A 54,545-nucleotide genomic window follows, 5' to 3' on the forward strand; every position below is an offset into this window, starting at 1 on the left:
GGGCATTCATGGCGAGTGCCATTCCACATGCTGCGCCAGGTCTTCGACATCTGATCGTTCAGCTGCGGTCAAGAGGGCCGTGAGCTGACGCTTACGAAAACAGGTGGTGCAGTCTACTTTTACGCGAGTCCACTTATGCCTCCCAAATTCACCATGCTGGTAGACGGAGTACAGCGAGCGCCGTCTTCGTTTGGCGTACCCGAAATGAGCCTCAGCTCTGCGCGAAGCCAGATGGAGAAACGGACCTTTGTCCTTTCATTCGAGGCCGCTGAGGTCGTCGCGCACCTTGATCCAATTTATGCGGCTTGGGTGATTGAGTCGAAGAAGGACGATGAACAATGTGGAGCACCGCAGGACGAGCTGGCAAAGGCGGGCTATCCCCGCCTTGATCTGGTCCTCAATTCACCATCACTTCTCGAACTCGTGATGGGTCACTACCTGTTCAACGATCTTTTCGGCCCTCAGACGTGGGACGGTCGAGATTCAATCGACTATTGGTTCGATCAAGTCATTGCCTGTACCTCAGATGAAGGCTCCATCAAGGTCGCTGGCATTTGCTACAGCAAGTTAGGTGGCCGGTCATCCCATCCTGACTCTGCATAGCCTCCCGACCTGCACGCTAGACTGCGGCTGTCGGCCACAAACGGACATTCAAACTTGATCATGAGCTTACTTGCACCAGTACCACTCTCTTGTTGTCTTGCTGCCGGCCTTAGCCTTCCTGTCGTGGCTATTGCTCAAGATCAAATGAGCCAACCGGGATACGAAAAATTCGATGCTGAACGAAGCATCGTGAAGCGGCACTTCTCCGGGGACTTGGAGTTGCGAGGTAAGTCCTTGACAGAGGCGCTCACATTGCTGATGCAGCAGCATTTTCTTTGCGGCATCGGCAGCGACGAAATTCCAGGGTTTGACCCTGAGCGATGGGGGTCACCCAGAAAGATTGCCTGCGTGCAGCGTCCATCATTTGATGAAGCGAATTGCAGGGGGTTAAGGCTATCTGTAAGAGGAAGTTGGCCCGTATCTAATTTGTCCCCAGAGCAAATCTACGACCAATTGGAGACATCGATAGTCAAGGGTTACAACGTGACATGTCCTTGGCCCCAAATGGTTTCGCTGCAATCTCTGATGATCGAGCGACCTAAGGCCGAGGTGAAGTTCGCAGCGTCAATAGAGCGATTAATGCTTGCAGGAAGATCGGCGCGCGAGGCCTACGGCCATTTCATGAAAGACTGCTTCAACTGTGGTTTACAAGTGGAGGAAGGAGCGGCAACGGCCGGCCAATCACCGCAACTGGTATGCGCCAGAACGCCCTCAAGGATCGCCGGGTGTTGGGAGGGGCGGGTGACGATGACTGTGCAGTGGCCCGACCCAGCCAAAATTTCTTCTAACGTGTTCCATCAAATGGATACGGCACGTATCTCTACGATCAAGACGGAGTGTGCCATTCCCAACGATCTGGAAGATTCGAACAAGAGCCTCAAGGGCTAGTCACTGCTGCCCTGATCTGTCTGAATTAGCTCAAGGGAAGACCGCTATCGAGGAGGCGCTGTGACTGCAACGGACCCAAAAACGACACTCGTTCCGCCCAGGAGCAGACGGCCGCCAGGAAATTTTTTCAGAACCCGTATCCGACTTAGAAAGGATGCAGGTAGCGACGGCGCGAGTTGGGGAAGTGCTGGCCGATCCATTGATCAAAGTCTGCGACAGACGAAACCGGGGCAGACCCACCGGTTGCCGGGAGGTACACACTGATCGATTTGCCGCTTTGAAGTAGCTCATGCAGGACTCGCAGCTTTGTTTCGAGCCACCTCACCGAACTAGCGGCATCGTAGTCATGAGCTTCCAACATCAGGAAAAACATGTCTTTTTCGACCGTCCCGCTTGATGACAGAGCAGCATCCATTTCGTAGACGCGGCTTGAATCAATTGAAGTCATAGTGTGCAATTGTGAGGAGGCGTCATATGTTCGCTTCTGGCCGGGGGCTGCCTTCTAGATATCGCGGCTGGGGAAGGCTTCTTCCAGCTGAGAAGCTAGTTTGGCCTGATGTCCATTGAGTGAGTCCGAAGCGCCGGTGCTCTGCAACCACAGTTCCTTCGCTTCAGGCAACGACAACCCGAAGCTCTCGCGAACCGCTCGAATTGCAGAAACTGGATCCCCTGTAGATGCAAGGACCTGTTCGAAATGTTGCGCCGCATTCATAGGTAGCTCCTGTGATCGATCAACTTTGCTCCACTGTAGGTAGGGGTGACAACCTTGCTGCGTACGCGCGAACGTCCGCTATCGGGCGTTCTGGGCCTGCTCGCCGAATGACGGGTCATGGCCGACTGTAGCCTGTCGCCACCTTGGCGCGTTGGGGCCCAAAGCGGCTGTAAGCATTGCTCCAAAGCGGTCACTTACGAAGCATCCGGCCCGGCTCTGGCTTACTTCTGCGATCTCTATGCGTGCTCTCCTTATGAAAGCACTATCCGACGCGAAGATCTCAACTCATAAAAGCGACTTGAACTACCTTCTACCTGCGCCCGAATTTGAACCTTTGCCGACAGTTCATACGTCCCACTGATTAGTTCATTCGGTCCATCCTGGTCCTCCAGCACATCGGCAGCTAGAACCAGTTCCGTTCCCGGCGAGATGACGAACTCTGCACCCGGAAGAAAGCTGGAAATGTTCTTGGTGTACCCCGCGCAAATATTGTCGTCGTCATCATTAATGAGAAGACATCCCGTGACGTGGATAGGGCCATGCAGCACAATTGCCTTCTCGAATTTCAATTGATAAAGAAACGGCAGGGACAACCCGTTCGACGTGTATGAGAAATCCTGCAAAAGCGCAATCGACAGTTTCATGATTTGATTGTTGGCACCAGAATAGATACTCAATCGCTGCAGCAGCGAGGGACCGCTCTTGGCCGTTTCGAGTCACAGTGTCGTCGACTCCTTCGCCCACAGTGAACACCAAGACGACCTATAGGAGAAAGTCAAAACCCATCTTTCTCGAGCTGCCGAATCGCCCTTGACTCTTTGTATTTGTGCACCTTCAAAAGGCGTTGTGCTTCACCGGCAACTCGCTCGGGTCTGAAGCCAGGCCACGCAGGAAGAAGGCGCATCAACTCGATCCAGTCTTCCTCCTGGTCGGTCCTCGGCTCGTCCAGCATGAGTGACGCTCGATAGGCAATCACCTTGCGAAGGTGAACTGATGCTCGCAAGTTGAGGCCGTATTCCGTCCTCGGAGGTAGCTCGTCATTCCAGATCAGACCGCCTGCCATCAAGTCGTAACTGCAGGTCGCCGTTGGGCTGTACTGGCAAGCCCTCAGCGTGTCCAACAACAAGGGACTGAACATCATGAACGGTGGACTGGGTGCTGTCATGGAAGGTCTGCTCCTGGCCGACTGAAGCCGGAGGGCGGTGGGTGACGCATGGCCCGTCAGTCCAAACCCACAGGAATACCGGTAGCGCCGTTCAGCTTAGTGATCCTCCGGCGGTCAGGATTCGTCTGTTCGTAGTCCACGCGGTAGTCAAGGTTGGAGTTCATAGTGAGAAGTAGAACTTTGAAGCTCACACCGCCCTCCCGTAGCTCGCGGGCCAATTCAGTCATCCCCTCGTAGAACGGCCCCTCCTTCATGGCGCTCAGAAGCGTTACCTCACCGGCTCGCTCAAACGACGCACTGGCGCTGTCCTGCAGCTCGTCGATGTAGTACCGAAAAAACACACGTGACCAGCCAGGAAACTTCTCCAACATGAGCCTCGCGCAGGTCTGCGCGAGTTCCACCACTATTTCAGAGTCGCGCTTGTTGGGGTGCGTCATATTTGCCTGGTTTCGGCCGAATTTTGCTTGGCAGGGTGAGCGACTGGTTGTGGCCGACTGTAGCCTCACGCACTGTTGGCGCAAAGGGCTCGAAGCGGAAGTTCGTCGCAAGGGAAAGCGGCCGGCCAGCTAGCAGTCGCCGGGTTCAGACCGTCTGGGGTCGAAGCCCAGACTCGAGCGCACCGTCGAGAGCTGCCCATAGCTTCGGCACCGTGTCTTCGCGTGGTTTTCCTCGATCAATATAAGCTGCCATCGCACGACGCGCATCTTCCTCGCGCCCTGAAAGTGCATGGCAAAATGCGGCTGCCACCGGCAACTGTGTGTACATGCCTGCCCCGGGGCGGTTACTCAGCGCGACAACCTGGTCGTATACCGAAGTCGCTTGCCTACCCAACTGCCAGAAGTCCTGCGCTTGTCGCACGGCGTTTGAAAGCCGAGGTGTCATGCCTTCAAGCAGGCCCTGTTCACCCCACATGTACGAGAGGTTGAGTTCTGCGGATTGTCCGTCGATGAACGCATCAAAGATTGCCGATTTCTCGGTGCGATGCCACTGCATTTTTCCCGCCACGAGGTGCGGCACAAAATCGAACGAATACCCCCATCGCGGGGCAATAACTCCGCCTTTGAGTTGTGCGTAGGCGAAGACACGGCGAACAGGCGCATCTTTGCTGTCGACCCAGTGAAGTGGCTTCACCTCGGCGAAGCGATCTGCACCGAGATATGTGGCAATCACGGGCCCCATGTGGGATTGAACCGTAGAAATGGTCAGAAGGTTGAAATCGCTCATGGAGGCGTTGTCTACGACGTTTTAGGACCAGCAAGCGCTCTGTTCGAATGTCCGGTCGTGGCCGATTGCTGGCTTCCAACGGACCTCAAGCCTGCAACGTTGCACGCCGCCATAAGTCCTCAAACTCTGCGAGGGACAGTTCGGTGAGGGCTCCGTCCCTTTCCATCTTTTCTATACCGGCCTCTGGAAATTCGGGATGGGTCGTGAAGTCATACTGCTCGTTGTTATGAGCGCTAGGGGTTGCCCACCAGAGCTCATGCTCGAAGCTGTTGATCATCCGAGTGATCATGCCGTCTTTGACTTCGCAATAGAAGAGTCCAGGAGTCCCTTCATGACTCTCGTTGTACGTTCGATAGTACTTTCTGATCGACTGCATGAGTTCGAGTATGTTGAATGAGGGTCCGGTAGAGAATGCCCGCTTGTGGCCGGCAACAGTAGCTGGAGCGCGTTCCTTTGCGGTCGCCGGGTATTCTGAAGGGCAAGGAGGGCCGAGGCGGTAGTACGGCGCGTCGCTAAGCGGCCAATCAGGAGAAACGCGCATGAGCGACGGTCAATGAGCCGCGCTACTTTCATGACAAGCCAATTTGACGTGAAGATCTCAACTCATGAGAGCGAATCGAGCCGTCTGGCGCCTGCACCCGCATTTGAACTTTTGCCGACAATTCATACTTCCCGCGGGTGAGTTCGTTCAGTTCACCCTCGTACTCCAGTGCGTCGACTGCTAGAACCAGTTCCCTTCCAGATGGGATAACTAGCTCCACACCGGGAAGACTGGAGATATTTTGGGCATACCCCGCCCACACATTGTCGTTCTCATCATTGACGAGCAGGCAAGCTGTCACGTGGATGGGGCCGTGCAGTACAACTGCCTTCTCAAATTTCAACCGATAGAGAAACGGCAATGACGATCCACCCGACATATACGAGAAGTCTTCCAAAAGCGAGGTCGACAGTTCCATGGTTCGATTGTTAACACCAGACTTGAGGTGGTCCAGCTCACAGCAGCAACGAAGGACCGCTCTTGGTCGATTCTCTCTGCAGAAGTGGCCAACAAAATCAACGATCAAATACGCGCTGCCAGCGTATTGAGCATCTTGGCGAGGCCAGTATCCGTTGAGCTATAGGGGTAGTCGAAGTATTCAATTTGCAGCCACTGCGCTTCCTGGCCAGGATGAACGTACTTCTCAAAATCGTCCACCAGCAACACTTGGTGTGGACGCACGCCAGGGACAAATTGAAGGTCTTTTGTCTCACCGTGCCAAGTGATGTACTCCATATCCGCAAACCAGTCGGGCGCGACTCTTTCGTCCACGAGCAAGCGCGCGATCTTTCTAAATCGTTCTTCCTTGACGGTGGTGAACATGACGATGCGGGGGAAAAGCTCGGCGCAACGAGTCAGGAACTCAGCCAAACCTGGCCGCGGTATCTGGCTCATGGCATTTGAGATCAAGGTGCCTTCGAGGTCGAGGGCAAGGACGTAGTTGTTCATGAATAGCCCCTGGATCGACTGAACTGGAGAGCGATCACTCGTCCCCCTGCGACCACTTAAGAGATCCTGCGGCCCAAGCCGTACCTTCCGCAAAGGCTACGGCTTCAGCAAGCGTGGGGAAGACTACGGACGCGTGTGCGGAATATGTACTTGGTGACGTTGGGGATGCCCACTGGACATCGAAGCCAGCGACCAAAGAGTCGTTGCGGATTTCTGGTGGATCTTGGCAGTCTCCCGTGCCATAGCGGACATTGCAATGCACAACACGGACACCCGTAGGAACCTGTCCGTCGTACAGCCATGTACCTTCTCTTGCGATTGCGTTCATGATCAGTTTGGATATCTGCTTGCGGCCGATAGTACCCGTCCGCGCGCGCCCTATCGAACGACAGAAACCAGTCGGAAGCGGGGGGCAGAGCCCGATCCCGAGCGACCGCTCTTGGTACTGAAGTCCACAATTGGCAAAGCCTCATCCAAAACCCATCCCGCCGCGTACACGCACCCACGGCACACACTCCGAAGTGCCCCCAACGAGGAACCCGCACATGCCGCAGGACATCGCATTCGCCATCCGCTGGGTCGAAAAGGGCCTCGTGCCCGACACTGTCGTCCGCCAGGGCATCCGCCGTCTGCTGAAAGACCGGCTCGCCGAACTGCACGCCGGCAACGCCCTGGCCGTGGCTGATCTGACGCAAGACTTCGTCGCCCGCATGGCCGCTGAAAACCTGGCGCCGCTGCCCGAAAAGGCCAACGAGCAGCACTACGAAGTGCCCGCCGCCTTCTTCGCCGAGGTGCTAGGCAATCACCGCAAGTACAGCAGCTGCTACTGGCCCGAGGGCACCCGCACGCTGGAAGATGCCGAGTCCGCCGCGCTGGCTGCCACCTGCGAGCGCGCCGGCTTGGGCAATGGGCAAGACGTGCTGGAGCTGGGATGCGGCTGGGGCTCGCTCACGCTGTGGATGGCCGAGCGCTATCCGGGCAGCCGGATCACGGCGCTGTCGAATTCGAATTCGCAGCGCGAGTACATCGAGATGCAGGCGGCGCAGCGGGGGCTGGGCAACGTGCGCGTGCTGACGCGCGACATCAACGTCTTCGACACCGACGAGCGCTACGACCGCGTGGTGTCCGTCGAGATGTTCGAGCACCTGCGCAACTGGCCGCAGGCTTTTGCCAATGTGGCGCGCTGGCTCAAGCCCGAGGGGCGCTTCTTCATGCATGTGTTTGCCCATCGCGAGGCGCCGTACCCTTTCGAGGTGCGCGACCCGAGCGACTGGATGAGCAAGTATTTTTTCTCCGGCGGCATGATGCCCAGCGACGACTTGGCGCTGCACTGCCAGGACGACTTGCGGCTGCTGCGCCGCTGGCGCTGGGAAGGCAGTCATTACCAGCGCACGGCCGAGGCCTGGCTGCGCAACATGGACGAGCGCCGCGACGCGCTGCGTCCGCTGTTCCAGGCCACGTATGGTGCCGAGGCCAATGTGTGGTGGACGCGCTGGCGGCTGTTCTTCATGTCGGTGGCGGAGCTGTTCGGCTTCGACCATGGGCAGCGCTGGTGGGTGAGCCACTATCTGTTCGAGCGCAGGGCATGAGCGGCGTGGCAGAGGTAGCGCTGGCGGGCCTGGCATGGACCGTATCGCTCGCGCTGCTGACGTGGGTGGTGAGCCTCGTGCGCCACGACGCCAGCCTTGTCGATCGCATGTGGCCGGTCTTCATCGTGGGCGCGGGCCTCGTGTATTTCGCGCTGCTGCCGGTGCAGACGGTGCGCGGGTTGTGGATGGCCGTGCTCGGCGCGGCATGGGCGGTGCGGCTGTGCCTGTACATCACTTGGCGCAACTGGGGCCACGGCGAAGACCGGCGCTACCAGGCGATTCGCGCGCGCAATCAGCCGAACTTCGGCTTCAGGAGCCTGTATCTCGTGTTTGCGTTGCAGGCGGTGCTGGCGTGGATTGTCTCCGCGCCTTTTCTGCCGGGTATGTTGGCGGCACGACCGCTGAGCGTGCTCGATGTGTCGGGCGTGGCACTGGCGCTGTTCGGCATCTTCTTCGAGGCCATTGGCGATGCGCAGATGGCGCGCTTCAGGTCCGACCCGAAGAATGCTGGCCAGGTAATGGACCGCGGCCTGTGGCGCTACACGCGGCACCCTAACTACTTCGGTGAGGCCTGCGTCTGGTGGGGCATCTGGCTGATGGCCATGGGCGGGGCAGGGTGGAGCGGCGCGTGGAGCGTGGTGTCGCCGCTGCTCATGACGTGGCTGCTGCTCAAGGTCTCGGGCGTGCGCATGCTCGAGGCCGACATCGGCGAGCGTCGCCCCGCATACCGCGAGTACATCGCGCGCACCAATGCCTTTGTTCCGGGGCCGGTGCGGCGGTGGCACTATCCGGATCAGTGAAGCCCTCGTTCAAAAGTCTGCTGATGCGCATCGTCCTCTGGAGCACGGCAATCGTCGCGCTGGTCGTCCTCGTGGGCGTCGTGTACGAGCAGGTCGGCCGCTACCGCGCGGCGCGCGACTTTCCCGCGCCGGGAAAGATGGTCGACATCGGCGGGCGAAAGATCCAGCTGGATTGCCGGGGCTCGGGCTCGCCCACCGTCGTGTTCGAGGCGGGGCTGAGCGTCGACGGTTCGTTGAGCTGGTCGGCCGTGCAGTCGAAGATCGCGGCACACACGCGTGCGTGCTCGTACAGCCGCGCGGGTTTGATGTGGAGCGACGCTTCGGATGCACCCTATAGCGCCAGGCAGGTGGCACAAGACCTTCACGAAGCGTTGACCCGCGCGGGCGAGCACGGCCCCTTCGTGCTGGTCGGCCAGTCGCTGGGCGGTCTTTATGCGACGAGCTTCACGAAGTACTTCGGCGCCGAGGTGGCGGGGCTGGTTCTTGTCGACCCATCGCATCCGGACCAGGTCGCGCGTGTCGCGGCTTTCATGACGGAGACGCGGTCGCTGCGCTCCCGCATCGCCGTGTGGCTTGCGTGGTCCGGCCTGCTGCGCGCGGCGGCTCCTTCGCTGCTGCCGCAGGCGCCGAACCAGACGGCGCGCGATGCACAGGCGGTTCGTGCCTTTGCGCCGAAGTCGATGGTCACGCAACTGGTGGAGAGCGATGCGACCGATGCGTCGCTCGCCGAGGCCGGTGCCTTCCGGAATCTGGGCAACCGGCCGCTGGTGGTGCTCACCGCCATGGCACCGTACACCGAAGCGGAACTCCGGGGAATGAAGATCACGTCCGAGCAGGGCAAGCAGGTGCAGGCCATCTGGGAGAAGCTGCACGAGGACATGGCGACATGGTCCTCGCGCAGCACGCACCGGCTGTTGCCGAACGCCGGGCATGACATCCAGTTCGACGACCCGGCTGCGGTAATCGATGCGGTGATGTCAGTCGTCGAAACGGTCCGCGCGGACCGCGACAACGGGTCGCACTGACGCCGCGCCTCACCAGCGGATCTTCACGCCCACGCTGCCGTTGACTCCGCTCTTCGTGCGCGTCGCGCCGCCCGAGTCCCACAGCTTGCCGAGTTCCGCATACACGCTGGTGCTTGGCGTCAGCTGCAGCGTGGCGCCCACCGCTAGCTCGGTGCTCGTGCCGCCTGTGCGGGTGGCGATGTCGGTGTACGCGGCCGGGCCGATGAAGCGGCTGACGTCGGTGCCGCTGCTGCTGCGGTAGACATTGGCCCGCACATAGGGCTGCAGCAGGCCGGCGGAAGTGGCGATCTCGCCCTTGACCCGCACGCCCGCGCGCGCCAGCCAGCCGTTGTGGCTGTCTTGTTGCACCAGGGCGCCCGTGATGCTGCCGTCGTCGAGGTTCACGCGCTGGTGCACCAACTGCAACTGGGGCTCGATGGTCCAGCCCGGGGCGATGTTGAAGGCCTGGCCGACCTCGATGGAGGCCAGCAGGCTGCTGCCCTTGCCGGAGCTGCCGAAGCCCAGCGTGGGCGACACGGTGTAGCGGTGGCGCCCGGCCTGCAGCACGCCGTCGACGTACAGGCCGCTGTCGTTCTTCCAGGTGGCGTAGGCGCCCAGGTACTGGCTGCGCAGGTCGTTGGAGCCGGCTGCGTAGTTCACGATGCCGCGCGCGAAGCCGGTCACGCTCATGTCGCCGTCGAGCTGGCCGACGTAGACGCCGGCGCGCCAGTTGGCATCGGCCCACAGGTCGGTGCCGGCCTGGAAGCCCGTGAGGCGCCCCTTGCTGGTGGGGCTGACGGTGCCGCTCTGGCTGATGGTGCGGTCGGTGCTGATGACGCGGGCCCAGGCCTGGCGGTAGCCCTGGTCTGGCGTGGCGGTGTTGGCGCCGGTCGGGCCGTCGTCGCCGACGCGCTGATGCATGTTGCCGAGCATCGCCAGGTTGGACTGGCGGAACTGCTCGGGCAGCGCGGCGTAGAGCGGCACTTCGGTGCGGTAGGTGGGCACGGTCACGCCGCCGCCGCCGCTTCCGCCACCGCTGGCCGGTGGAACGACGGTGGCAGTGGAGCGCAAGTACCAGTTCTCGCCCGCGCCACTTGCGTCGGCGGCGTACAGCCGGTACTCGTAGGCGCCGGCATCGACGTGGCCGCCTGCCAGGGCGAAGGCGCTCTTCGTGGTCTGTGCGGTGGTCGTCGCCCCGTTCAGCGCGCTCACGACTTCGATGCCGCTGCCGCTGGTCAGCGCGCCCAGGCCTCCGAGGTTGGTGATCTGCACGTTGGTCGTGCCGCTGGCAATGGCGGTGCTGCCGCTGAGGATCAGCCGGTCGCTTGCGCTGCTGCTGTCGCCCAGCGCCGTGCCAAGGCGCAGCGTGCCGCCGCTGCCCACCCACGGGCCGGTCACCGTGAGGGTGGTGCCGGGCGCGGTACCCACCAGCGAGACGGTGCCGCCGTTGGCCATCGACGCGATGGTCTGGCTCCGGCCGGCCAAGTCGAGCGTGGCGCCCGATGCGACCGTGAAGGCGCTGGCGCTGCTGAGTGCGTTGGCCGCACCGGCGCGCAAGGTGCCGGCGGCGACGTTGGTGGCGCCGGTGTAGATGTTGGCGCCGGCCAGGGTCAGGGTGCCTGCACCGCTCTTCACCAGGTCGCCGGCGCCCGAGATCGGGCCCGACCAGCCCATGTCGTGGCCGTTGGTGTTGATGGTGCCCGTGCCGCCCAGCAGCAGGGCATTGCTCATGCTCAGGCCATCGGCGCCGGCAATCACGCTGGCGGTGGCGCCACTGTCGATGGCAACGGCGCCCGTCAGCGCCGCGCCGGCGTTCAGGGTCAGGCTGTTGCTGCCGCCGGTGAATTCCACGGCCGACGCACGGGTGAGGCCGTCGCCGGCCAGTCCGCCCGAGATGGAGCCGCTGTTGGCAATGGTGAGGTTGGCGCCCATCACGCCGACGCCGCCCACACCGTTGGCGCCGCTCGCGCCCCCGTTGCTGTTGGCTCCACCGGCGCTGCCGGCCCCGCCGGTGATGGAGCCGCTGTTGGTGATCGTTGCGCTGGCGCCCGTGGCCCACAGGCCGATGCCGCCGTCGCCGCCAGCCCCCGGCGCACCGGTGCCGCCCGCGCCGCCGCCACCGGCTCCGCCTGCACCCCCTGCGCCACCAGTGACCGTGCCGGTGTTGGTCACCGACACCGCGCTGCCAGCCAGCGTGATGCCGTTGCCGCCGGCCCCGCCGCCGCCGCCCGATGCGTTGCTGCGCGCCGGCAGCAGTTCTGCCCCGCCGGTGCCGCCCGCACCGCCAGCGATGGTGCCGCTGTTGGTGAAGGTGAGCCCCGCCGTCGTGGCATTCAGGAAGAACCCGCCGCCGCCACTGCCGCCGCCGCCGGCTTGCGAGAAGGCATTGCCGCCATTGCCGCCCGCGCCGCCCGTGGAACTGCCGGAAGCCGTGTAGTTGCCGGTCGGCCCGATGAGGATGGAGCCGAAGCCGCCCGCGCCGCCGCCGCCGGCAGCCCAATAGCCGTTGCCGCCCACGCCCCCGGTGCCGCCGGTGTAGCTGTTGGAAGAGGAGGCAACGGCGCTGCCGATCGACGAGCCCTGGAATCCGCCGCCACCGCCGCCGCCATATCCGTTGCCGTTGGCTGCGTCGCCGGTCTGCGATTGGCCCGCGCCGCCGTTGTCGCCCTGCAGCACGCCGGGGCTGACGACGTTGCTGGTCGTGCCCGCCGCGCCGCCTGTGCCTGCGGTAGCGCCGGCAAAGGAGCCGATGTTGGCAGTGGAGCCCGCCGTAACGCCGGCATCGGTCGACGATCCGCCGGCTCCGCCGTTCGCGCCCACCGTGGTGTCGTTGAGCCCGCCGCTGCCACCGCTGCCGTTGCTGCCGCCCGCGCCGGCGTGCAGCGAAGGGTCGCCGACGGGCTGGCCGCCAGCGCCGCCGGCCGCCATCGCCGGCCCGGCGCCCAGGAGCAGCACCGCGACGGCGACGGCCCCCAGTTCGCCCAGTCTGGCTGACCGTGCGTGGCCGCGAGATGTTTCGGGAGCGGCTACCCAAGTGCCGAGCGTTGGATTCCAGAGGGTGCGAAAAATCTTGTTCATGGCTTCAATTTGTTCGTTTGTTGTTACCTGACAGGCAGGCTCCCGTGCGCAGGTGCGCTCTCTCTTGCGTCTGCGCGTTCCGTCGTTTTCCATTTACAAGTCAAAAATGTAAGTACGCGTACACGCTGGCGATATGCCTGAAAGCGGGTACCCCCTGAGGGAGTGATAGGCGAGGAACGGGAGCACCAGGCCCGTCCCGAGGCTGCGTATTGAGGCCTACGGCACTACAGGCGCAGCGCCGTCTGACGCAGGTCTACCCTGAACTGCGTCTGAAAGTAACCAATGATTCGCGACGGATACAAAGATCCGGCTCGCGAGGCGAGCTACGTGCCCGGCCTTTGGGAGATCGCCAGGCGCGCGGCCAGGCCGGCCAGCACCGAGCCCATCGCATAGCGCTGCACGGCCAGCCAATGAGGGTTGTGCTCGAACCATCCGGCAATGCGGGAGGCAGACATAGCCATGGTCAGCAGCACGACAAAGCTGATCGCGATCTGCGTGGCGCCGAGGATCAGGCTCTGCGCGAACAAGGAGCCGTGCTCCGGCGAAATGAACTGCGGGAACAGCGAGAGATAGAAGAACGCGACCTTCGGATTCAGCAGGTTCGTCAGCAACCCCATGACGAAGAGCTTGCGGGGCGAGTCATGCGGCAGCTGCCGCCCCTGGAACGGCGAGCGCGCGCCGGGCCGAACAGCCTGCCAGGCCAAATACGCCAGGTACACAGCGCCCGCCCACTTCAGCAGCTCATACGCCAGCGGCACGGTCACGAACAACGCCGAGAGGCCCAGCGCGGCCGCCATCATGTGCGCGATGAACCCGGCGAGCACGCCGAGCAGCGAAACAAAACCGGCCTGTCGACCTTGGCAGATCGACCGCGAGATCAGATACACCATGTTGGGCCCGGGCGTGATGGCCAGCAAAACCACGGCACCGGCAAAGATCGCCAGATCGGTCAGGGGGACCATGGCAGCCTCCGTGCGGAAGACGACGTGACGATGCGCAGCACCGCGGCGCTTGCTCCATCGCTCTGGACCACGACCGGCCCGTTGTGATGCAGCAGCAGCGATTCGCCGCTGGCGACGAAGTGGTCGTCGAGGTCGCCGGGTTCGGTGAGCCACACGCGGCCGCTCGTCACTTCGAGGCGTGCGCCGGCGCGGTGGCGCAGCGTGCGCGCCTCGCCGATGGGTAGCGTCATGAGAGACGGGGCGGATGCGCCGTGGCGTGTTCCGGGCGATGGGGTGTGAGTGAGTGTGTTCATGGACTCGACAGTAGAGATCGGGCCCCAAGTCGCACAGCCACAGGCATTCGCCATCTGGAGTGGTACAGACCGGGCGCAGCCGCATCTGTGCCAGTCGCGGCGGCCGTCATCTGTACCTGTCGGGCCACTTCGGCGCGGTACAGAATGCGGCCATGCCCGAGCACGACCAAGCCGAGGTGCTGTACCTGCAGATCGCCGAATCGATCGCCATGCCGATCCGCACCGGCACGCTCGCGCGGGGCGAGCGCATTCCGTCGGTGCGCGAACTGGCGCGGCATCACAGCGTGTCGCTGGGCACGGTGGTGCAGGCCTACCGCATGCTGGAGGATTCGCGCCTGATCGTGGCGCGGCCGCGCTCGGGCTACTTCGTCGCGGCCCGCCCGCCGAGGCCACCCGAGCCAGAAACCTCGAACCCGCCTGCGGACTCGATGGCGGTCGATGTCAGTTCGCTCGCAGCGCGCGTGATGCAGCTCGCGCACGACCCGGGCTACGTTTCCTTCGGCGCCGCATGCCCGAGCGCCGACCTGTTTGCCGAAGAGCGCGTGCGCCGCGCAACCAGCCGCGCCGTGCAGCGCCATCGCGCAACGCTCACCCAATACATCGTCGGCTCCGGCGATGAGAGCCTGCGCCGCGCAATCGCGCGCCATGCGCTGCGCATGGGCTGCCAGCTCGACGCGCGCGACATCGTCGTGACGAACAGCTGCCTCGAGTCGATCACGCTCTGCCTGCGCGCGGTAACGCAGCCCGGCGACGTGGTCGCGCTCGAATCGCCAACGCTCTTCAGCTTTCTGGAGATCCTCGAAGACCTGCACCTGCGTGCGCTGGAAATTCCGACGCATCCGCGCACCGGAATCTCACTCGACGCGCTGCAGCTGGCCTTCGAAACGCAGCCGGTGAAAGCCGTGCTCGCCGTGCCCACGCTCTCCAATCCGATGGGCGCGAGCATGCCGCCGGCCGACCGGCGCCGCCTCGCGCAGATGGTTGCCGAACGCGGCATCCCGTTGATCGAGGACGTCACCTACAACGACCTTGCCGAGCAGGACGAGCAGCGCCGTGCTGTGCGCTCCTTCGACACCACGGGGCACGTGATGCTGTGCTCCTCGTTCTCCAAGACGGTTGCGCCGGGGCTGCGATTAGGCTGGGTCGATGCCGGGCGCTGGGGTACGAAGGTCGCGCGCATGAAGCAGGTGACCAGCGGCAGCCAGTCGGCGATGCTGCAGCGCGCAATGGCCGACCTGCTGATGCAGCCGGGCATCGAGGCCAACTATCGCCAGATGCGCTCGACCATCGCGGCGCGCGTCGATGAAGTGCGCGGGCTCATCGCACAGCACTTTCCGAAGGGCACGCGCGTCACCGATCCTCCGGGCGGGTTCATCCTGTGGGTCGAACTGCCGCACGGCACCGATTCGCTCGCGCTGTTCCAGGCCTGTCTTGCCGAGGGCATCGTCATTGCTCCAGGCACGATGTTCAGCGCCACGAACCACTTTCGCCACTGCATCCGGCTGGGGCTCGCCGGCCGCTGGGACGATGCCCATCGCCATGCACTGCGGCGCGTGGGCGCGTTGGCGGAGGCCATGTCAACGCCGCGCTGAACGGCTGGTGCGTTTCTTCTGGCCGTGCCCGAGGCTTTGGAGGTACGCGCAGAACATGTCGGCCATGGCGTCTGCATAGGCTTCGATCTCCGCGTCGGTTCGCGGGCTTTCCGAGAACTGCTTTCCCACCGCGCTGAACGTCGTCGTGATCAGGTCGCCGGCCAACGCGCGCGTGGCTTCGGAGGCATCGGGCAGGGCCTCTTGCATGAAGGCCTGCACGGTGCGGTCTCCGGCGGCCCTGGCCTCATGCGCCTCGGGTGCGTCCCGGTAGAGCGGGGCGGCGTCGCTCAGCGCCACGCGCATTCCGGCTTCTTCGCACTCCGAGCGGATGAAGGCGTGCACCAGCATGCGCAGCCGCTCCAGCGGTGGCCTTTGTGCGTCGTCGAGGATGCCGCACAGCATCTCCGTCGTCTGCCGCCATTCGTCGCTCTGGAGGCGAAAGAGGATCGACGCCTTGTTCGGAAAGTACTGATACACCGACCCGACACTGACGCCAGCCCTCTCGGCCACTCGCGTGGTGGTGAAGCGGTGCGCGCCTTCCTTCGCCAAAACCTGAAGGGCGGCTTCGAGGATCGTGGCGACGAGCCCGGTCGAGCGGGCCTGCTTGGGCTGTCTTCTAGAGGAGATTTGTGCGCTTCGGCGTTCGGTCATCGGTGGGGCTCGCAACGCGAATAGGAAATGTGAATGTTCCTTCATATTATGAGCACTCGTTCACTCCAACACGAAGACCCCTGTGACAACCCTGACCACCACACCGCTTGCGCCCTTGCTGGAGCGCCTGTTCGAAGAGGCCGCCGCCGCGTCGCCTGCAATGAGCTCCGCAGTCGCCGATCTCTCCAGCGAAGAGCGCACGCGCCTGATGCGCAGCAAGACCGACTACCTCGACTTCTACGCAAAGCTGAAGGACGTTCCGCTCCCCGTCTCGCGCGAGACGGGCGCGCTGCTCTACATGCTGGCGCGCAACAGCGGCGCGCGAACTGTCGTCGAGTTCGGAACCTCGTTCGGCATCTCGACCCTGCACCTCGCCGCGGCCCTTCGGGACAACGGTGGCGGGCGCCTCATCACCACCGAGTTCGAGCCGTCCAAGGTGGCGAGGGCTCGCCAGAACCTGGCGGCCGGCGGCCTCGACGACCTGGTCGAAATCCGCGAGGGAGACGCGCTGCAGACGCTGAGCGCTGACCTCCCGGAATCGATCGACCTGCTGCTGCTCGACGGTGCCAAGGCGCTCTATCCCGAGATCCTGGAGCTGGTCGAGAGCCGCCTCCGGCCGGGCGCTTTCATCGTCGCCGACAACGCCGACTACAGCCCCGACTACCTGGCGCACGTGCGCTCGCCTGAAGCGGGCTACATGTCCACGCCGTTCGGCGGAGATGTCGAGCTGTCGATGCGGCTCGGCTGACAACAACACCGGCGCGGACACAGCGTCCGCGGTGCCAGTCGCACTGGCCGTAAGCGTCTGACGTCAAGCAACGCGCTCAACGATCCTCGTCGGTCGGAGTGCGTTCGTTTGCGCGCTTCCGTCGATGGGGAACAGCCTGGACAACACCATGACTTCTCAATCGACACAGTCGACAACATCTTCGACACGCCATCCGGCGCAGGGCCGCCTGCTGCTGCTGACGGCCATCCTCTTCATTTCCTATCTTTGCGTCGGCATGTCATTGCCCATCGTGCCGATCTTCGTGACCGGGCGGCTGGGGCTCGGCAATGTGTGGGCCGGGCTCGGCGTCGGCATCGCCTTTCTTGCCACCGTCGTCAGCCGGGCGCATGCCGGCAGCCTTTCGGACCGTCGCGGGGCCAAGGTCGCGGTGGCGCGCGGGCTGGCTTTCTATGTGGGCGGGGCGGTGGTCTCGCTGATTGCGGGGCTGTCGTTTCTGGCGCCGTGGACGGCCTTCCTGATCCTCATCGCAGGCCGGCTGCTCATCGGGCTTGGCGAGAGCCTTGTCGCGGTCGGCGTGATCGGCTGGGGGATCGGCCTCGTCGGTCCCGCCCGTTCGGGCCACGTGCTGGCATTGGTTGGCGCCGCCATCTACGGCGCTCTGGCAGTTGGCGGGCCCATCGGCCTGGCGTTGCTCGACCGGTTCGGATTTGCCGGCGCGATGGGCGTCAGTGCGATCCTGCCCTGCCTCGGGCTGCTGACCGTCTGGCGCATCGCAGGCGTTGCCGCGCACCCTGGCACAGAGCGCCCGCCGTTCTGGTGCGTGATCGGCAGGATCTGGCCGCACGGTTCCATCGTCTGCCTCCAGGGCATCGGCTTCGCCGCGATCGGGGCGTTCTTCACGCTCCATTTTCTTGATCAGCACTGGCGCTATGCCGGGCTGGGCCTGACAGCCTTCGGCAGCGGATTCGTTCTGGTCCGCGTGCTCTTCGGCCATCTGCCGGACCGCGTGGGCGGCCTGCCCGTGGCGATCGGATCGCTCGCCGTCGAGACGCTCGGCCAGGTCCTGATCTGGAGTGCAACCGATCCGGTGCTTGCCCTTGTCGGCGCGTTTCTCACAGGGCTCGGCTGCTCGATGATCTTTCCGGCCATGGGCCGCGAAGTCGTGCGCCTTGTGGAGCCGCATCTGCGCGGCACGGCACTGGGCGGGTTCTCGGCATTCCAGGACATCGCCTACGGCCTGACGGGTCCCGTGGCCGGGCTTCTGGCCGACCGGGCGGGTTACAGCGGCGTCTTCCTCATCGGCGCAGGTGCTGCGGCGGCGGGTCTTGTGATTGCGATCAGTCTCCGCCAGGTGCAGAGAGTTGCTCCAGGTTGATTTCGCAGGCCGCCTTCAAAGCGGCCGCGACCTTCTCCGGCTCCAGGCGCAATTCCGCGATGTCGCGCTCCCCAACGCAAAGGCCGTCGAGCCGCACGTAGATGCGTGAGAAGTCGCCACCGAGTGCCCGCGCCACGTCGCTCAGGCAGTCGGCAAGCGTGGCGAAGCCGCCGTCGCGGTACGAACTGGGCGGTATCACGCCCTTGGACCGCGGCGCGCGAACGGAATACGCGTACGCCGCCGCTTCCTTTCGGAGCTCCACCACGGGCTGCAGGCAGCGTTGAACTTCCCCGGTCTTTTTCATGAACTCAGTTTAGATGCGGCGCTGCGCCCCATCCAGCTAGCGCGTGCGCTGCTTTGCAACGAATTCCGGCGTCACCGTGCCCTGCTTGTTGCCGAACTGCGCGATGACGTAGTTGGCGAGCGCCGCAACTTCTGTGTCGGTGTAGGCCTTGCCGAACGCCGGCATGTAGACCTCCTTGTCATGCACGTGCATCCGCACGCCCTGCAGGATCATCTGCGTGACGTTGGAGCCGTCAGGGTCGTTCACGCCGCGTGTTCCAAGCAGCGACGCGTTGGCGGTCTGCTGGCCTTGTCCGTTCCACTGGTGGCAGCTCGCGCATGCCGCCGCGAAGAGCCTCAGGCCTTGCTCGTGGCCTTCGGCCGTGTTGGCGGCAGGCGCCGCCGCGCTCGCGGCCACGGCCCATGGCGCCTTTGCGTCGACCTCGATCGGGTCTTTGCCGGCCTTGGCAGGCACCGTGCGCAGATAGCTCACCAGCGCCGAGGCGTCCTCCGGCTTCAGGTACTGCAGGCTGTGCTCCACCGCCTCGCCCATGGGGCCAGAGGCCGACCCGCGGCCATCGGCGTGCCCGGTCGTCAGGTACGAGGCAATCTCTGCATCGCTCCACGCGCCGATGCCGTTCTTCGCATCCGACGTGATGTTGTAGGCGCGCCAGCCCTGGATCGATTCGCCCGCGAGGTTGTTGCCCGCATCCATCGCGAATGCGAAGTTGCGCGGCGTATGGCATTCCGCGCAGTGGCCCAGCGCCGTGGCGAGGTACTTGCCCTGGTTCCACGCAAGCGGCTTCGACGCGTCGGCCTCGAACCGGCTGCTCTTGAAGAAGGCCGCGTTCCAGAAGCCCATGGCCCAGCGCTGGTTGAACGGGAAGCCCAGGTCGGCCTCCTTGTTCGGCTGGTTCACCTTGGGCAGGCTGAAGATGTAGGCCTTGATCGCGAGCACGTCGTTGCGGCTCAGCGTGGTGTACGAGGTGTACGGGAACGCCGGGTACAGGCGTTTGCCGTCGGCGCGCACACCGTCGTGCAGCGCGCGCACGAAGTCATCGTCGCTCCATTTGCCGATGCCCGTCTCCGGGTCGGCCGTGATGTTCGACGAGTAGATCGTGCCGAAGGGCAGCACGAAGGGCAGGCCGCCTGCAAAGGGCTGCCCCTTGCCGCCGGGCACCGTGTGGCACGCGATGCAGTCGGCGGCCTTGGTGAGGTATTCGCCGCGCACGAGCAGCGCCGCGTCGCTGGGCGCGCCGGCCAGCACGGGCGCCTCGCCCTCGGACTTGTCGGTACGGTTCAGAAAGAAATACAGCGCCGCCCCAACGACGAACACCGCCACCAGAAATTTGAGAAGCCGCTTCATGCTGCGCTCCTTTCGCCGAGCCCGGTGGGCCCACTGGGTTCGGCACTGGCGATCTTTTTCTTCAGCGCTTCCTTGTCCTGCGCCAGCAGCGCGCGGTTCACCGGCAGCTCGCGCAGGCGCACGCCCGTGGCCGCGAAGATCGCGTTGGCCAGCGCCGGTGCGGCAATGGCCGTGCCGACTTCGCCGAGCCCGCCAGGGGCCTCGCCGCTCTTGACGGTGTGCACCTCTATCGGCGGTGCCTCGTTGATGCGCAGCATCCGGTAGTCGTGGAAGTTGCTCTGCTCGATGGCGCCGTCGCGCACCGTGATCTCGCTGAACAGCGCCGAGCTCAGCCCGAACAGCAGCCCGCCCTGGATCTGCGCCTCGATGGAGCTCGCGTTCACCGCAATGCCGCAGTCGAGCCCGACCACCGCGCGCCGCATGCGCACTTCGCCCTGCGGCGTGACCTCGGCCTCGACGATGGCGCACACGCGGCTGCCGAAGGCATCGCCCACCGCCACGCCGCGCCCGACACGCGCCGGCAGCGTGCCTTGCCCCCAGCCGATCTTGCTTGCCGCCAGGTCGAGCACCGCGAGCGTGCGCGGGTTCTTCTTCAGCATGGCGCGCCGGTAGGCCACCGGGTCTTTCTTCGCGCGGTGCGCCAACTCGTCGATGAAGCTCTCCATCACGAAGAGGTTGTGCGTCGGCCCCACGCCGCGCCACCAGCCGACGTTCAGGCCGGCCGGCATGTCGTGCCGTACCCATTCGACCTTGAGGTTCGGCAGGTCGTAGCAGGGCTCGGCCACGCACTCGATCAAATCGCCGTCCATGCCGTCCTTGCCCATGAAGGCGGGAGCCCAGCGGCCCAGCACCGTGCCGCCCGAGATGCGGTCGCCGAACCAGAGGATCTGGCCCTCGCCGTCGACCACGGCCGAGATGTCGTCGTGGTACATCGGGCGCACTATGTCGTGGCGGATGTCTTCCTCGCGCGTCCACACCACCTTGAGCGGGTAGGGCACCTGCTTGGCGAAGGCCACGGCCTGCTCGACCGAGTCGGTCTCCAGCCGTCGGCCGAAGCCGCCGCCCAGGTACTGGTTGTGCACCACGACCTTGTCTTCGGCCAGGCCGGTGATCTTGGCCGCGGCGCTCACGCAGCGCGTGGGCACCTGCGTGCCGACCCAGATCTCGCACTGGTCGGGTCGCACGTGCACCGTGGTGTTGAGCGGCTCCATGGTCGCGTGGGCCAGCATCGGAAGGTCGTAGGTGGCCTGCACAAGCGTGCCCTCGGGCCGCTTGCCGGCTTCCTTGCCGATGATGGCCTTGTCCTTTGCCAGCGCGTTGGCCAGCGCCGCACGCAACTGCTGCGTGGTGAGCGTGGCGTTCTGCCCCGGCGTCCACTGGATCTTCAATGCATCGAGGCCGCGCTTCGCGGCCCAGAAATGCTCGCCCACCACGGCGACCGCGTCCTTGATGCGCAGCACGTCGATCACGCCGGGAATCGCCCGCGCTGCCTTGTCGTCCACAGAGGCCAGCACGCCGCCGAGCGTGGGGCTGGCCTTGACCGTCGCCACCTTCATGCCCGGCAGGCGCACGTCGATGCCGAATTGAGTGGTGCCGTTGACCTTGCCGGCCGAGTCGACTCGCCGCAGCGGCTGGCCGATCAGCTTGAAATCCTTCGGCTCCTTCAGCGTCACCTTTTCCGGCATCGGCAGCTTGGCGGCGGCGCTGGCAAGCGCGCCGAAGCCGAGCTGCCGGCTGGATGCCGCATGGCTCACCACGCCGCGCGCGACCGTGCAGCTCGCTGCGTCGACTTTCCACTGCGCGGCGGCGGCACTCACCAGCAGCGTGCGCGCCACGGCGCCAGCTTCGCGCAGCACGCCATAGGTGCCGCGCGTGCTGGTCGAACCGCCGGTGATCTGCCCGCCGAGCAGCGGCATGCCGTAGAGCGCCTCGTTCGGCGGCGAATGCTCCACGCGCACCTGGTCGAGCTCGACGCCCAGTTCCTCGGCCAGCAGCATCGCCGAGCCGGTGTAGATCGCCTGGCCCATCTCGGCCATCGGCATCACGAGGCGCACGCCGCCGTCGGCATCGATGCGGATGAAGGCATTCGGCGCGAATGCCGGGTTGCCGTCAGCGAGTGCGGCGGCCGCGTCGGCCGGCTGCTGCCTGGGGCTGATCGCGGCGAAGGCCTTGCCGCCTCCGACCCAGGTGAAAGCCAGCGCAAGGCCGCCGGCCTGCAGGGCGGCGCGCCTGCTGATGCCACCGATGCCGGCGGCCTTCACGATGCGCTCCTTGCCGGCATCGCGACCACCGACTGCAGCACTTCGGCCTTGCCGGTGGCGGCCTGCTTGATGGCCGCACGAATGCGCGAGTAGGTACAGCATCGACAGACGTTGCCCGACATGGCCAGGTCTATGTCGGCGTCGCTCGGGTTGGGCGTGCGCTGTATCAGCGCTGCTGCCGACATGATCTGCCCCGACTGGCAGTAGCCGCACTGCACCACGTCGACATCGAGCCAGGCCTTCTGGATGCTCTTGCCCGCAGGCGTCTGCGAGACGGCTTCGATGGTGGTGACGGCTTTCTTGCCGATGGAGCCGACCGGCAGTACGCATGAGCGCACGGGCTGGCCGTCGAGGTGCACGGTGCAGGCGCCGCACTGCGCGATGCCGCAACCGAACTTGGTGCCGGTCAGGCCGACGATGTCGCGCAATGCCCAGAGCAGGGGCATGTCCTCGGGCGCGTTGAGGGCAACGGACTGGCCGTTGATGTTGAGATCGATCATGGGCCCCGCCTTTTTTCTGGTTCGCCGTGGGTGGCAGCGCGAACCATAGCGCGACTTCGGAAAGTGCGCTTGGCGGGCAGGGCAACGCTCAACCGGGTTACCCGGATTTCATCGACGGGCGCTCATCGAAAGCACCCGAAGGTATTCATCGCCGCGCAGGATCGTCAGGCGGGCACCTTCTGCGCGGGCGCCTGCAGCGGCGGCGTGCCGGTCTTGAACAGGCTTGCCAGCTGCGTGCGCAATTCCGGCGTGTCGGCATGGCCGTGGACGGCCACGGCGTGCTGCACGGCAGCATCGAGCAGTTCGCTCTCCGTGTCGGCAGATAGCGCGACGCTGCAGTTCGTCGTGCTCGGGTACTCGCGGCAGTCGATGTATTGGCGTGACATGGTGGCTCCTGGAATGTCCTTACGGACGTGCTTCGAAGATCAGGTTGAACGGGGTCTCGCTGGCGCGGCGGAAGTGCGAGAAGCCGCCTTGGGTGACCACCTCGCGAAGGCGCGCTTCGCCGGCCTGCGCACCCAGGCATAGGCCCACTTCCTGCGAGCGCGAGGCAGGCGTGCAGATGAAGCTCGAGGCCGAATAGAACACGCGCCCCACGGGGTTGATGTTGTCCTCCAGCCGGTCGTTGGCAAAGGGCTCGACGATCATCCAGGTGCCCTGCGGCTTCAGGCTGCGCCGCACGTGCGCCGCCGCGCCGACGGGATCGCCCATGTCGTGCAGGCAGTCGAAGACCGCGACGAGGTCGTAGTTTTCTCCGGGGAAATCCTTGGCGCTCGCGACCTCGAAGCGCAGGCGCTTTTCATCGTCGACGCCGGCCTTGCGCGCCGTTTCGCGCGCGCGTTCGATCGAAGGCGCGTGATAGTCGAAGCCGACGAAGCTGGACTCGGGGTAGGCCTGCGCCATCAGCAGCGTCGATGCACCGTGCCCGCAGCCCACGTCGGCCACGCGCGCGCCGCGCTTCAGCAGGGGCTCGATGCCCTCGAGCGCCGGGATCCACTGGCTCACCAGGTTGGCCGCGTAGCCGGGCCGGAAGAAGCGCTCGGTGCCATGGAAGAGGGCCGCATCGTGCTCGTGCCAGCCGATGCCCAGGCCCGTGCGCATGGCCTGGACCATCTTGGGAATGATCTTGAACTGCGCCACCGCGATCTGGAAGGCGCCGGGCACGAAGGCCGGGCTGCCTTCCTCGGCGAGCGCGAAGGCCTGTTCCTCGGTCAGCGAGAACAGCTCGCCTTTGGGGTCGTACTCGACGTAGCCGCTGGCGGCCTGGGCCGAGAGCCATTCGCGCAGGTAGCGCGGATCGGTCTCGGTGCGGCGTGCCAGTGCCTCCGCGGTGGAGGGGCCTTCGGCCAGCGCCTTGTACAGGCCGAGCTGGTCGCCGACGACGATGGTTGCCGCGTGCATCACGGCGCCGATGTCGTGGACGAAGTTACCCATGAACGCGTTAAGCCGTGTTTCGTCGATAGCCATGTGTATCTCCTTCGCCGGTGGGCGGCCCGCGCGCCCCCCGCCTGCCTATACTGTTCGCGGCAAAGGGCCTGCAAGCATCCTGCGTCTCGATGCGTGCAGGCGCCATACGCAGCAATGCGTATGCACCGTGAAAGGGGCATGCCATGACGAACCTGACGCGCAACAATCGCGCGAGCGCACTTCGCCTGCTGGAACAACTGGAGTCCGGGCATTCGCCCGTGCGGCATCACGGCGCCGGCAACGATGGCTTGCGCGCAATCCACCGCATCGCAACAAAGTCGCCGGGCCGGCGCGAATTCCGCCGCGCTGCGCTGCAGGCCGACTACTACCGGCGCGCGGGGTTGGAGCACGCGGTGGCGGTTGCCTTCCTGTACCGGCTGGCCTGCCGCGCCGAGGCGCCGTTACCCGAAGCCCCGGCTGCCGGCCTCACGCCCCGCGAGGGCGACGTCATGCACTGGCTCTCGCGCGGAAAGACCGACGCCGAGATCGCCGCCTTGCTGGAGATAAGCCCACGCACCGTGCACAAGCACCTGGAGCATGTGTACGTGAAGCTGGGCGTCGAGACGCGCACGGCGGCCGTGATGCGCGCGCTCGGCATGGACAGGAGCCCATAGGGAAGGAGCAGCCGGGGCTGGCCGGCCCTCGTCGTCAGCGCGAGGCCACCGCCACCGGCGCATCGGCCGGCGAGGCAGACCGCCCGATCATCCACGCGCACACCGCCGACACCACGCCCGCGAACAACACGTACAGGCAGATCTGCCACGGCTCGCCGCCGCCAGACTTCAGCAGCGCGGTCGCGATGATCGGCGTGATTCCCGAGGCGAAGATGCCCGAGAACTGGTAGACGAAGCTGATGCCCGTGTAGCGCACCTTCGCATCGAACAGATCGCAGAACAAAGCAGCCTCCGGCCCGTACACCGATGCATACAGGATGCCGAAGGGCACGATGATCGACAGCCAGATGAGCATCACATTGCCGCCGCTGTGCGTCATGAGCCAGAAGCCCGGGAACGCCGACACCGCAGTAATGAGCGAACCCCACATGTACACCCGGGGCCGACCCAGCCGGTCAGACATGCGCCCGAAGAAGGGAATGGCAAAGCACATCACCACAGCTGCGGCCATCACGCCCAGCAGCGCTTCGGTGCGGCTGATCTTGATGGTGGTCGTGAGGTAGTTGATGGAGAACACGCCGAAGATATTGAAGAACACGCCGTCGATGTAGCGCGCGCCCATGCCCTTCAGAACATTGCCTGGGTAGCGCCGGATCATGTCCATGAACGGAATGCGCAGCTCGGCGTTGCGCGCCTTCACGGCCGCGAACTCGGGCGTTTCCTTCACGTGCAGGCGGATGTACATGCCCACCATCACCATCGCGCCGGAGATGAGAAAGGCGATGCGCCAGCCCCAGGCCAGGAACTGCTCGTCGGTGAGCAGCGACGACAGCAGCGCCACCACGCCCGAGGCCAGGCACAGGCCGATGGCCAGCCCGATCTGCGGCAGCGAGGCATAGAAGCCGCGCTTTTCCTTCGGCGCGTATTCGTACGCCATCAGCACCGCGCCGCCCCATTCGCCGCCCAGGCCGATGCCCTGTGCCACGCGAAGCAGCAACAACAGCAAGGGTGCCGCGATGCCGATCTGTGCGTACGTGGGCACCAGCCCGATCAGGAAGGTGGCCACGCCCATGATCATCAGCGTGATGATGAGCATGCTCTTGCGGCCGATCTTGTCGCCGAAGTGGCCGAAGATCACGCCGCCCAGCGGCCTCGTGACAAAGCCCACCGCGAAGGTCGTGTACGCCAGCAAGGTCGACACCACCGGGTCGCTGCCCGGAAAGTAGAGCTTGTTGAACACGATGCCGGCCACTACGCCGTACAGGAAGAAGTCGTACCACTCGATGGTGGCGCCCACCAGGGCAGAGACCACCACCCTGCGAATCGCTTTCTCGTCGCTTGCGCTCATGTCGTTGTCTCCGATGAGGTTGTCGTGGCGGCCTCTGCGGGCCTTGGGTTTGCAAAAAACAAAAAACTCAGTGCGCGGCTGCAGCCGCTCTTGCGTCCTCTCTGATCAGGTCGACGGCCTTCTCGGCCATCATCACGGCGGGTGCGTTGGTGTTGCCCGACACCAGCGTCGGCATCGCCGAACAGTCGATCACGCGCAGGCCCGCCACGCCGTGCACGCGCAGGCGCGCATCGACCACGGCGAGCGCGTCGCTGCCCATGCGGCAGGTGCCGGTGGGGTGGAAGATGGTGGCGCCGTTGTTGCGGCAGAACTCCAGCAGGTCGGCGTCGCTCGCGGCATCGGGGCCGGGCTTCACCTCACGCTTCACGTAGGGGCGCATCGCGGGTGAATCGGCAATCGCGCGCGCGGCCTTCACGCCGGCCACAGTGGTCGCGCGGTCGAGCTCGGTGGCGAGATAGTTCGGCTGCATCTCCGGCGGCTCGGCCGCGTCGAGCGAGCGGATGCGCACATGCCCGCGCGACTCCGGCCGCAGCTGGCACACCGACATCGTGAAGCCCGAATACGGATGCACCTTGCCGCCCGCCATGTCGGCCGAGAGCGTGGCCACGTGGAACTGGATGTCGGGCGTGGCTGCAATCGGGTTGCCGCTTTCATCCTTCAGCGCACGCATGAAGCAGCCGCCCTGGTTGATGCCCACCGCCAGCGGGCCGGTGCGGTGCAGCAGCCATTCCAGCCCCATGCCCATCTGGCGGAACCAGGAGTTGAGCTGGTCGTTGGTGGTGATGGGCTTGGTGCACTCGTAGCCGAGGCGTATCTGCAGATGGTCTTGCAGGTTCTCGCCCACGCCGGGCAGTTCGTGCACGACCGGAACGCCGAAACGATCGAGCAGCGCGCGCGGCCCGATGCCCGAGAGCTGCAGCAGCTGCGGCGACTGGATCGAGCCGGCCGACAGCAGCACCTCGGCGCGGCAGCGCGCGGTCTTCAGCTCGCCGCCTTGCCGGTACGTGACACCGGCGGCGCGCTGGCCTTCGAACACCAGCTTCTGCGCCATCGCCTCGGTCTCGATGCGCAGGTTGGGGCGGCGCTTCACGGCCGGCGTCAGGTAGGCCTTGGCCGTGCTGCAGCGCCAGCCCCTGTGCGTGGTCAGCTGGTAGTAGCCCGCGCCTTCCTGCGCGGCGCCGTTGAAGTCGTCGGTGCGCGGCACGCCTGTCTGCCCGGCGCCGTCGATGAAGGCCTCGATCAGCTCGTGCTTCGCGGCGATGTCCGAAACCCTCAGCGGCCCGTTGCCGCCGTGGAAGGCGTCGCCGCCGCGCTGGTTGCCTTCCGATTTGATGAAGTAGGGCAGCACGTCGTCGTAGCCCCAGCCGGCGTTGCCCAGCGCGGCCCAGTGGTCGTAGTCCTCGCGCTGGCCGCGGATGTAGATCAGCCCGTTGATCGCGCTCGATCCGCCCAGCGTCTTGCCGCGCGGCCAGTAGATGCGCCGGCCGTTCATGTTCGGGTCGGGGTCGGTCTCGAAGCGCCAGTTGTAGGTGGGGCTCCACATCGTCTTGCCGTAGCCGATGGGCAGGTGGATCCACAACGAGCGGTCGGCAGGCCCTGCTTCGAGCAGCAGTACGCGCGTGGCCGGGTCTTCGCTCAGCCGGCCGGCCAGCACGCAGCCGGCCGAGCCGGCGCCGACGACGATGTAGTCGAACTCTTCTTCAGGCATGAAGGGGTCCTGTAGGGGCCTGTGGGGTCCGGGAGTGGAACAATCGCTTCGCTCGGCCGCATCCTAGGCCAATGATTTTCGGAACGCAATGTTCCATTTTTAAGGTTTACCCGCATGCCCCGTTCCGCGCGCACGCCTGCCGCAGTGATCTCAGCAGTGATTTCTCCAGAGGAGGCGGAGTCCGCTTCCGGCTCCGGTTCGTCGGCCGAGCGCAGCCTGCGCCTGCTGGCGCTGCTGGCCAACGAAGGCCGCGCGCTCACGCTTGCCGAACTGGCCGCGCAGCTCGGCCTGCCCAAGGGCACCGCGCACCGCATCTGCACCCAGCTGCTGGCCACCGGCTTCCTGGCGCGCGATGTGGACGAGCGCTCGTTCAGCGTTGGCCCCGCGCTGCGCAAGCTCGCTTTCGACACGCTGAACCACGGCGTGGTGCGCGGGCTGCGGCACGAGGTGCTGTCGGAACTGGTGCGCCAGGTGGGCGAAACCTGCAACCTCACCACGCTCGACGGCGCGCAGGTGCTCTACCTCGACCGCGTCGAAGCGCAATGGCCGCTGCGGCTGACGCTCGACGTGGGCTCGCACGTGCCGCTGCACTGCACGGCCAGCGGCAAGTTGTTTCTCGCGCAGATGCCGAAGAAGGAACGCGATGCGCTCATCGACAAGCTGCCGCTGGAACGCATGACGGCCAACACCATCACCAAGGCCGCTGCGCTGCGCACCGAGTGCGAGGCGATTGCGAAGAGTGGTTACTCGTGCGACCGCGAAGAGTTCATCGCCGGGTTGGTGGCCGTGGCCGTGCCGGTGTGCGATGCGGCGGGCGCGGTGCGCGCCGCGCTGGCGGTGCATGCGCCGACCGCGCGCATGTCGATGGACGATGCAGTGAAGCGCATCGATGCGCTGAAGGCGGCGGCGACGAAGATGAGCGGGCTGCTCTGAGCTTGCCGGCCTGCTCTTACTCTTCGTAGCCGATGTCCAGCCTCACCATGGCGCCGACGCTGTCGATTCTTTCCGCGCGGAAGTAATAGCGCCCGCGGTAGCTCTCGAAATGAAGGGGAAGGGCGACGGGTTCGTCCCAGCTCGTCAGCGCGAAGCCCTGGTCGCGCAATTCATGCAACAGCGCATCCAGGCGCTGCGGATCGGGGTCGACGCGAATGTCGGCATCGGCCGGCGATGTGCCTTGCGGGTCGTGCAGCCATCGCGCGAAGCTGCCGATCAGGGTGAAGACGTGGCCCTGTGCGCGGAGGGCGTCGAGCAACCGGGCTGTGCCCTGCAGGTCGATGCGCGCGCGCTGCTTGCGAAACACCAGCGCGTATTCGTGGCGGCGATCCGTGCGCGCTGCGAAAGCTTCGCTGTCGGCGGTCGCTTCGCCCTCATGCGGATAGATCAGCACGCGCTCTTCCTCCATGGTGAAGAGCGCACCGAGGATGCGTGCGAGATCGAAAGCCAAGGGTAGAACGCGGTCGCCGAGGCGAATGTTCTGCACCATCGCAATGCAATGGCCGCCTTCGCGCAAGCGCGTGCGAACGGCGTGGAACACGTTGCGCAGGCCCTCCAGGTGCTGCGCATAGCTGCGGCTGTCGTAGAGCTGCGAAGCCGTGGAGGCGCCCGACCACTGGCATCCGAAATAGGGCACGTTGGTAAGGCAAAGCTCGAAGGGCTGCAGCGCGGTGGTGTCGAGCGTGTCGCATGAGCCGTGCAGCAGGGTGATGTCGCTGTCGCCGATGCCGTGGCGCGCCAGCCGTTCGTGTATGAGCTGGATGCGGTCCGCGTCGATTTCGCAGCCTGCCGCCAGCCGGTTTTCCAGGCGCGCCGCAAGCAAGGTCGTGCCAAAGCCCGCGAAGGGATCGAAGACCGTGTCGCCGCGCTGCGAGAACTGGCGCACGAACGGTGTCATCTGCTCGACCCACCCGCAGTCGCGCGCGCCCAGCGGGTCGCGCGCACGCAGGTCGTCGGGCAGGCGGTGGAGCGGCGACTCGTGGTCGAGCATCAGCCAGCTGTGGCTAGGCATCGGCATGCACCTGCATCGAACGGGTGTCGAGCAGCACGTCGCGCCCGGGCTCCCAGCCGGCGCACAGCCGTCCATCGGGAAAGTAGACCAGCTTGTAGATGTCTTCGGTCGCATGGCGCGCGTGCATGGCGCCGTAGTCGGAACTCTCGAAGATCACGGACAGGCCATTCGCGGTGCGCAGGCGCAGGTTCCAGAAGTAGTAGCCCTCGGTCAGGCTCTCGACAGTCCATCCGCGCGAGACGGCGGCGTCGTCGAGGCAGGCTGTCAGCAGCGCGTCCATTGGCACCCGCTGGGCGTGCAGGTAGCGCGCCGTGGCGTTGTCCCGGTAGCTGCCGTCGAGCCGGGAGAACTCACGGAAGACGACGGTGCCTGCGCCGCAGCGCTGCTGCGCCCACGAGAGATAGGCCGAGACGTCCCGTGGCTGTGCGACGCCGCTGCGCTGAAGAATGCACACCAGGCGCAACGGCATCGCATCGGCCAGTTGCCGCGCAGTGCGTTCGAATACCACCTGATCGCTGATTTCCAGCCCGGGCCTGAAACGCATGATGGCCTGGTTGGTTGCACCTTCGTGGTGGTGGCGGGACAGCTCCAGCCAGCTCAGTCCGAAGTCCTGCAGCGCACGCGTCAGAGTGGCGCCGCCTGCCTTGGCAAAGCCGGCACCGTTGGTGTACAGCACGCGGTCTTCGACGCGCGGGCCGTCGCTTGCTTCGGCCGCGGCCAGCGTGGCCAGCAGTTGCAGCATCCAGCCGGCGTCGTCGCTGGTCTCCAGGCCCGAGAGCGACCACGAGAGCGGCACGCCGCGCAAGGCCCGAAGCGCACGGGCAAGACCGTCGAAGTACGTGCCGTCGGGCCGCAGCCGGGAGGCCGGCACACCGCCATCGGCCTTGCGAAGATTTTCCGAGCAGAAGCCGCAGCGCGCCGAGCATGGCTGAACGGCCGCATAGGGCGTGAACGTCAGGGGTTGCGCAAGGCGCCGCCGGACACCGCCAATGGTGTGCGAGTGCCAGCGCGCCGCCTGCCGTGGGTCGGGCGCACGCAGGTTGACCTGTGCGGCAGCGGTGCGAAGGCGCTCGAAGAACGGAGAGCTTGCGCTGCGTGGCAGATCGGCGACGGCCACGCTGTCCATGGGGACGATGGGCGCGCGCGTGGCACTGTCGCGGGGCGTTGCGGAAGGCATGTCGGGCGGGGGAGTCAGGAGTCGATGCAACCGCAACGATACGACACCGCGCCGCGCGCGTTGAACGAGAATCTGCCGCTCACCAACCGGGAGAAGCAACGCCATGGCGAATGTCGTCAAAACCATCCGCAACTTCAACGCCGGTCGCGACCCCGAACGCCTGGCGATGAAGTACGAGAAGCTGCGCTCCAGTCCGTTCGTCTTCCTGCGCGGCACCTGCCACCTGTTCTACGACCGCCTGCCGGCCGATGCACTGTTCACCAGCAAGGCGCCGACCGCCTGGCTGTGCGGCGACGCCCATCTGGAGAACTTCGGCAGCTACAAGGGCGACAACCGGCTCGCGTACTTCGATCTCAACGACTTCGACGAAGCGGCCCTCGCGCCGGTGACGTGGGAACTGGTGCGCTTCCTCACGAGCATCCTGGTGGCCGGCGACAGCCTGCGCGCCTCGCGCGACGATGCGAATGCGCTGTGCAAGGTGTTTCTTGAAGGCTATGCCGGCGCATTGGCGCTCGGCAAGGCCCGCTGGGTGGAGCGCGACACAGCCAGTGGCCTGATCCATGAGCTGCTCGCGAAACTCAAGGCCCGGACCCGGCCTGAGTTTCTGAACAAGCGCACCGAACGGAAGAACGGTCGCCGAAGCATCCTGCGCGACGGCGAGCATGCGTTGCCAGTCGACAAGGTCGGGCGTGAACGGGCGAAGAATCTGATCGGCGCATTCGCGGCAACGCAGGACAACCCCGACTTCTTCAAGGTGCTCGACGTGGCGCGGCGCATCGCCGGCACCGGCAGCCTGGGCGTGGAGCGCTATGTTGTCCTCGTCAAAGGCAAGGGATCGCCCGACGGAAACTACCTGCTCGACCTGAAGCAGGCACCCGTGTCGTCGCTAGTGCCGCACCTGAAGAAGATCAAGCAGCCCGCATGGCCGTCGAATGCGCACCGCATCGTGGGGCTGCAGCGCCGCATGCAGGCCGTGTCGATGGCCTTCCTGCACCCGATCGTCGACGGCAAGTCTTCCTACGTGCTGCGCGACCTGCAGCCCAGCGAAGACCGGGTGACCCTCGACGTGCGCCACACCGGGCTCGACCAGGTCCGCGACGTGATCGGGGAGATGGGGCAGATGATGGCCTGGGCGCACCTGCGCAGCTCAGGACGCCAGGGTTCGGCCATCGCGGATGCGCTGGTCGACTTCGGCGCTTCGGCGAAGTCGTGGCGGCGCGACCTGCTGGATGCGGCGCACCAGTGCGCGGCGCAGGTCGAGAGTGACTGGGAGGTCTACAGCGAGGCTTATGACGCGGGGGCGATGGTGCCTGCGAAGGCGAAGCCCTAGCCGTGCTACTCCTATGAACTCAATGACTGACAACGCGCCCAAGCCCTCAAAGCCTCTGCCTGAAAAGAAATACTGCTTGCGGAGCGAGTCGAATGGCGACGACATCGTCCTATTCTTTGATTCGGTCGAGGGGCTGCCCGACGGGTGTATCGAAAAAGAAGGCACCGAGACCGAAGACTTGCTCCTTGTCATCGAAGGCATGGAGGCGCCGAAAAATTGCCCGGCGTTGAGAGAGGGGGCTGTCTACACGATCTGCAGAGTCATCGGTGATATCGAGGTGGACGTCGCGGGAATCCATTGCAAGCAACTGCTGCATCGCGCGGGAGCGCGTCACCATTGGCTCATCTCGGTTGGCTGGGCCCGCATGCCGCTTGCTCTTATCCTGGATGCTTGGCTGGGCGGCGTTCCCGTTGGGTGGCGTGCGCTGAATCCGTTGTACAGGCCCTCGTGGATCGAGGCCTGCATGAAGTTGGCTGCATCTCGAAACTGGCGGCAGGTACTGGTAACAGAGCGTGTGGTGCTGAGCGTGACAGGGTTGCAAGCAATAGAAGACTTTTATTGCCATCTGGGGGAAGCGCTCTTTGGTGATTGGGGTTATGCGGGTAACAGCAACCTCGATGCCTTCGAGGAAGTGCTGAGAGCCAACCAACCCGAGCGCATCCTGTTCTGTATTCCGGACGAGGCTGGGTTTGACGCGTTCCTTGCGCGAACTACGGGCAGACCAGACTACGCCACTGTCTTCAAGCAGATCGTCATTGAGGCCGGAGCTCGTCTGAGCACGGCGTGTTAAAGCTGGAGGGTTTACAGCGAGGCCGTTGAAACTAGGCGTGGTCCGGACTTCGCCTGCACCGGGCGGCTGACGCATCTACCCGTTCGGCACCTGAGCATTTCCGCGCCCGTGAGGGGGATGGCTCACCCGATCAGACCCACCACCGACCGCACCACACTCACCAGCGCCAGCGCAATCAGCAGGTTCAGCACATGCCTCCTGAACTGCTCCGGCGACACCCCCTTGAACGAACGCTGTCCGTACCAGATGCCGGCAAGCATCGCCGGTGCCAGCCACAGCGCCCACTTGAGCGTGTCCGGCCCCAGCAGGTTGCCCGACGCATGGGTTGAAGAAGGCATCAGCGCCGCGCAGATCAGCGACACCACGTCGCTGAACAGCAGCAGCGCAATCAGCGTGGCCCGCAGCGCGGCCGGTGCCATCTTCGCCGTGCTGAGCAACACCGCGATGGCGATGCTGCCGATGGCCGCCACGCCATTGATGAAGCCAGAGGCCAGCCCTGCCGCCAGTCGCACGCCGCGAGTGGGCACCAGCGTGACGTGCGCGCCGCCGCGCAGCAGCAGCGCGGCCGCCATCAGCAGCGCGCCGATCAGCAGGCGCAGCGGCGTCTCGGGCAGCCATGCGAGCAGCGCCACGCCGACGGGAATGCAGATCAGGTTGCCCAGCATCAGCCAGCTGAGCCAAGGCATGTCGACATCGCGCGCAATGCCGCGCAGCTGGCTCAGGCTTGCCAGGATTTCGAGCATGAAGATCGCGGGCACGACCAGCGCGGGTGACACCACCAGCGACATGCCCGCCACGGTGATGGCCGAGAAGCCGAAGCCCGCGAAGCCGCGCACGATGCCCGCCGCGAAAACCACGCACAGGCTGTAGACCAGCGTTACCGGCGCCAGCGGCGGCACCAGCAGTTCAGCCGCCGTCATGCCTCGAAAAGCGGCAACAGCTTCAGGCGCTGCACCTTTCCAGAGGGACCGCGTGGCAGGTCTTGCACGAAGCGGTAGTGGCCGGGCGCCTTGTAGCGACCGAGCGCGGTGGCGCTGAACTCGCGCAGCTCGTCTTCGGTGCAGGCGCGGCCTTCGCGCAGCACGATGCACACGCCGATCTCCTGGCCGTAGTGGCGGTCGGGCACGCCTACGGCAGCGGCTTCGAGCACGGCGGGATGTTGCAGAAGGGCTTCGTCGATCTCGCGCGGCGCGATGTTCTCGCCGCCCTTGATGATCAGCTCCTTGATGCGGCCGGTGACGAAGAAGAAGCCGTCCTCGTCGCGATGGCCGAGGTCGCCGGTGCGCAGCCAGCCATCGGGCGTGAAGCTCGCGCGGGTGGCTTCCTCGTTCTTGTAGTAGCCGAGCATCACGTTGGGCCCGCGGATCACGATCTCGCCGGTCACGCCGGTGGGTACGGCTGCGAGCGTGGCATCGACCACGCCGGCCATGCAGCCCGACGCGCGGCCCACCGAACCGAGCTTGCGAGCGGCCGGGTCCATGGGGTTGGAGAACGAAGGCGCTGCCGTCTCGGTGAGGCCCATGGTTTCGACTATGCCGATGCCGAACGTCCGCTCGAACGCACGCAGGTGCTCGGGCGGCAGCGCAGCCGAGGCCGAGCGGCAGAAGCGGATGGCCAGCGTCTGCGCCAGCGGCGGCTTCGGGCCTTCGAGCAGGTACGAGATCATGGTGGGCACGACGTTGATCCAGCTGCACTGCGTTTGCGTGGCCTGCTCCCAGAAGCGGCCGGCCGAGAACTTCGGTGGCATCGCCAGGCTGCCGCCGTGCGCGAGCGGCGCGAGCATGGTCACGGCAAAGGCGTTGATGTGATACAGCGGCAGCACGGCGAGCACACGGTCGGAGGGGCGCAGCGCGTGCTCGACGCTGATGGCATGCGCGTTGGCCGCGAGGTTGCGCTGCGTGAGCATCACGCCCTTGGGCATGCCCGTGGTGCCGGAGGTGTACATCAGCAGCGCGACGGCATCGGGCGAGGGCGGCGGTGTGTCGACGGCCGGTTCTTCCTCGTCGGGCAATGCATCGCCTTCGGGGTCGACCACGACCAGCGTCACGGGCCGGTCGAAGCCTTCGACGATGCCGCGCACACGCTCTTCCCACTCGGGCGCAACGCAGACCACACGGCAGTCGGAGTGCGAGAGCACATAGCGCATCTGTTCCGGCTGCGAGAGCAGGTTGACCGGGTTCACGCAGAAGCCGCCGTGCATCGCGCCCAGCAGCAGCCGCAGGGTCTGCAGGCCGTTGGGCATGACGACGGACACCGTGTCGCCGGGCTGCATGCCGAGGCCGCGCAGCACGGCCGCCACGCGGCGGCAACCGGTCGCGAGCTCGCCGTAGCCCAGGTGGCGTTCGGTCTCGGTGGCGCGGGCATACACCGCGTGCGGCTGCTGCCGCGCCTGTTGCTCGATCAGCGCATGAACCGTTGTTGCAGCCGCCGTCATGCTTACTTCGCGCCGTGCTCGGCGAAGAAGGCGCCGAAGATTTCTTCCTCGCTCGGCACCTTCTCCGGAATCGGCCGCGACACGCGCGTGATGTTCAGGTAGTGGCGGTAGTTCATGTTGTCCGAGAAGTTGTTCTTGCCCCAGGTGCCGCAGCCCATCGACAGCGAGAACGGCAGGCCGTTGTCGAAGCTGCCGCCGGTGGCAATGCAGTGCGCCTGGTCGACGATGACGCGCGACACCGGCAGCGTGAGGCCCAGCGTGAGCGCACGTTCGGGCACCGCGCTGTGCAGGCCCACCGAGTGGCCCGCGCCTTCGTACGCATAGATGCGTTCGACGGTGGCCATGGCGTGCGCGAAGTCGCGCGCCGCATACACCGCGAGCACCGGGCTCAGCTTCTCGCCCGAGAACGGATGGTCGTGGCCCACGCCGTCTTCGGCCACCATGAGGATGCGCGGATCGGCATCGGCAATTGCCAGCCAGGCGGCGCGGTTGGCGCCGTCGATGGCGGCCGCCCGCTCGGCGATGGTGCGTGCCGACTGGCCGATGACGGCGGGCGAGAGCTTGCCTTCGGGCCACATCAGCGCCTGCAGCGTGGCCTTCTGCGCGTCGGCGAGCATGACGGCGCCGCGGTCTTTCAGCGCGGCGAGCGTCTGCGCGCGCACCGCGTCGACGATGACGAGGCTGTTTTCCGACGAGCAACTGGTCGCGTTGTCGAAAGTCTTCGAACGCACGATGCGGTCGGCGGCTGCGGCGATGTCCGCCGTTTCGTCGACGATGCCCGCCACGTTGCCCGCGCCCACGCCGAAGGCCGGCGTGCCGCTGGCATAGGCCGCGCGCACGTTGGCCTGCGAGCCGGTTGCGACCACCAGGTCGCACAGGCGCATCAGCTCGGCGGTCGATTGCTTGTTGACCGGCGAGGGCAGCAGCTGCACCAGGTCGCGCGGCGCGCCGATGCGGTCGAACTGCTGGTGGATGAATTCGATGAGCCGCGCCGCCGTTGACCAGCCCTTGGGCGATGGCGCGACGATGACCGCGTTGCGCCCCTTGAGCGCATTGATGATCTTGTTGGCCGGCGTGGCACCCGGGTTGGTCGATGGCGTGACGGCGCACACCACGCCCACGGGCCGAGCGATCTCGACGATGCCGCGCACCGGGTCTTCTGCGATCACGCCGACCGATCGCGCGCCGTGCAGGTCGCGCAGCAGGCCGAAGGTCTTGCGGTGGTTCTTGCGCACCTTGTCCTCGACGTTGCCCACGCCGGTGTCGGCCACGGCCAGTTCGGCCAGCTCGCGGTTGCGCGCCGGCTCGATGATGGCCCAGCCGGCCGCGACCACGGCGGTGTCGACCTGCGCCTGCGACCAGGTTTCGTAGATGCGCTGCGCGGCGCGTGCGCGCGCCACGAGTTCGGCGATGGGGGAAGAGGGGGCTGCGTTTTCCATGAGTCTGTCCGTGTCGATCAATCGACCTTGATGCTGGCTTCCTTGGCGAGCTTTTGCCAGCGCACGAGTTCTGTGGTGACGACCTTGCCGAGTTGTTCGGGTGTGCCGCCGACGCCTTCGCTGCCCTGTGCGAGCAGCTTGTCGCGGATGTCCGGTTCCTTCACCACCGTGTTGATCACGCGGTTGAGCTTGTCGATGGCAGGCTGCGGCGTCTTCGCGGGCACGAACACGGCGTACCACGAGTCCACGTCGAAGTCGGGCACACCGGCTTCCTGCATCGTCGGCACGTCGGGGAAGGCCGCGCTGCGCTTGGTGGTGGACACCGCGAGCGCCTTGAGCTTGCCTGCCTTCACGAACTGCGCGGCCGCCGGAATCGACACCCACAGCAGCGGCACCTGCCCGCCCATCACGTCGGTTACGGCAGGGCCGCCGCCACGGTAGGGGATGTGCGTCATGTGCGTGCCGGTGCGCAGCTTCAGCAGTTCGCCGGCAAGGTGCCCGGGCGAGCCGTTGCCCACAGAGGCGAAGGCGATGCTGTCGGGCTTGGCCTTGGCCAGCGCAATGAGTTCGGCCACGGTGTTGGGCGCGAACTGCGTGTTGGCCACCAGGATCTGCGGCAGCGAGGCGACCATGCCGACTGGCGCGAAGTCTTTGGCGGTGTCGAAGCTCAGCTTGGCGTAGATGGCCGGATTGATGGTGTGCGAAGACAGAGTGAACAGCACCGTGTAGCCGTCGGGCGCCGACTTGGCAACCACCTCGGTGCCGATGGAGCCGGCTGCGCCGCCGCGGTTGTCGATCAGCACCGGCTGGCCCAGCAGCGTTTGAAAGCGCTCCTGCACGATGCGCGCGATCACGTCGGTGCCGCCGCCGGGCGGGTAGGGCACGATCAGGCGGATCGGCTTCGTCGGGTAGTCGCTGCCGTTCTGCGCCTGTGCGGCGAAGGGCGACGACAAGGCGGCGAGAGCCAGCAGCCCGGCGTGCAGCCAGGGGGCGAAGAACAACTTCATTCCGATCTCCTTCTCTTTGTGATGGGCGTCGGCGGCAACGGCACGGCCGGTGCGGCGTTCAAGCGATAGCCCAGCGTGACGCTGGCGTCGCGCGCGCAGGCCATCAGGTGATCTGCCAGCCCGCGTGCCTGTGTGCGCGCAAAGCGGATCGAGGGCACGCTCATGCCGACGGCCGCCACGGCTTCGCCGCGCGCATTGAGCACGGGCACGCCGAGGCCGCAGACGCCGATGCGCCACTCCTCGCGGTTCTCGGCATAGCCGCGGGCGCGCGAGCGTTCCAGTTCGCTGAAGAGGGCGTCGAAGTCGGTGATGCTGTTCTTCGTGTGCGCGACCAGCGTGCCCAGGCGCTCCTGCAGTGCCGGCACGTCGAGCGCGGCTGCAGCGAGCAGCGCCTTGCCCGAGGCCACGCAGTACGCCGCCGCACGACCGCCGATGCGCGAGTACGCGGCCACGGGCAGCGGGCTGTCGAACTTGTCGAGGTAGACGATCTCGGCGTCGTCCAGCACTGCGAGGTGGATGGTCTCGCCCGTGGCCTGAGCCAGCAGCGCGAGGTGGGGCCGCAGCAGAGCGCCAATGTCCGATGCATCGGACACCATGGCTCCCAGCTCGAACAGCCGCAGGCTTGGCCGGTAGGCGCTCGTGTCCGGGTCTTGCACGGCCCAGCCGCATTCGACCAGCGTCTGCAGCGTGCGGTGCGCATTGCTGCGTGCCATGCCGAAGGCCTGGGCCAGTTCGGTGACGCGGCAGTCGCGCTGCTGGCGCACCATCCATTCGATGGCGGCGAGGCCCTTGGCAAGCGTGGAGTCCATGAGGCTTTCTATGGGATATCCGATGTTCCAAATATTGGAACTGCGTTCCCGGATGTGAAACGCAATGTAAGAACGCTGGGTGCCCTTTGTCAATCAGGGACTTGGATGTAATGCCAAACGCCTCAGGTTGCAGGCCTCAGCGGCGATGGCGCCCGGCCATGAGTTCGATCACCTCGCGGAAGATGGTGTTGCCACTGGAGGCGGCCAGGTCGAGCACATGGCTGCGGCTGTAGTAGGGGCTCAGGTCGAGGCCCACGCCGATGCCCGCAATGGCGATGTCGCCGCGCTGCTCCTGGCGCGCGACCACGTCGCGCAGGTGGTGGTCGAGGTAGTGCGCGTCGTTGGCAAGATGCGTGGCGCTGTCCATCGGCGAGCCGTCGGAAATCACGAGCAGCAGCTTGCGCGCCTCGCTGCGCTGGCGCAGCCGCATGCACGCCCAGTCGATGGCCTCGCCATCGATGCCTTCGCGGAACAGATCAGCTTTCAGCAGAGCCGCCATCGCGGGGCGCGCGCGCCGCCATGGTGTAGCAGCACTCTTGAAGACGAGGTGGCAGCGCTCGTTGAGCCGGCCCGGGTGCGGCGGCCGGCCGGCGCGCACCCATTCGCGCTGCGGGCGCCCACCGTTCCACGCGCCGGTGGTGAAGCCCAGCACCTCGCTGGTCACGCTGGCCTGTTCGAGCGCACGCGCGAACACGTCGGCCATCATCGCGACCGACTCGGCATGCTCCTTCATCGAGCCCGAGCAGTCGATGAGAAAGGTGACGATGCAGTCGGCCACCGGCTCCATGCGCTCGGTGCGGAACAGGCGGCGCTCGGTAGGCGAGGCCACGAGCTGCGCAAGGCGGCGGCCGTCGATCAGGCCTTCTTCCTGGGCACCGTCCCAGCCGTCGCGCTCGGGCTCGGCCAGCAGGGTGCGCAGTTCACGCGCGAGGCGGGCGATGTTCACTCCCTGCGCGGCGATGCGGCGATCGAGCTTCTCGCGGTGGTCGGCGAGCACTTCCTTGCGCGCGAGCGTGGCGGCGTCGTGTTCGCGGTCGTAGGCGTTGGAGAAGACGCGGTATGCGCCGCCTGCGTCGTCGAGCACCGCGCTGCGGCCCGACTCGGCGGTGGTGAAGCGCTCGACGATCTCCTGGTCCATGTCGGCCACGAGGCTGAACACGCTGCGCTTGTCGTCCACATGCGGGTCGCGCGCGGCGTTGCTGCCCTCTTCATCGGCCTCGTGCAGCATCGCGGCGACGGTGCGCGCGATGGCACGGGCGTGCACTGCGTAGGCGGCCTGGTCGGCGCGATCCTTGCGCAAACCTGCCAGCGCATGGCCGATCAGCGGTGCGAGCGCGAAGCGCGTGGCTTCGAGCATGTCTTCGGTTTCTTCCACCACCTGCTGGCCGCTGACGCGGGCGCGGCAGATCTGCGCCACGGCGTACAGCAGCAGCCCGCGCGCGGTGTCGGTCAGGCCCGAGTGATGAAAGGCGAGCGACCACTGTTCGTGCCGGTGCCGCAGGTTGTGCCGCATGCCGGCCATGACTTCGGGCGCCATCGCCTCGACGCGGAACTGCTCGAGCATTTCGAACAGCATGCGTTCGACCGGCTCTTCGGGGCGCAGGCTTTCGTGCAGTGCTGCGTCCGATTCGGTGAGCCGCAGCGCGAGCCCGTCTGCTACGCCACGGAACGAAGCGAAGTCGTCGGTGTCGGGCGAGGGATGCAGGTGCGGCGCAAACCACGGCAGCGCCACGCGGCCACGGTGCAGCCGCCGACCGCGAAAGTGCAGGTCGCTCTCGCCGCTGAAGGCGCGCACCACGCCCGCGCAAAGCTCCGCGACCTGTTCTTCTTGCCGCACGCGGCGCTGCATCGCGCTCGCGGGTTCGGCATTCATTCGCGCGGGCCTGCAGAGAGCTGGTGCGACTCCTTCAGTTCGCGGTCGAAGCAGCGCTGGAAGTATTCGGCGACCAGGGGCCGCTCGGCGTCGTCGCACTTGTTGACGAAGGACAGGCGAAACGCCAGCGCCGGGTCCTTGAAGATCTCGATGTTCTCTGCCCAGGTGATCACGGTGCGTGGCGACATCAGCGTAGAGAGGTCGCCCGCCGCGAAGCCCTTGCGAGTGAGGTCGGCCACCGCCACCATCGACGCGACCAGCTTCGTGCCCGCCTCGTCGGCCAACGATGGCACGCGCGCCTGCACGATGGCGATCTCTTCATCGGCCGGCAGGTAGTTGAGCGAGGCCACGATGTTCCAGCGGTCGATCTGCGCATGGTTGAGCCGCTGCGCGCCGTGGTACAGGCCGTTGAGGTTGCCCAGGCCCACCGTGTTGGCGGTGGCGAACAGGCGGAAGAAGGGGTGCGGCCGCAGCACTTTGTTCTGGTCCATCAGCGTGAACTTTCCGTCGCGCTCCAGGATGCGCTGGATGACGAACATCACGTCGGGCCGGCCCGCGTCGTACTCGTCGAAGACCAGCGCCACGGGGCGTTGCAGCGACCACGGCACGATGCCTTCCTGGAACTCGGTGACCTGCTTGCCTTCGCGCAGCACCACTGCGTCCTTGCCGACGAGGTCGAGCCGGCTGATGTGGCCGTCGAGGTTGAGCCGCACGCAGGGCCAGTTCAGCCGCGCCGCCACCTGCTCTATGTGCGTCGACTTGCCGGTGCCGTGCAGGCCCTGCACCATCACGCGCCGGTCGCGCGTGAAGCCCGCGAGGATGGCGAGCGTCACGTCGGGGTTGAAGCGGTAGACCGCGTCGACCTCGGGCACGTGGTCGTCACGTTCGCTGAAGGCTGGCACCCGCAGGTCGGTGTCGATGCCGAACACATCGCGCACGCTGAGCATCCGGTCGGGTCGAAGGTCGGCGGTATCGGTCATGGCGGCTTTCGGGGAATGTGAGGTTCTTCAGGCCTGCGCGCGATCGGGGGCCGCGTCGGCATCGATGCGGCTCAGCGCCTGTGCGGCGCGTTGCAGGGCGGGCAGCAGCGTCTTCGCCTTGGCGGCGTCGAGACGCATCACCGGCGCCTGTACAGCGATGCACAGGTTGGAAGGCGCGTCGTCGCCCGAAGGCACCAGCGTGGCGATGCACAGCAGGCCCGGCAGGAACTCTTCGTGGTCGATGGCGTAGCCGTCCTTGCGCACGCGCTGCACTTCCTTCTCCAGCGCCTCGGGGTCGGTCAGCGTCCGGGGCGTGTACGGCTCCAGCGGCGCGTTCGACAGCAGCCGGCGGCGCTGCGCCGCGCTCATCTGCGAAAGAAAGATCTTGCCGCTGGCCGAGCAGTGCACCGGCACGCGCGAGCCCGAGTGCAGGTAGAAGCGCAGCGGCGCGGCGGTTTCCACGCGGTCGAGGTACACGACCTCGCTGCCCGAAAGGGCGGTGAGGTTGCAGCTCTCGCCGATCTCTTCCACCAGCTGGCGCAGCACCGTGTGGCGCGCACCGTGCAGGCTGTCGTTGAGCAGCAGGTTCTCGGCCAGCCGCCGCAGCCGCGTGCCGATGCCGTAGTGCCGGCCGTCGCCTTCGCGCTGCAGCAGGCCCGCGCCTTCGAGCTGCTGGAGCATCCGGTGCAGCGTGGGTTTTGGCAGGCCGGTTTCTTCCACCAGGCCCTGCAGCGAGTAGCGCTGGTCTTTCGCGGCCATGACTTCGAGCAGCGCGAACAGGCGCATGGTGGGCGTGTCGCCCGCCGGCTCCTGCGCTTCAGGTGAGAGGCCTTTGACGATCTTCATGGGGCCGGATCATATTCTTTTTACGAAAAACAAGACAATACGTTCCGATTTTTGTAAATTGTTTGACGCCGCGGCGATGCCGACCTATATTCCGCCGGAATGAAATCCGGAACGAGAAGTTCCGACTTTTGACGCGCAACCACTGCCCAATTTCCTTCAGGAGACGCCTTCCATGAGCCAGAAGCAACCCGCAGCACCCACACGCGAAGCCGTCACCGGCGTGCAGAAGATGACGCCCTCCGAGGCCTTCGTAGAGACCATGGTCGCCAATGGCGTGACCGACATCTTCGGCATCATGGGCTCGGCCTTCATGGACGCGATGGACATCTTCGCGCCCGCCGGCATCCGGCTGATTCCGGTGGTGCACGAGCAGGGCGGCGCCCACATGGCCGACGGCTATGCGCGCGTGTCGGGCCGTCACGGCCTTGTGATCGGCCAGAACGGCCCCGGCATCAGCAATTGCGTGACGGCCATTGCGGCCGCCTACTGGGCGCACAGCCCGGTCGTGATGATCACGCCCGAGACCGGCACCATGGGCATGGGCCTCGGCGGCTTCCAGGAGGCCAACCAGCTGCCGATGTTCCAGGAGTTCACCAAGTACCAGGGCCACGTGAACAACCCCAAGCGCATGGCCGAGTACACGGCGCGCTGCTTCGACCGCGCCATCTCCGAGATGGGCCCCACGCAGCTGAACATTCCGCGCGACTACTTCTACGGTGAGATCACCACCGAGATCCCGAAGCCGATGCGCGTGGAGCGCGGCGCGGGCGGTGAGAACAGCCTGAACGCGGCCGTCGAGCTGCTGGCTTCGGCGAAGTTTCCGGTCATTCTCTCGGGCGGCGGCGTGGTCATGGGCGATGCGGTGGCCGAGTGCCAGGCACTGGCCGAGCGCCTGGGTGCGCCGGTGGCCAACGGTTACCTGCGCAACGACTCCTTCCCCGCGAGCCACCCGCTGTGGGCCGGCCCGCTGGGCTACCAGGGCTCCAAGGCCGCGATGAAGCTCATCGCGCAGGCCGACGTGGTGCTCGCGCTCGGTTCGCGCATGGGCCCCTTCGGCACGCTGCCACAGCACGGCATGGACTATTGGCCGAAGGACGCGAAGATCATCCAGGTCGAGGCCGACCACACCAACCTCGGCCTCGTGAAGAAGATCACCGTTGGCATCCACGGCGACGCCAAGGCCACGGCCAAGGAACTGCTCAAGCGCCTGCAGGGCAAGACGCTGGCCTGCGACGCCAGCAAGGCCGAGCGCGCCGCGAAGATCAAGGCCGAAAAAGCCGCGTGGGAAAAAGAGCTCGACGAGTGGACCCACGAGCGCGACCAGTTCAGCCTCGATGCCATCGAAGAAGCCAAAGGCGAGAAGACACCCACCGGCGGCAGCTACCTGCATCCGCGCCAGGTGCTGCGCGAACTCGAAAAGGCCATGCCGCCGCGCGTGATGGTTTCGACCGACATCGGCAACATCAACGCCATTGCCAACAGCTACCTGCGCTTCGAGGAGCCGCGCAGCTTCTTCGCGCCGATGAGCTTCGGCAACTGCGGCTACTCGCTGCCGACCATGATCGGCGCCAAGTGCGCGGCGCCCGATCGTCCGGCCGTGGCCTATGCCGGCGACGGCGCCTGGGGCATGAGCATGGTGGAAATCATGACGGCCGTGCGCCACGACATTCCGGTGACGGCCGTGGTCTTCCACAACCGCCAGTGGGGCGCGGAGAAGAAGAACCAGGTCGACTTCTACAATCGCCGCTTCGTGGCCGGCGAACTCGAAAGCGAAAGCTTCGCAGGCATCGCCAAGGCCATGGGCGCCGAGGGCATCGTGGTCGACAAGCTCGAAGACGTGGGCCCGGCGCTGAAGAAGGCCATCGACATGCAGATGAACGAAGGCAAGACCTGTGTGATCGAGATCATGTGCACGCGCGAGCTGGGCGACCCCTTCCGCCGCGACGCGCTGTCGAAGCCGGTGCGCTTCCTCGACAAGTACAAGGACTACGTCTGAGCCATTCCATGACCGACTCGCTGCTGACGCTGAACGCGGGTTCTTCGTCGATCAAGGTCGCATTGTTCGATGCGGCTGGTGACGGCGCTGCCTCGCTGCCGGCGGCGCGTTGGTCGGGGCAGGCGGATGGACTCGGCGCGGGCCTGAAGGCGCGGCTGCGTGTACGCGATGCCCAGGGGCAGACGCTGCACGATGCGGCGCTCGATGGCGCGCAGGCTTCGCATCAAGGCGCACTTGCGGCTTTGCTCGAATGGCATGCGCAGCAGGCCGATGGCCGGCGCATCGCGGCGGTGGGGCATCGCATCGTGCATGGTGGTGCGGACTTCGTTGCGCCGGTGCGCATCGATGCCTCGGTGCTCGATGCGCTCACCAAGCTTGAGCCATTGGCTCCGCTGCACCAGCCGCACAACCTTGCGGGCGTGCGCGCTGCAATGGCAGCGTTCGAAGGTGTGCCGCAGGTGGCGTGCTTCGACACGGCCTTTCATGCGGTACAGCCCGAGGTCAACCGCCGCTTCGCGCTGCCACGTGCGCTGCATGACGCGGGCGTGCGGCGCTATGGCTTTCACGGCCTCTCTTACGAATCGATCGTCGCGCAGTTCGCCGGCATCGCGCCCGAGTTGGCGCAGCGTCGCGTGATCGTCGCGCATCTCGGCAATGGTGCGTCGATGTGCGGCATCGCGCAGGGCCGATCGGTCGCGACGACCATGACCTTCTCGCCGCTCGACGGGCTGACCATGGGCACGCGCTGCGGCCACATCGACGCGGCCGTCGTGCTGTATTTGATGCGCTCGCATGGCATGTCGGCCGACAAGGTCGAGGCGCTGCTGTTCCGCGAATCGGGCCTGCTCGGCATCTCGGGCGTGTCGAGCGACATGCGCGTGCTGGAAGCATCGGCCGAGCCTGCTGCGGCCGATGCCATCGGGCACTTCGCCGAGCAGGTGGTGCAGCACATGGGCAGCCTCGCGGCCGCGCTGCGCGGTGTCGACGCCATCGTGTTCACCGGCGGCATCGGCGAGAACGCGGCCCCGCTGCGTGAGCGCATCCTCGAAGACTGCGAATGGTTGGGTGTGAACGTCGATGCGGCCGCCAACCGCAGCGGTGCCGCGCGGCTCACCACGGCCGAGAGCCCGGTCAGTGCCTGGGTGCTGCGTACCGACGAAGAGGCGGTGATCGCGCGGCACACGGCGAACGTGCTGCGCGCTGCTGGCTGAGGGCTTTCTAGCGAGCCGACGAAGCGCGCGGCACGCTGGCGCCGCAGTGGCGCAGGAAGTCGGCCGTCGCGCGGCCTAGCAGCTTGTCGCGGTGCATCACCGTTGCCAGCCGTCGCGTGCCTGCCGGTAGCCGCGTGCGCAGCTCGATCAGATGGCCGTCTTCCAGCGCCTGCGCCACCGTGTAGCGCGACAGGCACGCCAGCCCGGTGCCCGAGGCCACCACACGCTTGATCGCCTCGGTGCTGCCCAGCTCGAAGCCCACGCGCACCTGTTCGAGGTTCTGGATCAGCCATGCGTCCGTTACCTGCCGTGTGCCCGAGCCATGCTCGCGCAGCACCCACGTGGCTTGCGACAGCTGCTTGTGCGTGGCGACACGGCCCGCCAGTGCATGGTTGGGCGCGGCGACGATCACCAGTTCGTCTTCGCGCCAGGCGCGCACCACGAGGTCGGGATGCGTCTGCGGGCCTTCGATGAAGCCGACGTCCACGTCGAAGCCCGCGACCGCCTGAATCACGTCGTGCGTGTTCGCGATGTGCAGGTGCACCTGGCTCTGCGGATGCAGGTGCGTCCATTGCGACACCTTCTCGGGCAGCAGGTACTCGCCGATGGTGAAGCTGGCCGCCACGCGCAGCGGCGCCGCATGCTCGCCGCTGAACAGCGCCTCGACCTCGCCCGCCTGATCGAGTAGCGCCTGTGCCTTGGGCAGCAGCGCGCGGCCGTTCTCGTTGAGCACCAGCCGGCGCCCGAGCCGGTCGAAGAGCAGGGCGCCCACCGAAGACTCCAGGTCGGCCAGCGCGCTGCTCGCGGCCGATTGCGAACGCGCGATGCGGTCGGCTGCGGCGCGGGTGCTGCCTTCGCGCGCGGTGGCGACGAACACTTCCAGCTGCCGCAGGTTGAGGCGCAGGCGCTGGCTCGAAGTCTGACTCTGACTCTGAAGCTGATCTGTTTTTCCGGTCATGGTGAGCGATATTCTCTGCTTTTTCGTTTGATCGAGGCTGCATAACATCGCACGGACCCCGCCTGAAAACAAAGGACCGCCAGTGTTCAGCTTCCTGTCTCGCGAGCCGGTGCACGACCCGCTGGTCGCGCCCACGCCCACGGCCGACACCACGGTCAAGACCACCACCTGCTACATGTGCGCCTGCCGCTGCGGCATTCGCGTGCACCTGCGCGAAGGCGAAAAGGGCCCCGAGGTTCGCTACATCGACGGCAACCCGAACCATCCGCTGAACCAGGGTGTGATCTGCGCCAAGGGCTCGTCGGGAATCATGAAGCAGGTGTCGCCGGCACGTATCACGCAGCCGCTGCTGCGCAAGGCCGGCAGCGAGCGCGGAGCCGGCGAGTTCGAGCCCATCAGCTGGGAGCGCGCCTACGACATGCTGACCGAGCGGCTCGGCAAGATCCGCGCGACCGACCCGAAGAAGTTCGCGCTGTTCACGGGGCGCGATCAGATGCAGGCGCTCACGGGCCTGTTCGCGCGGCAGTTCGGCACGCCCAACTATGCGGCGCACGGCGGCTTCTGCTCGGTCAACATGGCCGCGGGAATGATCTACACCATCGGCGGCAGCTTCTGGGAATTCGGTGGGCCCGACCTGGAGCGCGCCAAGCTGTTCGTGATGATCGGCACTGCCGAAGATCATCACAGCAACCCGATGAAGATCGCGATCAGCAAGTTCAAGCGGGCTGGCGGTCGCTTCATTTCGATCAACCCGGTGCGCACGGGCTACTCGGCGATTGCCGACGAGTGGATTCCGATCAAGCCGGGGACCGACGGCGCGCTGTTCATGGCGCTGCTGCACGAGCTGATCGGCAATGAGCTGGTGGACCACGCCTTCCTCAAGCGCTTCACCAACGCACCGCAGCTCGTGGTGCTCGACAACTGCGAGCGCGAAGGCCTGTTCGCCTTCGACCCCGAGCGCGGCCCACCGGGCGACGGTCGCAACCCGCACAACAAGCTGGTGTGGGACAAGGCCAGCGGCACGGTGATGCCTGCGTATCCCGAAGGCATTGCCGACGGCTGCGATCCGGCGCTCGAAGGCCACTACACGCTGGCCGACGGTACGCGCGTTACGCCGTCGTTCCAGTTGCTGCGCGAGCGCGTGGCAAGCTGCACGCCCGAGTGGGCGCAGGCTATCACCGGCATCGACGCGGCGCGCATTCGCAAGCTGGCGCACGAGATGGGCGAGACGGCGCTGCAGCAGGCCTTCGAGCTGCCCATTCCGTGGACCGATGCATGGGGCAAGCACCACGCCACCACGCAGGCGCGCCCCGTGGCCTTCCATGCGATGCGCGGGCTGGCGGCGCACTCCAACGGCTTCCAGACCGTGCGTGCGCTGGCCGTGCTGATGAGCGTGCTCGGCACCATCGACGCACCGGGCGGCTTCAGGCACAAGGCACCGTATCCGCGTCACATCGTGCCGAACTACCGGGCCTTCAACGACCCCGGAATGATCCAGCCGAACACGCCGCTCAATGCCGCGCCACTGGGTTTTCCGGCCAGCCCGGAAGAGCTGGCGATCAACCCCGATGGTTCGCCGATCCGCATCGACCATGCCTTCTCGTGGGAGCACCCGTTGTCGGCGCATGGGCTGATGCACAACGTGATCACCAATGCGGCTAAGGGCGACCCGTACCGCATCGACACGCTGCTGATCTTCATGGCCAACATGGCGTGGAACTCCAGCATGAACACGATGGCGGTGCGCGAGATGCTCAACCGCAAGGACGAGAAGGGCGAGCACATGATTCCCTTCCTCGTGGTGTGCGACGCCTTCCAGAGCGAGACAGTGGCCTTTGCCGACCTGGTGCTGCCCGACACCACGTACCTCGAACGCCATGACGTGATGGGCATGCTCGACCGGCCGATCTCCGAGTTCGATGGGCCGGTGGATTCGGTGCGCGTGCCGGTGGTGCCGCCGACGGGGGAGTGCAGGCCCTTCCAGGAAGTGCTGATCGAGCTGGCTTCGCGGCTGAAGTTTCCGGCTTTCACCACGCCGGAAGGCGGGCGCAAGTTCACGGGCTACCCCGACTTCGTCGTCAACTTCGAGCCGCAGCCGGGCATCGGTTTTCTCATGGGCTGGCGCGGCAAAGACGGCACCGAGCACCTGCGTGGCGCGCCCAATCCGAAGCAGTGGGAAGCGTATGCGCAGAACAACTGCGTGTTCCAGTACCACATGCCCGAGACCATGCACTACATGCGCAACTGGAACCGGGAATACCTGGACTTTGCAAAAGACAAGGGCTGGCGCCAGCGCAACGACCCGGTGCAGCTGGCGCTGTACTCCGACACGCTGCAGAGCTTTCGCCTTGCGGCGCAGGGCAAGAGCCCTGGGCGGCAGCCGCCCGATGCGCTGCGCGAGCGCATCGACAAATACTTCGACCCGCTGCCGTTCTGGTATGCGCCGCTCGAAGAGGCTGCGACCGATCTCGATGCCTATCCGCTCAATGCGCTCACGCAGCGGCCCATGGCGATGTACCACTCGTGGGACTCGCAGAACGCATGGCTGCGGCAGATACACAGCCACAACTACCTGCACGTGAATCCGCTGACCGCGCAGGCCGCGGGCATCGCCGATGGCGGCTGGTGCTGGGTCGAGAGCCGCTGGGGCAAGGTGCGCTGCATGCTGCGCTACAGCGAGGCGGTGGAGCCTGGCACTGTGTGGACGTGGAATGCCATCGGCAAGGCAGACGGCGCATGGCAGCTGGCGCCTGGCGCCGACGAGGCGCGCAAGGGCTTTCTGCTGAACCACCTGATCAGCGAGGAACTGCCCTGCGCCGGCACTGCGAGCGGGACCATCAGCAACTCCGACCCGATCACCGGGCAGGCCGGCTGGTACGACGTGCGCGTGCGCATACGGCCGGCCGAACCGGGTGAGCCCGAAGAGAGCTACCCGCAGATCGCGAGCATGCCGGCGGTGCCCGGGGTGCTGGGCAAGGCGGCGAGCGTGTTGACGTACTTTGCGGGGAGGGGGAAGAAATGATGCAGTGGTTGAAGGACTTGATGTCGTCGGCTCCGGTCTTGCCCCCTCTCCCGCAAGCGGGAGAGGGCTGGGGTGAGGGCGGCGGCGCTGGGGCTGGAAGCCTTGCCGTCATGAAGGCCGCTGCACCCTCACCCCAACCCTCTCCCGCCAGCGGGCGAGGGGGCAACACAGTGCGCGCGGCACAGGGCGAGACACTCGCCAAGCAACTCGCCCTCGTCATCGACCTCAACGTCTGTGTCGGCTGCCACGCCTGCGTCACCTCGTGCAAGCAATGGAACACCTCCGGCAGCGCAGGCCCGCTCGCCGACGAGCGGCCCTATGCCGCCAACCCCACCGGCACCTTCTTCAACCGCGTGCAGACCTACGAGGCCGGCGCCTTCCCGGTCACTGAAACCATCCACTTCCCCAAGAGCTGCCTGCACTGCGAAGACCCGCCCTGCGTGCCCGTGTGCCCCACGGGCGCGAGCTACAAGCGCAAGGAAGACGGCATCGTGCTGGTCGACTACGACAAGTGCATCGGCTGCAAGTACTGCGCATGGGCCTGCCCTTACGGCGCACGCGAGCTCGACGAAGAGCGCCAAGTCATGACCAAGTGCACGCTGTGCGTGGACCGCATCTACGACGAGCAACTGCCGAAGGAAGACCGCAAGCCGGCCTGCGTGAAGGCCTGCCCCACGGGCGCGCGCATCTTCGGCGACGTGAAGGACCCGGACTCCGAAGTGTCGAAGGCCATCCGCGAGCGCGGTGGCTACCAACTGATGCCCGAGTGGGAGACCAGCCCGGCCAACCAGTACCTGCCGCGTCACATCACGCAAGCCACGCAAGCCCCGCAGGCAACGGACGCGCGGGAGTAGCCGGATGCATCCCGCGTTCTCGATTCTTTTCTTCACCACGCTGGCCGGCGCGGCTCAGGGGCTGGTCTTCACGCTCGCGCTTGCGGCGCTGTTCGGCCTTGCGCTGGCACCCGGCTTCCTGACGTTGGCGCTTGGTGTTGCCGAAGTGCTGCTCGTGGCCGGGCTTGCCGCATCGTTCATGCACCTGGGGCGCAAGACTCGTGCGTGGCGTGCAGTGCTGATGTGGCGCACCTCGTGGATGTCGCGCGAAGTGATCGTGCTGCCAGCCTTCATCGCGCTGGTGGGGCTGTGGTGGCTGTCGCTGATGCTGGGTATCGGCGCGCCGTGGTCGTGGCTGCTGCCCGTGCTGGTGCTGTGCGGGGCCGTCGCGCTCTGGTACTGCACCGCGATGATCTATGCCTGCCTGCGCTTCATCGAGGAATGGGCGCATCCTCTGACTATCGTCAACTTCACGCTGATCGGGTTGTCGTCGGGGCTGGTGCTGGCCTGTGCAATGGCGGCTTTGAGCGGTGAGGCGCGCTTCGTGCAAGTCTTCGGGCCGTGTGCGCTGGTTGCCACGCTGGCAGCGTGGGCTGCGCGCGGGCAGGCGCTCCGGCGCAACGCGGGCATCCGCCACAAATCGACGCTGCAGTCGGCCACTGGCATCCGCACGCAGAAGCTGGTTCAGAAGTCGATGGGCATGTCGGCCGGGTCGTTCAACACGCGCGAGTTCTTTCATGGCGCATCGCTGGCTGCGCTGAAGAACATGAAGCTCGGGTTTCTGCTGCTGGCCTTCGTGTTGCCGGCGTTGCTTTTGGTGTGGGGCCTTGCGAGTGCAGCGGTGTTGCCGTGGTTGCTCGCGGTGCTGGTGCAGGCGCCGGGCCTGCTGGCCGAGCGCTGGTTCTTCTTCGCGCAGGCGAAACACCCGCAGAACCTGTACTACCAGGTGGTGTCTTAGCGAGCAACAGCGTGATCACGCTCGGCCCGAGAAGGCAGGCCTGCTTACCTGCGTGATGGAAGCAGCGTCGACAGCGCATCTGCTTCCTTCTTCATGGCCAAGGCCAGAGCGGTGCCGGCCGCACCGGCCAACTTGTCAGACAGGCCAGTGGCGACAAGTGTGTGCGCTACCCGCCCGGAGGCATCGAGCAGCGGCACGGCAATCACCGTCACGCCGCTCATGTAGTAGCCGCGATCGATGCTGAAGCCGCGCTTGCGGATCTGCTCGACCTCGCGCTTCCAGGTGGCAAGATCGATTGGCTTGTCCCATCGCAGGGCCTTGAAACGCTTTTCGATCTGCGGCCACGTCTCGCTGCTGAAGGCCGCCACCAGGCGCCCCGTGGCACTGACCAGCGCAGGGAAACGACTGCCGACATCCACATGCAGGCGGAAGGGAGCGTTGGAGCGCGACAAGGCCAGCACGACCATCGGCTCCATGTCATGGGTTTCGACGCCGATCATCGTTACGTTCCACTCGTTGGCCAGAACGTCGAGTACTGGTTGTGCGAGGCTGGCGAAGCTGCTGCTTTCGATCGCGCTGCGGGCCAGGCTCAACATGCCGGTTCCCAGCGAGTAGCGCTTGGTGTCGCTGTCGATCTTGACCAGGTCTTCAACGATGAGTGCACGAAGAATATGCAGGCAGGTGCTGGGGACGAGTTCGAGTTCATCGGCAATGGCCTTGACGCCCATCGCATGCGCGGAGCGCCCGAGAAGTCGCAGGATCGCGATGGCCCGCGTGACGCCGGGCACCGGCCTGACACGCACGGGCTTGGTGGGCTTGGCGCCTGTTTTCGTTGACTTCGAGGCGGAAGAGGAACTGGACTTCATGGGGCTTGCGATTGGCGGGCGCAAGCTTATCCCAGAAGGCGCGCGGCGAACCAGGCCAGCCCAGGTGTTCCCGATAGCGGCGAGAGGGTCGGTCAGCGCAGTCATGGTGTCCATCGGTCCTAGTCCGCCTTCATTCCCGACGTCTTGATGATCGGCTCCCACTTTCGGCGCTCGCTCTGCACGAACTCGGCGAGCTGCTGGCGCGTGCCGCCGCCCGGGTCGAAACCGTACTCCAGCAATTGCTGGCGGGTCTCGGGCTTCTTGAGAATCCGGTTCATTGCTTCGTTCAACACGTCCAGCGTGGCCGAAGGCGTGCCGTGTGGCGCGAAGAGCGCGTTCCATGCGATGACCTCGAATCCCGCATAGCCCTGTTCCGCCACCGGCTTGATGCCCGGGACGAGCGCGCTCGGCACCGCAGAGGTGACGGCCAGAGCGCGCACGTGGCCTGCCTGCAGCTGCGAGCGCAATGCAGTGGGGGTATCGATCAGCAGCGGCAACTGCCCGCCGAGCACATCGGTCATTGCACTGCCGGAGCCCTTGTACGGCACCTGGAAGATCTGGAGCCTGGAGCGCTCCTTGAGCAGTTCGATGACCAGGCGGGCGCTCGTGCTCGGTGTCGCGATGTCCGCGGAGCGAGGGTCGCTCTTGAGCGCACTCACCAGATCGCCGATGGATCGCATCGGCGACTTGGCGTTCACAACCAGCACCATCGGAAAGCTGCCCGTCAGAACGATCGGTTCGAAGTCCTTCTCCGTCTTGATGCGCTGGCCGGCATAAAGGTACTGGTTGACCGCATGCGTGGCATTGGTCCCCATCGTGAGCGTGTAGCCGTCGGGCGGCGCGTCGGCGGCAAGCTCGGTGCCGAGATTGCCACCGGCGCCCGGCCGGTTGTCGACGATGACCGGTTGCCCCAGCTCTTTGGCCAGCAGGTTGCCAAGGTAGCGCGTGGCGATGTCGGTGCCTTGCCCGGCCTGGTAGGCCACGATGATCCGGATCGGCTTGGTGGGGTAGGTCTGTGCCGGCGCACCGTGCGAACAAAGAGCGATTGCGCAGCCCGTGGCGAGCAGTTTCCAAAGTCTCATTTTTGTCTCCTGTGAAGGCATCGTCGGTCCGGGCCTGACGCCCTTTTCGGGTCTGTGTCACAGGCCTGACCTCCGTTCGGAGTGTTGTGATTCGACGGCACACCACGGTCGGACGGGTTGAATCAAGTATCAAAGTCGCGGATGAAATTGTCAAAGAAGATGCAAATTTGTACTAAGACAAAATCAATTTTGCACTTTCATGAGCGCCTGCGCGACCAGAACCTCCTGACCCGCAGCCTGCAGCTGGCCGCGCATGAACAGCAGGCTCGAGGTGCGGCGCACCAGCTGCGCTCGAGCTTCCACGAGCACGCCGGCTGCTACCGGCGCCAGAAATTGCGTGTCCAGCTGCACCGTCACGCAGGGCATGCGTGAGGCGGCCTCCCAGGCCACGGTGCTGATCGCGTGATCGGTCAAGGTGGCCAGAAGGCCACCGTGCACGACACCCGCCGGGTTCAGATGAGCGTCGGTCGACCAGACGGCGTAGACCCAGCTCGTGCCTTCGCGCCTGGTCCATAGCGGTCCGGCGGTCGACATGAAGGCGCCGGCTGTGCGGATGCGACGCCAGCCTGCAGCGGCAAGGTTCTCGAATGGATCGATGGGTTCTTCCATGGCATGAGAGGTGTTCGTTGGAGGATGTCGAAAGTCTTCTTTCTACCGCAACTGAATCTGAGGTTTTGTCTATATACAAAATAGAGTCGTATTTGACAATGAAACATCGTGAGTCGCATAGTTCAGGCATCGCAAGAGGACCTGAACTGATGACCCACCTGACCGACTACACCTCCTTCTCAGACGCACAGTCGCATTGCTCGACGGAGACGCTCTGGGCGCTTTTCGACGGCGACCGGCAGTCGTTCAACATCGCCTACGAGTGCGTCGACCGCCATGCGAGCGAAGGAAAGGTGGCCATCGTGGTGGCGTATGCGAATGGCAGCGAAGAGGTCATCACGTTCAAGGCGCTGTCGCGCCTGTCGAATCGCTTCGCCAATCTGCTGGTGGCGCGTGGCGTCCAGCCCGGCGATCGCGTCGCGGTCATGCTCGAGCCCTCGCTGGCCTTCTACGTGGCGATCTTCGGCGCGATCAAGACGGGCGCGATCGCCGTGCCGCTCTTTACGCTCTTTGGCCCGGACGGCATTCGCCTGCGCGTGGAAGACTGCAAGCCGAAAATTCTCGTGACCAATGCCGAGAAGGCGCCGGTGTCCCAAGGCATCGACGGTGTCGAGGTGCT

53 protein-coding genes (1 of these 53 running past the window's edge) are annotated in these 54,545 nt (G+C 65.7%); 18 read left to right on the forward strand and 35 right to left on the reverse strand.

The window, feature by feature from the left end; genetic code table 11:
* The first annotated feature begins 204 nt into the window (after positions 1-204).
* Both BLW48_RS33155 and BLW48_RS35255 read left to right on the forward strand, forming a co-directional pair.
* Complete coding sequence (locus BLW48_RS33155) at positions 205-603, forward strand: hypothetical protein (protein ID WP_143047856.1); 399 nt, start codon at positions 205-207, stop codon at positions 601-603.
* Positions 604-663: 60 nt separating this feature from the next.
* A complete protein-coding gene (locus tag BLW48_RS35255) occupies positions 664-1,491 on the forward strand; it encodes a hypothetical protein (protein ID WP_143047857.1) in 828 nt (275 codons plus the stop codon).
* Between the two features lie 145 nt (positions 1,492-1,636).
* On the opposite strand, the gene BLW48_RS33160 is transcribed toward BLW48_RS35255, so the two are convergent.
* The 9 genes from BLW48_RS33160 to BLW48_RS33190 form a co-directional block, all read right to left on the reverse strand.
* The gene (locus BLW48_RS33160) at positions 1,637-1,939 is read right to left on the reverse strand and encodes a hypothetical protein (RefSeq protein WP_093179915.1); all 303 of its coding nucleotides are present in this window, start codon (positions 1,937-1,939) and stop codon (positions 1,637-1,639) included.
* Between the two features lie 54 nt (positions 1,940-1,993).
* Positions 1,994-2,203 carry a hypothetical protein gene (locus BLW48_RS35260; protein WP_143047858.1) on the reverse strand — a complete coding sequence of 70 codons (210 nt, stop codon included), beginning with the start codon at positions 2,201-2,203 and terminating at the stop codon, positions 1,994-1,996.
* Positions 2,204-2,454: 251 nt separating this feature from the next.
* Positions 2,455-2,847 carry a hypothetical protein gene (locus tag BLW48_RS33165; RefSeq protein ID WP_093179917.1) on the reverse strand — a complete coding sequence of 131 codons (393 nt, stop codon included), beginning with the start codon at positions 2,845-2,847 and terminating at the stop codon, positions 2,455-2,457.
* 131 nt (positions 2,848-2,978) lie between these two features.
* On the reverse strand, positions 2,979-3,368 hold the full coding sequence (locus BLW48_RS33170) for a hypothetical protein (protein ID WP_143047859.1): 390 nt from the start codon (positions 3,366-3,368) through the stop codon (positions 2,979-2,981).
* 56 nt (positions 3,369-3,424) lie between these two features.
* On the reverse strand, positions 3,425-3,805 hold the full coding sequence (locus BLW48_RS33175) for a hypothetical protein (RefSeq protein ID WP_093179920.1): 381 nt from the start codon (positions 3,803-3,805) through the stop codon (positions 3,425-3,427).
* 145 nt (positions 3,806-3,950) lie between these two features.
* Positions 3,951-4,592 carry a hypothetical protein gene (locus tag BLW48_RS33180; RefSeq protein WP_093179921.1) on the reverse strand — a complete coding sequence of 214 codons (642 nt, stop codon included), beginning with the start codon at positions 4,590-4,592 and terminating at the stop codon, positions 3,951-3,953.
* 85 nt (positions 4,593-4,677) lie between these two features.
* A complete protein-coding gene (locus BLW48_RS35690; RefSeq protein ID WP_218137561.1) occupies positions 4,678-5,133 on the reverse strand; it encodes a hypothetical protein in 456 nt (151 codons plus the stop codon).
* Positions 5,134-5,161: 28 nt separating this feature from the next.
* The gene (locus BLW48_RS35265; RefSeq protein ID WP_143047860.1) at positions 5,162-5,551 is read right to left on the reverse strand and encodes a hypothetical protein; all 390 of its coding nucleotides are present in this window, start codon (positions 5,549-5,551) and stop codon (positions 5,162-5,164) included.
* Positions 5,552-5,655: 104 nt separating this feature from the next.
* Positions 5,656-6,081: an NIF family HAD-type phosphatase gene (locus BLW48_RS33190; RefSeq protein ID WP_093179924.1), complete on the reverse strand. Its 426-nt coding sequence runs from the start codon at positions 6,079-6,081 to the stop codon at positions 5,656-5,658.
* 545 nt (positions 6,082-6,626) lie between these two features.
* Between BLW48_RS33190 and BLW48_RS33195 the strand changes: the two genes are divergently transcribed.
* Genes BLW48_RS33195 through BLW48_RS33205 form a run of 3 tightly spaced genes read left to right on the forward strand, consistent with a single transcriptional unit; the run spans position 6,627 to position 9,495 of the window.
* The gene (locus tag BLW48_RS33195) at positions 6,627-7,670 is read left to right on the forward strand and encodes an SAM-dependent methyltransferase (RefSeq protein ID WP_093179926.1); all 1,044 of its coding nucleotides are present in this window, start codon (positions 6,627-6,629) and stop codon (positions 7,668-7,670) included.
* The gene (locus BLW48_RS33200; RefSeq protein ID WP_093179927.1) at positions 7,667-8,470 is read left to right on the forward strand and encodes a DUF1295 domain-containing protein; all 804 of its coding nucleotides are present in this window, start codon (positions 7,667-7,669) and stop codon (positions 8,468-8,470) included. Before BLW48_RS33195 ends, BLW48_RS33200 begins: the two co-directional genes overlap by 4 nt.
* A gap of 23 nt (positions 8,471-8,493) precedes the next feature.
* Positions 8,494-9,495 carry an alpha/beta fold hydrolase gene (locus BLW48_RS33205; RefSeq protein WP_093179976.1) on the forward strand — a complete coding sequence of 334 codons (1,002 nt, stop codon included), beginning with the start codon at positions 8,494-8,496 and terminating at the stop codon, positions 9,493-9,495.
* Positions 9,496-9,504: 9 nt separating this feature from the next.
* On the opposite strand, the gene BLW48_RS33210 is transcribed toward BLW48_RS33205, so the two are convergent.
* The 3 genes from BLW48_RS33210 to BLW48_RS33220 form a co-directional block, all read right to left on the reverse strand.
* Positions 9,505-12,552: an autotransporter outer membrane beta-barrel domain-containing protein gene (locus BLW48_RS33210; RefSeq protein WP_093179929.1), complete on the reverse strand. Its 3,048-nt coding sequence runs from the start codon at positions 12,550-12,552 to the stop codon at positions 9,505-9,507.
* Positions 12,553-12,875: 323 nt separating this feature from the next.
* Entirely contained in the window at positions 12,876-13,514 is a 639-nt protein-coding gene (locus BLW48_RS33215) for a LysE family translocator (RefSeq protein WP_093059450.1), read from the reverse strand.
* Positions 13,502-13,807: a DUF2917 domain-containing protein gene (locus BLW48_RS33220; protein ID WP_177192894.1), complete on the reverse strand. Its 306-nt coding sequence runs from the start codon at positions 13,805-13,807 to the stop codon at positions 13,502-13,504. The genes BLW48_RS33215 and BLW48_RS33220 overlap by 13 nt, the downstream gene beginning before the upstream one ends.
* Before the next feature lie 152 nt (positions 13,808-13,959).
* On the opposite strand from BLW48_RS33220, the gene BLW48_RS33225 reads away from it, so the two are divergent.
* On the forward strand, positions 13,960-15,399 hold the full coding sequence (locus BLW48_RS33225) for an aminotransferase-like domain-containing protein (RefSeq protein ID WP_093179977.1): 1,440 nt from the start codon (positions 13,960-13,962) through the stop codon (positions 15,397-15,399).
* On the opposite strand, the gene BLW48_RS33230 is transcribed toward BLW48_RS33225, so the two are convergent.
* Positions 15,385-16,095, reverse strand: a complete 711-nt coding sequence (locus BLW48_RS33230) for a TetR/AcrR family transcriptional regulator (protein WP_371127584.1) — start codon at positions 16,093-16,095, stop codon at positions 15,385-15,387. The genes BLW48_RS33225 and BLW48_RS33230 overlap by 15 nt on opposite strands.
* Positions 16,096-16,132: 37 nt before the next feature.
* Here BLW48_RS33230 and BLW48_RS33235 point away from each other — a divergent pair, with 37 nt between their 5' ends.
* Both BLW48_RS33235 and BLW48_RS33240 read left to right on the forward strand, forming a co-directional pair.
* Positions 16,133-16,798 (forward strand): O-methyltransferase, encoded by a 666-nt coding sequence (locus BLW48_RS33235; RefSeq protein WP_093179931.1) that lies wholly within the window; start codon positions 16,133-16,135, stop codon positions 16,796-16,798.
* A gap of 148 nt (positions 16,799-16,946) precedes the next feature.
* Positions 16,947-18,155 carry an MFS transporter gene (locus BLW48_RS33240; protein WP_093179933.1) on the forward strand — a complete coding sequence of 403 codons (1,209 nt, stop codon included), beginning with the start codon at positions 16,947-16,949 and terminating at the stop codon, positions 18,153-18,155.
* Here BLW48_RS33240 and BLW48_RS33245 read toward each other — a convergent pair.
* The 6 genes from BLW48_RS33245 to BLW48_RS33270 form a co-directional block, all read right to left on the reverse strand.
* Entirely contained in the window at positions 18,118-18,459 is a 342-nt protein-coding gene (locus BLW48_RS33245) for a hypothetical protein (protein WP_093059460.1), read from the reverse strand. The genes BLW48_RS33240 and BLW48_RS33245 overlap by 38 nt on opposite strands.
* 36 nt (positions 18,460-18,495) lie before the next feature.
* A complete protein-coding gene (locus tag BLW48_RS33250; protein WP_093179934.1) occupies positions 18,496-19,803 on the reverse strand; it encodes a c-type cytochrome in 1,308 nt (435 codons plus the stop codon).
* Positions 19,800-22,166, reverse strand: a complete 2,367-nt coding sequence (locus BLW48_RS33255) for a xanthine dehydrogenase family protein molybdopterin-binding subunit (protein WP_371127585.1) — start codon at positions 22,164-22,166, stop codon at positions 19,800-19,802. The genes BLW48_RS33250 and BLW48_RS33255 overlap by 4 nt, the downstream gene beginning before the upstream one ends.
* Positions 22,061-22,564, reverse strand: coding sequence for a (2Fe-2S)-binding protein (locus BLW48_RS33260; protein ID WP_093059465.1), 504 nt, complete (start codon positions 22,562-22,564; stop codon positions 22,061-22,063). The genes BLW48_RS33255 and BLW48_RS33260 overlap by 106 nt, the downstream gene beginning before the upstream one ends.
* 164 nt (positions 22,565-22,728) lie before the next feature.
* Positions 22,729-22,950 (reverse strand): DUF1059 domain-containing protein, encoded by a 222-nt coding sequence (locus BLW48_RS33265; RefSeq protein WP_093179937.1) that lies wholly within the window; start codon positions 22,948-22,950, stop codon positions 22,729-22,731.
* Between the two features lie 19 nt (positions 22,951-22,969).
* Positions 22,970-24,031, reverse strand: coding sequence for a class I SAM-dependent methyltransferase (locus BLW48_RS33270; RefSeq protein ID WP_093179939.1), 1,062 nt, complete (start codon positions 24,029-24,031; stop codon positions 22,970-22,972).
* Between the two features lie 143 nt (positions 24,032-24,174).
* Here BLW48_RS33270 and BLW48_RS33275 point away from each other — a divergent pair, with 143 nt between their 5' ends.
* On the forward strand, positions 24,175-24,645 hold the full coding sequence (locus BLW48_RS33275; RefSeq protein WP_093082070.1) for a helix-turn-helix transcriptional regulator: 471 nt from the start codon (positions 24,175-24,177) through the stop codon (positions 24,643-24,645).
* 34 nt (positions 24,646-24,679) lie between these two features.
* Here the strand turns inward: BLW48_RS33275 and BLW48_RS33280 are convergent, their stop codons facing one another.
* On the reverse strand, positions 24,680-25,993 hold the full coding sequence (locus BLW48_RS33280) for an MFS transporter (protein WP_093059473.1): 1,314 nt from the start codon (positions 25,991-25,993) through the stop codon (positions 24,680-24,682).
* A gap of 67 nt (positions 25,994-26,060) precedes the next feature.
* Entirely contained in the window at positions 26,061-27,701 is a 1,641-nt protein-coding gene (locus tag BLW48_RS33285; protein WP_093179940.1) for a GMC family oxidoreductase, read from the reverse strand.
* A gap of 114 nt (positions 27,702-27,815) precedes the next feature.
* Between BLW48_RS33285 and BLW48_RS33290 the strand changes: the two genes are divergently transcribed.
* Positions 27,816-28,634 (forward strand): IclR family transcriptional regulator, encoded by an 819-nt coding sequence (locus BLW48_RS33290; protein WP_093179942.1) that lies wholly within the window; start codon positions 27,816-27,818, stop codon positions 28,632-28,634.
* Positions 28,635-28,650: 16 nt separating this feature from the next.
* Here the strand turns inward: BLW48_RS33290 and BLW48_RS33295 are convergent, their stop codons facing one another.
* Positions 28,651-29,706 carry a DNA methyltransferase gene (locus BLW48_RS33295; RefSeq protein WP_093179981.1) on the reverse strand — a complete coding sequence of 352 codons (1,056 nt, stop codon included), beginning with the start codon at positions 29,704-29,706 and terminating at the stop codon, positions 28,651-28,653.
* Positions 29,699-30,883 (reverse strand): hypothetical protein, encoded by a 1,185-nt coding sequence (locus BLW48_RS33300; RefSeq protein WP_093179943.1) that lies wholly within the window; start codon positions 30,881-30,883, stop codon positions 29,699-29,701. Before BLW48_RS33300 ends, BLW48_RS33295 begins: the two co-directional genes overlap by 8 nt.
* A gap of 103 nt (positions 30,884-30,986) precedes the next feature.
* Between BLW48_RS33300 and BLW48_RS33305 the strand changes: the two genes are divergently transcribed.
* Both BLW48_RS33305 and BLW48_RS33310 read left to right on the forward strand, forming a co-directional pair.
* On the forward strand, positions 30,987-32,213 hold the full coding sequence (locus BLW48_RS33305) for a DUF2252 domain-containing protein (RefSeq protein WP_093179945.1): 1,227 nt from the start codon (positions 30,987-30,989) through the stop codon (positions 32,211-32,213).
* Positions 32,214-32,235: 22 nt separating this feature from the next.
* Entirely contained in the window at positions 32,236-33,003 is a 768-nt protein-coding gene (locus BLW48_RS33310) for a barstar family protein (protein ID WP_143047861.1), read from the forward strand.
* A 122-nt stretch (positions 33,004-33,125) separates the two neighbouring features.
* Here the strand turns inward: BLW48_RS33310 and BLW48_RS33315 are convergent, their stop codons facing one another.
* The 8 genes from BLW48_RS33315 to BLW48_RS33350 form a co-directional block, all read right to left on the reverse strand.
* Positions 33,126-33,923, reverse strand: a complete 798-nt coding sequence (locus tag BLW48_RS33315; RefSeq protein ID WP_093179948.1) for a sulfite exporter TauE/SafE family protein — start codon at positions 33,921-33,923, stop codon at positions 33,126-33,128.
* Positions 33,920-35,437, reverse strand: a complete 1,518-nt coding sequence (locus tag BLW48_RS33320; RefSeq protein ID WP_093179949.1) for an AMP-binding protein — start codon at positions 35,435-35,437, stop codon at positions 33,920-33,922. The genes BLW48_RS33315 and BLW48_RS33320 overlap by 4 nt, the downstream gene beginning before the upstream one ends.
* Positions 35,438-35,439: 2 nt before the next feature.
* Entirely contained in the window at positions 35,440-36,876 is a 1,437-nt protein-coding gene (locus BLW48_RS33325) for an acylating sulfoacetaldehyde dehydrogenase (protein ID WP_093179982.1), read from the reverse strand.
* Positions 36,877-36,893: 17 nt separating this feature from the next.
* Positions 36,894-37,883 (reverse strand): tripartite tricarboxylate transporter substrate binding protein, encoded by a 990-nt coding sequence (locus tag BLW48_RS33330; RefSeq protein WP_093082090.1) that lies wholly within the window; start codon positions 37,881-37,883, stop codon positions 36,894-36,896.
* Positions 37,880-38,692 carry an IclR family transcriptional regulator gene (locus BLW48_RS33335; RefSeq protein ID WP_093179951.1) on the reverse strand — a complete coding sequence of 271 codons (813 nt, stop codon included), beginning with the start codon at positions 38,690-38,692 and terminating at the stop codon, positions 37,880-37,882. Before BLW48_RS33335 ends, BLW48_RS33330 begins: the two co-directional genes overlap by 4 nt.
* 136 nt (positions 38,693-38,828) lie before the next feature.
* Positions 38,829-40,565: a cobaltochelatase CobT-related protein gene (locus BLW48_RS33340; RefSeq protein ID WP_093179952.1), complete on the reverse strand. Its 1,737-nt coding sequence runs from the start codon at positions 40,563-40,565 to the stop codon at positions 38,829-38,831.
* Positions 40,562-41,545, reverse strand: coding sequence for an AAA family ATPase (locus BLW48_RS33345; protein WP_093082098.1), 984 nt, complete (start codon positions 41,543-41,545; stop codon positions 40,562-40,564). Before BLW48_RS33345 ends, BLW48_RS33340 begins: the two co-directional genes overlap by 4 nt.
* Before the next feature lie 27 nt (positions 41,546-41,572).
* Positions 41,573-42,391, reverse strand: coding sequence for an IclR family transcriptional regulator (locus BLW48_RS33350; protein ID WP_093179954.1), 819 nt, complete (start codon positions 42,389-42,391; stop codon positions 41,573-41,575).
* A 172-nt stretch (positions 42,392-42,563) separates the two neighbouring features.
* Between BLW48_RS33350 and xsc the strand changes: the two genes are divergently transcribed.
* Both xsc and BLW48_RS33360 read left to right on the forward strand, forming a co-directional pair.
* Positions 42,564-44,387, forward strand: coding sequence for a sulfoacetaldehyde acetyltransferase (gene xsc, locus BLW48_RS33355; RefSeq protein ID WP_093059498.1), 1,824 nt, complete (start codon positions 42,564-42,566; stop codon positions 44,385-44,387).
* An 8-nt stretch (positions 44,388-44,395) separates the two neighbouring features.
* Positions 44,396-45,598 carry an acetate/propionate family kinase gene (locus tag BLW48_RS33360; protein ID WP_093179955.1) on the forward strand — a complete coding sequence of 401 codons (1,203 nt, stop codon included), beginning with the start codon at positions 44,396-44,398 and terminating at the stop codon, positions 45,596-45,598.
* A 7-nt stretch (positions 45,599-45,605) separates the two neighbouring features.
* Here BLW48_RS33360 and BLW48_RS33365 read toward each other — a convergent pair whose 3' ends face one another.
* Complete coding sequence (locus BLW48_RS33365; protein WP_093179957.1) at positions 45,606-46,556, reverse strand: LysR family transcriptional regulator; 951 nt, start codon at positions 46,554-46,556, stop codon at positions 45,606-45,608.
* 82 nt (positions 46,557-46,638) lie between these two features.
* Here BLW48_RS33365 and BLW48_RS33370 point away from each other — a divergent pair, with 82 nt between their 5' ends.
* The 3 genes from BLW48_RS33370 to BLW48_RS33385 all read left to right on the forward strand — a co-directional run bounded on the left by BLW48_RS33370 (position 46,639) and on the right by BLW48_RS33385 (position 51,369).
* Complete coding sequence (locus tag BLW48_RS33370) at positions 46,639-49,578, forward strand: molybdopterin oxidoreductase family protein (protein WP_093179958.1); 2,940 nt, start codon at positions 46,639-46,641, stop codon at positions 49,576-49,578.
* Between the two features lie 110 nt (positions 49,579-49,688).
* The gene (locus BLW48_RS33380) at positions 49,689-50,432 is read left to right on the forward strand and encodes a 4Fe-4S dicluster domain-containing protein (protein WP_256331059.1); all 744 of its coding nucleotides are present in this window, start codon (positions 49,689-49,691) and stop codon (positions 50,430-50,432) included.
* Positions 50,433-50,436: 4 nt separating this feature from the next.
* Positions 50,437-51,369 carry a dimethyl sulfoxide reductase anchor subunit family protein gene (locus tag BLW48_RS33385; RefSeq protein ID WP_093179961.1) on the forward strand — a complete coding sequence of 311 codons (933 nt, stop codon included), beginning with the start codon at positions 50,437-50,439 and terminating at the stop codon, positions 51,367-51,369.
* 44 nt (positions 51,370-51,413) lie between these two features.
* Here BLW48_RS33385 and BLW48_RS33390 read toward each other — a convergent pair whose 3' ends face one another.
* The 3 genes from BLW48_RS33390 to BLW48_RS33400 form a co-directional block, all read right to left on the reverse strand.
* Entirely contained in the window at positions 51,414-52,349 is a 936-nt protein-coding gene (locus BLW48_RS33390; RefSeq protein WP_256331060.1) for an IclR family transcriptional regulator, read from the reverse strand.
* Between the two features lie 5 nt (positions 52,350-52,354).
* Complete coding sequence (locus tag BLW48_RS33395) at positions 52,355-53,317, reverse strand: Bug family tripartite tricarboxylate transporter substrate binding protein (protein WP_093082116.1); 963 nt, start codon at positions 53,315-53,317, stop codon at positions 52,355-52,357.
* 183 nt (positions 53,318-53,500) lie between these two features.
* Positions 53,501-53,926, reverse strand: coding sequence for a PaaI family thioesterase (locus BLW48_RS33400; protein ID WP_256331061.1), 426 nt, complete (start codon positions 53,924-53,926; stop codon positions 53,501-53,503).
* 149 nt (positions 53,927-54,075) lie between these two features.
* Between BLW48_RS33400 and BLW48_RS33405 the strand changes: the two genes are divergently transcribed.
* On the forward strand, positions 54,076-54,545 hold the 5' portion of the coding sequence (locus tag BLW48_RS33405) for an acetate--CoA ligase (protein ID WP_093082119.1). Its footprint extends 1,084 nt past the window's final position; 470 of the gene's 1,554 nt are visible here — the first part of the coding sequence; it begins with the start codon at positions 54,076-54,078; its stop codon lies beyond the right edge, outside the window.

Origin of the sequence: Variovorax sp. YR266, from assembly GCF_900107295.1 — a bacterium.
In the GTDB taxonomy this organism is placed as follows: Bacteria; Pseudomonadota; Gammaproteobacteria; order Burkholderiales; family Burkholderiaceae_C; genus Variovorax.

What these genes read in the sequence shown, in the direction of transcription:
- BLW48_RS33155 (WP_143047856.1), top strand. Translation starts at nt 205, where the DNA reads ATGAGCCTCAGCTCTGCGCGAAGCCAGATGGAGAAACGGACCTTTGTC.
- BLW48_RS35255 (WP_143047857.1), top strand. Translation starts at nt 664, where the DNA reads ATGAGCTTACTTGCACCAGTACCACTCTCTTGTTGTCTTGCTGCCGGC.
- BLW48_RS33160 (WP_093179915.1), bottom strand. Translation starts at nt 1,939, where the DNA reads ATGACTTCAATTGATTCAAGCCGCGTCTACGAAATGGATGCTGCTCTG.
- BLW48_RS35260 (WP_143047858.1), bottom strand. Translation starts at nt 2,203, where the DNA reads ATGAATGCGGCGCAACATTTCGAACAGGTCCTTGCATCTACAGGGGAT.
- BLW48_RS33165 (WP_093179917.1), bottom strand. Translation starts at nt 2,847, where the DNA reads ATGAAACTGTCGATTGCGCTTTTGCAGGATTTCTCATACACGTCGAAC.
- BLW48_RS33170 (WP_143047859.1), bottom strand. Translation starts at nt 3,368, where the DNA reads ATGACAGCACCCAGTCCACCGTTCATGATGTTCAGTCCCTTGTTGTTG.
- BLW48_RS33175 (WP_093179920.1), bottom strand. Translation starts at nt 3,805, where the DNA reads ATGACGCACCCCAACAAGCGCGACTCTGAAATAGTGGTGGAACTCGCG.
- BLW48_RS33180 (WP_093179921.1), bottom strand. Translation starts at nt 4,592, where the DNA reads ATGAGCGATTTCAACCTTCTGACCATTTCTACGGTTCAATCCCACATG.
- BLW48_RS35690 (WP_218137561.1), bottom strand. Translation starts at nt 5,133, where the DNA reads ATGCGCGTTTCTCCTGATTGGCCGCTTAGCGACGCGCCGTACTACCGC.
- BLW48_RS35265 (WP_143047860.1), bottom strand. Translation starts at nt 5,551, where the DNA reads ATGGAACTGTCGACCTCGCTTTTGGAAGACTTCTCGTATATGTCGGGT.
- BLW48_RS33190 (WP_093179924.1), bottom strand. Translation starts at nt 6,081, where the DNA reads ATGAACAACTACGTCCTTGCCCTCGACCTCGAAGGCACCTTGATCTCA.
- BLW48_RS33195 (WP_093179926.1), top strand. Translation starts at nt 6,627, where the DNA reads ATGCCGCAGGACATCGCATTCGCCATCCGCTGGGTCGAAAAGGGCCTC.
- BLW48_RS33200 (WP_093179927.1), top strand. Translation starts at nt 7,667, where the DNA reads ATGAGCGGCGTGGCAGAGGTAGCGCTGGCGGGCCTGGCATGGACCGTA.
- BLW48_RS33205 (WP_093179976.1), top strand. Translation starts at nt 8,494, where the DNA reads ATGCGCATCGTCCTCTGGAGCACGGCAATCGTCGCGCTGGTCGTCCTC.
- BLW48_RS33210 (WP_093179929.1), bottom strand. Translation starts at nt 12,552, where the DNA reads ATGAACAAGATTTTTCGCACCCTCTGGAATCCAACGCTCGGCACTTGG.
- BLW48_RS33215 (WP_093059450.1), bottom strand. Translation starts at nt 13,514, where the DNA reads ATGGTCCCCCTGACCGATCTGGCGATCTTTGCCGGTGCCGTGGTTTTG.
- BLW48_RS33220 (WP_177192894.1), bottom strand. Translation starts at nt 13,807, where the DNA reads ATGAACACACTCACTCACACCCCATCGCCCGGAACACGCCACGGCGCA.
- BLW48_RS33225 (WP_093179977.1), top strand. Translation starts at nt 13,960, where the DNA reads ATGCCCGAGCACGACCAAGCCGAGGTGCTGTACCTGCAGATCGCCGAA.
- BLW48_RS33230 (WP_371127584.1), bottom strand. Translation starts at nt 16,095, where the DNA reads ATGAAGGAACATTCACATTTCCTATTCGCGTTGCGAGCCCCACCGATG.
- BLW48_RS33240 (WP_093179933.1), top strand. Translation starts at nt 16,947, where the DNA reads ATGACTTCTCAATCGACACAGTCGACAACATCTTCGACACGCCATCCG.
- BLW48_RS33245 (WP_093059460.1), bottom strand. Translation starts at nt 18,459, where the DNA reads ATGAAAAAGACCGGGGAAGTTCAACGCTGCCTGCAGCCCGTGGTGGAG.
- BLW48_RS33250 (WP_093179934.1), bottom strand. Translation starts at nt 19,803, where the DNA reads ATGAAGCGGCTTCTCAAATTTCTGGTGGCGGTGTTCGTCGTTGGGGCG.
- BLW48_RS33255 (WP_371127585.1), bottom strand. Translation starts at nt 22,166, where the DNA reads ATGCTGTACCTACTCGCGCATTCGTGCGGCCATCAAGCAGGCCGCCAC.
- BLW48_RS33260 (WP_093059465.1), bottom strand. Translation starts at nt 22,564, where the DNA reads ATGATCGATCTCAACATCAACGGCCAGTCCGTTGCCCTCAACGCGCCC.
- BLW48_RS33265 (WP_093179937.1), bottom strand. Translation starts at nt 22,950, where the DNA reads ATGTCACGCCAATACATCGACTGCCGCGAGTACCCGAGCACGACGAAC.
- BLW48_RS33270 (WP_093179939.1), bottom strand. Translation starts at nt 24,031, where the DNA reads ATGGCTATCGACGAAACACGGCTTAACGCGTTCATGGGTAACTTCGTC.
- BLW48_RS33275 (WP_093082070.1), top strand. Translation starts at nt 24,175, where the DNA reads ATGACGAACCTGACGCGCAACAATCGCGCGAGCGCACTTCGCCTGCTG.
- BLW48_RS33280 (WP_093059473.1), bottom strand. Translation starts at nt 25,993, where the DNA reads ATGAGCGCAAGCGACGAGAAAGCGATTCGCAGGGTGGTGGTCTCTGCC.
- BLW48_RS33285 (WP_093179940.1), bottom strand. Translation starts at nt 27,701, where the DNA reads ATGCCTGAAGAAGAGTTCGACTACATCGTCGTCGGCGCCGGCTCGGCC.
- BLW48_RS33290 (WP_093179942.1), top strand. Translation starts at nt 27,816, where the DNA reads ATGCCCCGTTCCGCGCGCACGCCTGCCGCAGTGATCTCAGCAGTGATT.
- BLW48_RS33295 (WP_093179981.1), bottom strand. Translation starts at nt 29,706, where the DNA reads ATGCCTAGCCACAGCTGGCTGATGCTCGACCACGAGTCGCCGCTCCAC.
- BLW48_RS33300 (WP_093179943.1), bottom strand. Translation starts at nt 30,883, where the DNA reads ATGCCTTCCGCAACGCCCCGCGACAGTGCCACGCGCGCGCCCATCGTC.
- BLW48_RS33305 (WP_093179945.1), top strand. Translation starts at nt 30,987, where the DNA reads ATGGCGAATGTCGTCAAAACCATCCGCAACTTCAACGCCGGTCGCGAC.
- BLW48_RS33310 (WP_143047861.1), top strand. Translation starts at nt 32,236, where the DNA reads ATGACTGACAACGCGCCCAAGCCCTCAAAGCCTCTGCCTGAAAAGAAA.
- BLW48_RS33315 (WP_093179948.1), bottom strand. Translation starts at nt 33,923, where the DNA reads ATGACGGCGGCTGAACTGCTGGTGCCGCCGCTGGCGCCGGTAACGCTG.
- BLW48_RS33320 (WP_093179949.1), bottom strand. Translation starts at nt 35,437, where the DNA reads ATGACGGCGGCTGCAACAACGGTTCATGCGCTGATCGAGCAACAGGCG.
- BLW48_RS33325 (WP_093179982.1), bottom strand. Translation starts at nt 36,876, where the DNA reads ATGGAAAACGCAGCCCCCTCTTCCCCCATCGCCGAACTCGTGGCGCGC.
- BLW48_RS33330 (WP_093082090.1), bottom strand. Translation starts at nt 37,883, where the DNA reads ATGAAGTTGTTCTTCGCCCCCTGGCTGCACGCCGGGCTGCTGGCTCTC.
- BLW48_RS33335 (WP_093179951.1), bottom strand. Translation starts at nt 38,692, where the DNA reads ATGGACTCCACGCTTGCCAAGGGCCTCGCCGCCATCGAATGGATGGTG.
- BLW48_RS33340 (WP_093179952.1), bottom strand. Translation starts at nt 40,565, where the DNA reads ATGAATGCCGAACCCGCGAGCGCGATGCAGCGCCGCGTGCGGCAAGAA.
- BLW48_RS33345 (WP_093082098.1), bottom strand. Translation starts at nt 41,545, where the DNA reads ATGACCGATACCGCCGACCTTCGACCCGACCGGATGCTCAGCGTGCGC.
- BLW48_RS33350 (WP_093179954.1), bottom strand. Translation starts at nt 42,391, where the DNA reads ATGAAGATCGTCAAAGGCCTCTCACCTGAAGCGCAGGAGCCGGCGGGC.
- xsc (WP_093059498.1), top strand. Translation starts at nt 42,564, where the DNA reads ATGAGCCAGAAGCAACCCGCAGCACCCACACGCGAAGCCGTCACCGGC.
- BLW48_RS33360 (WP_093179955.1), top strand. Translation starts at nt 44,396, where the DNA reads ATGACCGACTCGCTGCTGACGCTGAACGCGGGTTCTTCGTCGATCAAG.
- BLW48_RS33365 (WP_093179957.1), bottom strand. Translation starts at nt 46,556, where the DNA reads ATGACCGGAAAAACAGATCAGCTTCAGAGTCAGAGTCAGACTTCGAGC.
- BLW48_RS33380 (WP_256331059.1), top strand. Translation starts at nt 49,689, where the DNA reads ATGAAGGCCGCTGCACCCTCACCCCAACCCTCTCCCGCCAGCGGGCGA.
- BLW48_RS33385 (WP_093179961.1), top strand. Translation starts at nt 50,437, where the DNA reads ATGCATCCCGCGTTCTCGATTCTTTTCTTCACCACGCTGGCCGGCGCG.
- BLW48_RS33390 (WP_256331060.1), bottom strand. Translation starts at nt 52,349, where the DNA reads ATGGACACCATGACTGCGCTGACCGACCCTCTCGCCGCTATCGGGAAC.
- BLW48_RS33395 (WP_093082116.1), bottom strand. Translation starts at nt 53,317, where the DNA reads ATGAGACTTTGGAAACTGCTCGCCACGGGCTGCGCAATCGCTCTTTGT.
- BLW48_RS33400 (WP_256331061.1), bottom strand. Translation starts at nt 53,926, where the DNA reads ATGGAAGAACCCATCGATCCATTCGAGAACCTTGCCGCTGCAGGCTGG.